Annotated in this window: 57 protein-coding genes (2 of these 57 cut by a window edge); 8 read left to right on the forward strand and 49 right to left on the reverse strand. The window is 69.1% G+C overall.

The window, feature by feature from the left end:
* The 14 genes from rpoZ to pyrR all read right to left on the reverse strand — a co-directional run.
* Positions 1-185, reverse strand: the 5' portion of a protein-coding gene (gene rpoZ / locus ACYVF6_RS14385; protein WP_460521202.1) for a DNA-directed RNA polymerase subunit omega. It extends 103 nt beyond the left edge of the window; only the first 185 of its 288 coding nucleotides appear in the window; the start codon lies at positions 183-185; its stop codon lies beyond the left edge, outside the window.
* Positions 186-363: 178 nt separating this feature from the next.
* Positions 364-684: an integration host factor, actinobacterial type gene (gene mihF / locus ACYVF6_RS14390; RefSeq protein ID WP_460521204.1), complete on the reverse strand. Its 321-nt coding sequence runs from the start codon at positions 682-684 to the stop codon at positions 364-366.
* A 178-nt stretch (positions 685-862) separates the two neighbouring features.
* On the reverse strand, positions 863-1195 hold the full coding sequence (locus ACYVF6_RS14395; protein WP_460521206.1) for a hypothetical protein: 333 nt from the start codon (positions 1193-1195) through the stop codon (positions 863-865).
* Positions 1196-1264: 69 nt separating this feature from the next.
* Positions 1265-1654, reverse strand: coding sequence for a hypothetical protein (locus ACYVF6_RS14400; protein WP_460521208.1), 390 nt, complete (start codon positions 1652-1654; stop codon positions 1265-1267).
* Between the two features lie 56 nt (positions 1655-1710).
* The gene (gene cysQ, locus ACYVF6_RS14405) at positions 1711-2472 is read right to left on the reverse strand and encodes a 3'(2'),5'-bisphosphate nucleotidase CysQ family protein (RefSeq protein ID WP_460521210.1); all 762 of its coding nucleotides are present in this window, start codon (positions 2470-2472) and stop codon (positions 1711-1713) included.
* A 143-nt stretch (positions 2473-2615) separates the two neighbouring features.
* Positions 2616-3101 (reverse strand): hypothetical protein, encoded by a 486-nt coding sequence (locus tag ACYVF6_RS14410; RefSeq protein WP_460521212.1) that lies wholly within the window; start codon positions 3099-3101, stop codon positions 2616-2618.
* Between the two features lie 171 nt (positions 3102-3272).
* A complete protein-coding gene (pyrF, locus tag ACYVF6_RS14415) occupies positions 3273-4106 on the reverse strand; it encodes an orotidine 5'-phosphate decarboxylase (RefSeq protein ID WP_460521214.1) in 834 nt (277 codons plus the stop codon).
* A gap of 196 nt (positions 4107-4302) precedes the next feature.
* On the reverse strand, positions 4303-5565 hold the full coding sequence (locus tag ACYVF6_RS14420) for a hypothetical protein (protein ID WP_460521216.1): 1263 nt from the start codon (positions 5563-5565) through the stop codon (positions 4303-4305).
* Between the two features lie 16 nt (positions 5566-5581).
* Positions 5582-8875, reverse strand: coding sequence for a carbamoyl phosphate synthase large subunit (gene carB / locus ACYVF6_RS14425; protein ID WP_460521219.1), 3294 nt, complete (start codon positions 8873-8875; stop codon positions 5582-5584).
* Positions 8875-10110: a carbamoyl-phosphate synthase small subunit gene (gene carA, locus ACYVF6_RS14430; protein ID WP_460521221.1), complete on the reverse strand. Its 1236-nt coding sequence runs from the start codon at positions 10108-10110 to the stop codon at positions 8875-8877. The genes carB and carA overlap by 1 nt, the downstream gene beginning before the upstream one ends.
* On the reverse strand, positions 10107-11399 hold the full coding sequence (locus ACYVF6_RS14435; RefSeq protein ID WP_460521223.1) for a dihydroorotase: 1293 nt from the start codon (positions 11397-11399) through the stop codon (positions 10107-10109). The genes carA and ACYVF6_RS14435 overlap by 4 nt, the downstream gene beginning before the upstream one ends.
* The gene (locus ACYVF6_RS14440) at positions 11399-11575 is read right to left on the reverse strand and encodes a hypothetical protein (RefSeq protein WP_460521225.1); all 177 of its coding nucleotides are present in this window, start codon (positions 11573-11575) and stop codon (positions 11399-11401) included. Before ACYVF6_RS14440 ends, ACYVF6_RS14435 begins: the two co-directional genes overlap by 1 nt.
* Complete coding sequence (locus tag ACYVF6_RS14445; RefSeq protein ID WP_460521227.1) at positions 11575-12501, reverse strand: aspartate/ornithine carbamoyltransferase family protein; 927 nt, start codon at positions 12499-12501, stop codon at positions 11575-11577. The genes ACYVF6_RS14440 and ACYVF6_RS14445 overlap by 1 nt, the downstream gene beginning before the upstream one ends.
* Entirely contained in the window at positions 12498-13085 is a 588-nt protein-coding gene (pyrR, locus tag ACYVF6_RS14450) for a bifunctional pyr operon transcriptional regulator/uracil phosphoribosyltransferase PyrR (protein ID WP_460521229.1), read from the reverse strand. Before pyrR ends, ACYVF6_RS14445 begins: the two co-directional genes overlap by 4 nt.
* A gap of 290 nt (positions 13086-13375) precedes the next feature.
* Here pyrR and bldD point away from each other — a divergent pair, with 290 nt between their 5' ends.
* From bldD to ACYVF6_RS14465, 3 genes are all read left to right on the forward strand, one after another.
* Positions 13376-13879, forward strand: a complete 504-nt coding sequence (gene bldD, locus ACYVF6_RS14455; protein ID WP_460521231.1) for a transcriptional regulator — start codon at positions 13376-13378, stop codon at positions 13877-13879.
* 167 nt (positions 13880-14046) lie between these two features.
* Positions 14047-15858 (forward strand): ABC transporter ATP-binding protein, encoded by a 1812-nt coding sequence (locus ACYVF6_RS14460; RefSeq protein WP_460521233.1) that lies wholly within the window; start codon positions 14047-14049, stop codon positions 15856-15858.
* Positions 15859-17643 carry an ABC transporter ATP-binding protein gene (locus ACYVF6_RS14465; protein ID WP_460521235.1) on the forward strand — a complete coding sequence of 595 codons (1785 nt, stop codon included), beginning with the start codon at positions 15859-15861 and terminating at the stop codon, positions 17641-17643.
* Between the two features lie 10 nt (positions 17644-17653).
* Here the strand turns inward: ACYVF6_RS14465 and ACYVF6_RS14470 are convergent, their stop codons facing one another.
* The 4 genes from ACYVF6_RS14470 to ACYVF6_RS14485 all read right to left on the reverse strand — a co-directional run bounded on the left by ACYVF6_RS14470 (position 17654) and on the right by ACYVF6_RS14485 (position 21321).
* A complete protein-coding gene (locus ACYVF6_RS14470; RefSeq protein WP_460521237.1) occupies positions 17654-18646 on the reverse strand; it encodes a glycine betaine ABC transporter substrate-binding protein in 993 nt (330 codons plus the stop codon).
* A gap of 68 nt (positions 18647-18714) precedes the next feature.
* Positions 18715-19494, reverse strand: coding sequence for an ABC transporter permease (locus ACYVF6_RS14475; protein ID WP_460521239.1), 780 nt, complete (start codon positions 19492-19494; stop codon positions 18715-18717).
* Positions 19491-20681, reverse strand: coding sequence for a betaine/proline/choline family ABC transporter ATP-binding protein (locus tag ACYVF6_RS14480; RefSeq protein ID WP_460521241.1), 1191 nt, complete (start codon positions 20679-20681; stop codon positions 19491-19493). Before ACYVF6_RS14480 ends, ACYVF6_RS14475 begins: the two co-directional genes overlap by 4 nt.
* Positions 20674-21321 (reverse strand): ABC transporter permease, encoded by a 648-nt coding sequence (locus ACYVF6_RS14485; protein ID WP_460521243.1) that lies wholly within the window; start codon positions 21319-21321, stop codon positions 20674-20676. The genes ACYVF6_RS14480 and ACYVF6_RS14485 overlap by 8 nt, the downstream gene beginning before the upstream one ends.
* A 587-nt stretch (positions 21322-21908) precedes the next feature.
* Here ACYVF6_RS14485 and ACYVF6_RS14490 point away from each other — a divergent pair.
* Positions 21909-22475 (forward strand): P-loop nucleotide/nucleoside kinase family protein, encoded by a 567-nt coding sequence (locus ACYVF6_RS14490; RefSeq protein ID WP_460521245.1) that lies wholly within the window; start codon positions 21909-21911, stop codon positions 22473-22475.
* Between the two features lie 9 nt (positions 22476-22484).
* Positions 22485-23237: a phosphotransferase family protein gene (locus tag ACYVF6_RS14495; protein ID WP_460521247.1), complete on the forward strand. Its 753-nt coding sequence runs from the start codon at positions 22485-22487 to the stop codon at positions 23235-23237.
* Here ACYVF6_RS14495 and nusB read toward each other — a convergent pair.
* Entirely contained in the window at positions 23234-23641 is a 408-nt protein-coding gene (gene nusB, locus ACYVF6_RS14500) for a transcription antitermination protein NusB (RefSeq protein ID WP_460521249.1), read from the reverse strand. The genes ACYVF6_RS14495 and nusB overlap by 4 nt on opposite strands.
* A 200-nt stretch (positions 23642-23841) precedes the next feature.
* Positions 23842-24399, reverse strand: coding sequence for an elongation factor P (efp, locus tag ACYVF6_RS14505; RefSeq protein WP_460521251.1), 558 nt, complete (start codon positions 24397-24399; stop codon positions 23842-23844).
* A gap of 110 nt (positions 24400-24509) precedes the next feature.
* Between efp and ACYVF6_RS14510 the strand changes: the two genes are divergently transcribed.
* Entirely contained in the window at positions 24510-25367 is an 858-nt protein-coding gene (locus ACYVF6_RS14510) for a hypothetical protein (RefSeq protein WP_460521253.1), read from the forward strand.
* 28 nt (positions 25368-25395) lie between these two features.
* Here the strand turns inward: ACYVF6_RS14510 and ACYVF6_RS14515 are convergent, their stop codons facing one another.
* A complete protein-coding gene (locus tag ACYVF6_RS14515) occupies positions 25396-25770 on the reverse strand; it encodes a hypothetical protein (protein WP_460521255.1) in 375 nt (124 codons plus the stop codon).
* 81 nt (positions 25771-25851) lie between these two features.
* Positions 25852-26493 (reverse strand): ribosomal protein L7/L12, encoded by a 642-nt coding sequence (locus ACYVF6_RS14520; RefSeq protein ID WP_460521257.1) that lies wholly within the window; start codon positions 26491-26493, stop codon positions 25852-25854.
* Between the two features lie 187 nt (positions 26494-26680).
* Here ACYVF6_RS14520 and aroQ point away from each other — a divergent pair, with 187 nt between their 5' ends.
* A complete protein-coding gene (gene aroQ / locus ACYVF6_RS14525) occupies positions 26681-27121 on the forward strand; it encodes a type II 3-dehydroquinate dehydratase (RefSeq protein ID WP_460521259.1) in 441 nt (146 codons plus the stop codon).
* Here the strand turns inward: aroQ and ACYVF6_RS14530 are convergent.
* From ACYVF6_RS14530 to ACYVF6_RS14550, 5 genes are read right to left on the reverse strand one after another with little or no spacing between them, the layout of a single operon-like run.
* A complete protein-coding gene (locus ACYVF6_RS14530; RefSeq protein WP_460521261.1) occupies positions 27118-28002 on the reverse strand; it encodes an aldo/keto reductase in 885 nt (294 codons plus the stop codon). The two genes, aroQ and ACYVF6_RS14530, sit on opposite strands and share 4 nt — an antisense overlap.
* Positions 27999-29117 carry a 3-dehydroquinate synthase family protein gene (aroB, locus tag ACYVF6_RS14535; RefSeq protein ID WP_460521263.1) on the reverse strand — a complete coding sequence of 373 codons (1119 nt, stop codon included), beginning with the start codon at positions 29115-29117 and terminating at the stop codon, positions 27999-28001. Before aroB ends, ACYVF6_RS14530 begins: the two co-directional genes overlap by 4 nt.
* A complete protein-coding gene (locus ACYVF6_RS14540) occupies positions 29114-29617 on the reverse strand; it encodes a shikimate kinase (RefSeq protein WP_460521265.1) in 504 nt (167 codons plus the stop codon). Before ACYVF6_RS14540 ends, aroB begins: the two co-directional genes overlap by 4 nt.
* Positions 29617-30813: a chorismate synthase gene (aroC, locus tag ACYVF6_RS14545; protein ID WP_460521267.1), complete on the reverse strand. Its 1197-nt coding sequence runs from the start codon at positions 30811-30813 to the stop codon at positions 29617-29619. The genes ACYVF6_RS14540 and aroC overlap by 1 nt, the downstream gene beginning before the upstream one ends.
* 12 nt (positions 30814-30825) lie before the next feature.
* Positions 30826-31458: a DedA family protein gene (locus ACYVF6_RS14550; protein WP_460521269.1), complete on the reverse strand. Its 633-nt coding sequence runs from the start codon at positions 31456-31458 to the stop codon at positions 30826-30828.
* Positions 31459-31519: 61 nt separating this feature from the next.
* Between ACYVF6_RS14550 and ACYVF6_RS14555 the strand changes: the two genes are divergently transcribed.
* Positions 31520-32647, forward strand: coding sequence for a glycoside hydrolase family 53 protein (locus tag ACYVF6_RS14555; protein WP_460521272.1), 1128 nt, complete (start codon positions 31520-31522; stop codon positions 32645-32647).
* Between the two features lie 33 nt (positions 32648-32680).
* Here the strand turns inward: ACYVF6_RS14555 and ACYVF6_RS14560 are convergent, their stop codons facing one another.
* The 22 genes from ACYVF6_RS14560 to hisS form a co-directional block, all read right to left on the reverse strand.
* On the reverse strand, positions 32681-33463 hold the full coding sequence (locus tag ACYVF6_RS14560) for a prepilin peptidase (RefSeq protein ID WP_460521274.1): 783 nt from the start codon (positions 33461-33463) through the stop codon (positions 32681-32683).
* A 30-nt stretch (positions 33464-33493) separates the two neighbouring features.
* A complete protein-coding gene (locus ACYVF6_RS14565) occupies positions 33494-34795 on the reverse strand; it encodes an FAD-dependent oxidoreductase (RefSeq protein WP_460521276.1) in 1302 nt (433 codons plus the stop codon).
* A gap of 190 nt (positions 34796-34985) precedes the next feature.
* A complete protein-coding gene (locus ACYVF6_RS14570) occupies positions 34986-35840 on the reverse strand; it encodes a shikimate dehydrogenase (RefSeq protein WP_460521278.1) in 855 nt (284 codons plus the stop codon).
* A gap of 16 nt (positions 35841-35856) precedes the next feature.
* Positions 35857-36981, reverse strand: coding sequence for an endolytic transglycosylase MltG (gene mltG, locus ACYVF6_RS14575; protein ID WP_460521280.1), 1125 nt, complete (start codon positions 36979-36981; stop codon positions 35857-35859).
* Positions 36978-37469 carry a RuvX/YqgF family protein gene (gene ruvX, locus ACYVF6_RS14580; protein WP_460521282.1) on the reverse strand — a complete coding sequence of 164 codons (492 nt, stop codon included), beginning with the start codon at positions 37467-37469 and terminating at the stop codon, positions 36978-36980. The genes mltG and ruvX overlap by 4 nt, the downstream gene beginning before the upstream one ends.
* A 17-nt stretch (positions 37470-37486) precedes the next feature.
* Positions 37487-40174, reverse strand: coding sequence for an alanine--tRNA ligase (gene alaS / locus ACYVF6_RS14585; protein ID WP_460521636.1), 2688 nt, complete (start codon positions 40172-40174; stop codon positions 37487-37489).
* Entirely contained in the window at positions 40174-40482 is a 309-nt protein-coding gene (locus tag ACYVF6_RS14590; protein WP_460521284.1) for a DUF6167 family protein, read from the reverse strand. Before ACYVF6_RS14590 ends, alaS begins: the two co-directional genes overlap by 1 nt.
* Positions 40479-40895 carry a DUF948 domain-containing protein gene (locus ACYVF6_RS14595; protein WP_460521286.1) on the reverse strand — a complete coding sequence of 139 codons (417 nt, stop codon included), beginning with the start codon at positions 40893-40895 and terminating at the stop codon, positions 40479-40481. Before ACYVF6_RS14595 ends, ACYVF6_RS14590 begins: the two co-directional genes overlap by 4 nt.
* Positions 40896-41033: 138 nt before the next feature.
* On the reverse strand, positions 41034-42410 hold the full coding sequence (locus ACYVF6_RS14600) for a replication-associated recombination protein A (RefSeq protein ID WP_460521289.1): 1377 nt from the start codon (positions 42408-42410) through the stop codon (positions 41034-41036).
* Between the two features lie 34 nt (positions 42411-42444).
* Positions 42445-43494, reverse strand: a complete 1050-nt coding sequence (locus tag ACYVF6_RS14605) for a cation:proton antiporter (protein WP_460521291.1) — start codon at positions 43492-43494, stop codon at positions 42445-42447.
* Positions 43495-43503: 9 nt separating this feature from the next.
* Complete coding sequence (locus ACYVF6_RS14610) at positions 43504-44031, reverse strand: hypothetical protein (RefSeq protein ID WP_460521293.1); 528 nt, start codon at positions 44029-44031, stop codon at positions 43504-43506.
* Entirely contained in the window at positions 44031-45110 is a 1080-nt protein-coding gene (locus ACYVF6_RS14615) for an AAA family ATPase (RefSeq protein ID WP_460521295.1), read from the reverse strand. The genes ACYVF6_RS14610 and ACYVF6_RS14615 overlap by 1 nt, the downstream gene beginning before the upstream one ends.
* Positions 45107-45679 (reverse strand): hypothetical protein, encoded by a 573-nt coding sequence (locus ACYVF6_RS14620; protein ID WP_460521297.1) that lies wholly within the window; start codon positions 45677-45679, stop codon positions 45107-45109. Before ACYVF6_RS14620 ends, ACYVF6_RS14615 begins: the two co-directional genes overlap by 4 nt.
* A gap of 144 nt (positions 45680-45823) precedes the next feature.
* Positions 45824-46837, reverse strand: a complete 1014-nt coding sequence (locus ACYVF6_RS14625) for an ABC transporter permease (RefSeq protein WP_460521300.1) — start codon at positions 46835-46837, stop codon at positions 45824-45826.
* A 3-nt stretch (positions 46838-46840) separates the two neighbouring features.
* Positions 46841-47797, reverse strand: a complete 957-nt coding sequence (locus ACYVF6_RS14630) for an ABC transporter permease (RefSeq protein ID WP_460521302.1) — start codon at positions 47795-47797, stop codon at positions 46841-46843.
* Between the two features lie 3 nt (positions 47798-47800).
* The gene (locus ACYVF6_RS14635; RefSeq protein ID WP_460521638.1) at positions 47801-48919 is read right to left on the reverse strand and encodes an ABC transporter ATP-binding protein; all 1119 of its coding nucleotides are present in this window, start codon (positions 48917-48919) and stop codon (positions 47801-47803) included.
* A 12-nt stretch (positions 48920-48931) separates the two neighbouring features.
* Positions 48932-50017, reverse strand: coding sequence for an ABC transporter ATP-binding protein (locus ACYVF6_RS14640; RefSeq protein WP_460521304.1), 1086 nt, complete (start codon positions 50015-50017; stop codon positions 48932-48934).
* An 8-nt stretch (positions 50018-50025) separates the two neighbouring features.
* The gene (locus tag ACYVF6_RS14645; protein ID WP_460521306.1) at positions 50026-51027 is read right to left on the reverse strand and encodes an ABC transporter permease; all 1002 of its coding nucleotides are present in this window, start codon (positions 51025-51027) and stop codon (positions 50026-50028) included.
* A gap of 116 nt (positions 51028-51143) precedes the next feature.
* Positions 51144-52901: a periplasmic substrate-binding domain-containing protein gene (locus ACYVF6_RS14650; protein WP_460521308.1), complete on the reverse strand. Its 1758-nt coding sequence runs from the start codon at positions 52899-52901 to the stop codon at positions 51144-51146.
* A gap of 61 nt (positions 52902-52962) precedes the next feature.
* Positions 52963-53946, reverse strand: a complete 984-nt coding sequence (locus ACYVF6_RS14655) for an ABC transporter permease (protein WP_460521310.1) — start codon at positions 53944-53946, stop codon at positions 52963-52965.
* A gap of 149 nt (positions 53947-54095) precedes the next feature.
* Positions 54096-55880 carry an aspartate--tRNA ligase family protein gene (gene aspS, locus ACYVF6_RS14660; RefSeq protein ID WP_460521312.1) on the reverse strand — a complete coding sequence of 595 codons (1785 nt, stop codon included), beginning with the start codon at positions 55878-55880 and terminating at the stop codon, positions 54096-54098.
* Positions 55881-56421, reverse strand: partial view of a histidine--tRNA ligase gene (hisS, locus tag ACYVF6_RS14665; RefSeq protein WP_460521314.1) — the 3' portion only. The gene runs 812 nt beyond the window's last position; only the last 541 of its 1353 coding nucleotides appear in the window; its start codon lies off the right edge, out of view — the gene reads right to left on this strand; its stop codon occupies positions 55881-55883. It lies immediately after the preceding gene.

The raw sequence follows: 56421 nt of genomic DNA on the forward strand, positions 1-56421 counted from the left end.
TGGGTGTCGACCAGCGGACCGACGTACTCGAGCAGGCCCTCACCGAGCTGGGCGTAGTAGGCGTTGATCTGACGAGCGCGCTTCGCGGAGAACAAGACCAGCTTGTACTTCGAGTCGCACTTGGTGAGCAGGTCGTCGATCGGCGGGTTCGTGATGCCCTCGGCGACGGGATTGGTGCCGGTCAAGCTCAAGCCTCCGGTTGACGTGTGAATACCACGGCGGCACAAGGCGACCGCTGCGGGCGGAACGGAATCAAGGCTACCAACTACGTGCACACCGTTAGGACCGCGGTGTTGCCACACCGTCTGGCAGCCTGGATGCCGCACCGCCCAGCGCAGTTTCGCGGCTCCTGAATCAGGACTCTCAGGACTCGTCGAACTCTGCCTTGAGCGCAGCGACCTGCTTGTCACCGAGACCACGCACGCGGCGGGTGTCGGCGATTCCGATCTTGTCCATGATCTGCTTGGCCCGGACCTTGCCGACGCCAGGCATGGCGCAGAGCAGGTCCATGACCTTCATCTTGCCGATGACCTCGTTGGAGTCGCGCCCTGCGGCGACGATCTCGGACAACGAGGCACCAGAGTGCTTCAGACGGTTCTTTACCTCGGCGCGCTCCCGGCGGGCCTGCGCCGCCTTTTCGAGCGCAGCCTGGCGAGCCTCAGGAGTTAGTTGTGGCAGCGGCACGAACGGTCACCTCGGGTGCATCACGACTGTTGGATGGTGGGCATATCTTGTAACGCGTTCCCGGGGGTCAACCCCCCGGCTAGGCAACCTACCCACCCCAGTGGAACCCGGTACACCCGGGTCCCACCGAAGCGTGGTGGGCCAACCCTTTTGAGCTGGTCTGGCCCAGTGGTACGGATCAGGAGCAGCGGTCCTGAATGTCCTTCTGGATGCTGGTCGACGCGCTCTGGATGTCGCCGATCTTGCTCGCCGCCGAGGACGGGTCCTCGTCGAGCGCCTTCATGGCGTCGGCGAACGTCTGCCAGTCATCCTTCACCTCGTCAGGCGCCACGTCAGCGATCTCCTGGAACTTCTCGGCGCTGGAGCCCGCCTTGCCGGCGGTCGCCTGCGACATGAAGTCGTTGCCCAGCTCCTTGACCTTGTCGCAGTATTCCTTGTCGGCGCTGGAGCAGGCACTGAGTGCGCCCAGGGCGAGCACGACCGATGCGAGGAAAACCCCCGTACGACGCATTTTGTCTCCTTTTCCAATGAAATAGGTCGATCGCGCACTCTATCGCAGGCCAGGGACATCGCGTTCGAGCTAGGACGTGGCGTTCAGGTCGATGCCGCAACGGTCCTTGGTGTCGGTCTCCAAGGTCTTGGTGTCGGTCTCGACCTGCTTCGACAGCGACTGGACCTTCTTCGCGTCGACGCTCTTCGGGTCCTTTTGGTACTTGTCGGCCATATCGAGCAGTTCGGACATGGTCTTCCACTCGTCCTGAACGTCGCTCGGCGCGGCGTCGCTGATCTCCTTGAACTTCGTCCGAGCCGTCTCCATGGCCTTGGCGTCCTTGAAGTTCGCGCCCTGGAGGGTCTTGTCGTTCTGAGCGTCCTTGAGCAAGCCGCAGTACTTGTCGTCGCCACTCGAGCAGCCTGTGACGCCGGCGAAGGCCAGTGCGATGGTCACGAGGATCAACCCCGTACGCCGCATGTGTTCCCTCTCCCTAGATTTATGTCTGAGTCGGGAGAAGTTACTACATGTCCGGGTTAGGGACGACTCGACCCGTACGCGATGAAAGGCGTGTTGGCGAAGTCGGGCTTGCCGTACCGGAACGGCTGACCGTCAGGCGTCAGAACGATGCCGCCGGCGGCCTGCAGCACTGCGTGGCCGGCCGCGGTGTCCCACTCCATGGTGCGGCCGAACCGGGGGTACAGGTCGGCCGCGCCCTCTGCGATCCGGCAGAACTTCAGCGAACTGCCTGCCTGCACGCGCTCGGCGACCTGGACGCCGGCCAGCCACTCCTCGGTGGCCGCGTCGAGGTGGCTGCGGCTGACCAGCACGCGGCTGCCGTCCGGTCCGGGCGCGACGACGCCGAGTGGCTTGGCGCCAGTGGCTGCCTGGTCGCGTACCTCGGCGACGCCACGGCCGCCGACGTAGGTCAGGCCGAGCACAGGTGTGTGCACGACGCCGAGCACCGGCTCACCGGCCTCGACGAGCGCGATGTTGACCGTGAACTCGCCGTTGCGCGACAGGAACTCCTTGGTGCCGTCGAGCGGGTCGACCAGGAAGAACGCGGCGCCAGGCTCGAGCACCGGTATCCGCCCCGCGGCGACGCTCTCCTCGGCCACGACGGGGATGTCGGGGGCGATCTCGGCCAGTCCGGCCAGGATCACCGCCTCGGCGCGCAGATCGGCTTCTGTGACGGGCGAGGAGTCGGCCTTGACCTGGACACCCTGTTCGTCGGCGGCGTACACCTCGAGGATGGCCCGTCCAGCGGCTTCGGTGAGGTCGGCGATGGCAGCTAGCACGACGCCCGAGCCTACCGGCCGATCCTCGGCCGGCCCGAAGCACAGACGACCACGTTCACGCGTGCCTGGTGCTTTCGGTGGCACGGTGAACGTGGTCGTTCGCGATGACCAGTGTCAGGTGGTCGGAAGAGCGGCTCGGCGGGTCAGCTGCCGGCGCACTTCTTGGCGTCCTCGGTGATGTTCGTGGTCGCGGCGTTGAGCTTGTTCGACAGCTCCGTGAGCTTCTTGGTGTCGGCGTTCGCCGGGTCTTCCTGTGCGTCGACCGACAGCTGGACGATGTCGGCGAGGAGCTGCCAGTCTTCCTTGCTGGCCGGCGGCGCGGAGTCGGCGAGCTCCTGGTACTTGTCGGCGAACTTCTGGTCCGGCTTGCTCATGCCCGACATGATGTCGCCGCTGAAGCCCGCGAGCTTCGTGCAGAACTCCTTGTAGTCGGCCGGCACGTTGTCGCCGATCTCCGGCGTCGTCGGGGTGTCCGAAGCCGTCTCGGACTCGGTCGGAGTGGGCGTGGCCTCCGAGCTCGGAGAGCTGGTCTCCGAGCTGGTCTCCTGTGCCGTCGGTTCATCGGTGTTGCCGCAGCCGGTCAGCGTGGCCGCCAGCGCGAAGCCGGCGATCGCGACGAGTGTTCCCATGCGTCGCATGTTTTGAGTCGTCCTCCCAGAAGACTTGGGGCCTGCGTGCCCCCGTTGGTGTGTTCATGTCCCCGTGACCGGATGCAGCGTCCGGAATCGGACGTTGGCCACGACCCGGAACACCATAGTGCCTGCGAGCAGGGCTTCGCCCCCCGCCCGTATGGAACGGGATCAGCCGGGCAAATCGGCTGAGATCTGGGCAGCCGCTGCTCGGAGGCTGTCGATGGACGGCCCGTGCGCGAGCAGGCCGCGGGAGGTCGCGGGCAGGACGTTCTTGATGGCCGCGCCGAAGATCCTGGTGAGATCGGCGGGCGTTCCGCCCTGGGCGCCGAAGCCGGGTGCCAGCAGCGGGCCGTTGACTCGGGCGAAGTCGATGCCGGCCGCTTCGTCACCGACCGTGGCGCCGACGACCGCGCCGAGGCTGCCCATCGGCTCGGCACCGGCGTTGGCCTCGGCCAGCCGGTCGAGGATGGTGGCCGCGACCGTACGTCCGTCGGCGGCGGCTCTGGCGGCCTGGACCTCCGGGCCTTCGGGGTTGGAGGTGAGCGCCAGCACGAACACGCCGGCGCCGTGCTTGGCGGCCGCGTCGTAGAACGGCTGCAGCGAACCGAACCCGAGGAACGGGTTCACCGTCAGCGCATCAGCAAACAACGGCGACGCGGGGTCGAGGTAGGCGTCGGCGTAGGCCTGCACGGTCGACCCGATGTCCCCGCGCTTGGCGTCGAGCAGGACGAGCGCGCCCCCCGCCCGCGCCGCGGCGATCGTCTTCTCGAGTACGGCGATGCCGCGGCTGCCGTGCCGCTCGAAGAACGCCGACTGCGGCTTGAAGATCGCAACACGGTCAGCAAGCGCCTCGGTAACCGTGAGCGCGAACCGCTCCAGCCCAGTGGGATCGTCGGGCAACCCCCACTTGGACAACAGCGAAGCATGCGGATCAATGCCGACGCACAACGCCCCGCGCGCGTCGATGGCGGCCCGCAACCGGGCACCGAAAGTAGCGGTCATCTGGTTTCCTCGTCTGGATCGGCCGATCGGCCGGAGGCGATGGACAGGTCGAAGCCGGCCGCCACAGGCGTGGCTCGCACAGCCAGCGTGGCAGGCACAACCGTTGCTGGCGCGGCCAGTGCGGCTCGCGTGGCTGGCACAGCTCGCGTGGCATGCGGAGCCGCGGCCGGTGTGGGAGCCACGGCGGAGTGCGCGGTCACGGCGGTTCCTCAGAAGGGCCAGCGGGCTGCCCCGGAGGCGCGGCCGGGTCGAAGCCGGGTTGGGGCGGCAAGGGAGGCGCGCCGGGGGTTGTAGGCGGCAGCGCGCTGCCATCGCCTCCGGGCCAACCGTCAACGGCCGGCGGCGGTGACATCGGGCCACCCTGGCCACTCGGCCACCCCGCGGGCGGCGGGCCTCCAGTCCACGCCGGGCCGGTGGGGACGGGTGGGCCGGCCATCGCGGGCGGGGGGTTCGGGGGCTGCTCCCCCGCCTCCAGTTCGTCGGCTGGGTCTGGGGTGGGGTCCCTACGGAGCATCGGGATCCGGGCGCGCAGCTCCTCGATCCGGCGGCGGATGGCCGCCGCCTTCTCGGCGGCGTCCTCGAGGTCGTTGCCGTCCTCGGCTTGGACGACCGGGATGCCGCGGGCCGCCGCCATTTCGCGGAGGCAGTGGTCGGCGCCGTGGACCTGGGCCAGGACCGCCGAGGCCAGGAGGCCGCCCTGCAGCTCCTTCTCCTTGCGTACCCAGCCCTTGTAGACGATCTCCGACACCACCCGGCCGTCCCTGGTCACCTGGTCGGTGGCTCCGTCCAGATCGCGGGCGCCGTCGACCAGGCCGAGGACGAACTCGAGCTCGTCCTCCAGCGCGACCATCGACAGCACGACCAGCAGGTCGACCGCCTTGCCGACGGCCCACTTGCGGCCGGGCACCGGCGGGAGGTACTGCCGGAGCCGGTCGACCTCGCGTTCGAGCACGGCGCCGCTGATCATGTCGGAGACCCGGCGGGTACGTAGGGCCACCACCTTGTCCCACTCGATCTCGTCGCCGTCGAAGCCGACCTTCCGCGGGCCGATGTGGACAGCGCCGAAGCCGTCGAGCAGGCCGAGGGCCTTGACCGCGATGTCGGGCACGTGCGGCACCTTGTCGACCAGCGAGGCGAGCGAGACCTCCCACGGCTCCGTGAGGTACGGGGTCGGCGCTTGGAACAGCCGGCTCAAGTGGGTCGCCAGCTCGTCGATGTCCGGCATCTCCGGCATCCCCGGCAGGCCGGGCAGCTTCGGCAGCCTGCGCCCGCGCTCCTTCGGCCGCTCCTGCACGGCGCCGGACGACGCGCCGTCCGCCGGCGAAGGTTCGTCGGCCGGTTCGTCGACCGGCTTCAGCTTGCCCAGCAGCGGCAGCTCGCCGAGCTCCGGAAGCGCCGGCATGCTCGGCATCCGGAACCGCCGCTTGGGCGCCCCTGGCTGTTCGGTCTCGTCTGACATGTGCCGCGACCCCCTGTTACGAGCGCATCTCGGTGGCCCAGGATTGTAGAGAGCGAACGCCGACGTTGCGCTGACGCATCGCCTCGATCCCCTGCACCGCCGCCCCCAGGCCCTGCACCGTCGTGATCGACACGACGCCGGCGGTGATCGCGGCCGTTCGGATCTCGTAGCCGTCGATCCGAGGGCTGCCGCCCGACGTCGACCCGCGCGGGGTGTTGACGATCAGGTCGACCTCGCCGGCGGCGATCCGCTGCACGATCGTCGGTTCGCCATCCGGACCGACTCCCTGGCTGGCCTTCCGGACGACCGACGCCGACACGCCGTTACGTCGCAGCACCTGCGCGGTCCCGGCCGTCGCGAGGATCTCGAAACCGAGGTCGGCCAGCCGCTTCACCGGGAAGATCATGTGCCGCTTGTCGCGGTTGGCGACCGAGACGAACACCCGCCCGGAGAGCGGCAGCTGCCCGTAGACACCCGCCTGCGACTTCGCGAACGCCACCCCGAAGCCGGCGTCGATGCCCATCACCTCACCGGTGGAGCGCATCTCGGGCCCGAGGAGCGTGTCGACCGTTTCACCGTCGCCCATCCGGAAGCGGTTGAACGGCATCACGGCTTCCTTCACCGCGACCGGCGCACCCGCCGGCACGTCGCCTCCGTCACCGGTCAGGGGCAGCAGGCCCTCCGAACGCAGCGAGGCGATCGACGCGCCCAGCATCACCCGGGCCGCGGCCTTGGCCAGCGGCGTCGCCGTCGCCTTGGAGACGAACGGGACCGTACGCGACGCCCGTGGGTTGGCCTCCAGGACGTACAGCACGTCACCGACCAGGGCGTACTGCACGTTCAGCAGCCCCCGCACGCCCACCCCGGCCGCGATCGCCTCGGTCGAACGCCGGATCCGCTCGATCTCCTCGATACCGAGCGTCGTCGGCGGCAGCGCGCACGCCGAGTCACCGGAGTGGATGCCGGCCTCCTCGATGTGCTCCATCACGCCGCCCAGGAAGAGCTCGGACCCGTCGTACAGCGCGTCGACGTCGATCTCGACCGCATCGTCCAGGAATCGGTCGACCAGCACAGGGTGCTCCGGCGAGATCGCCGTGGCCCGCTCGATGTAGGACTCCAGCGCGGAGTCGTCGTAGACGATCTCCATGCCACGCCCGCCGAGGACGTACGACGGCCGTACGAGCACCGGATAGCCGATCTCGTCGGCGATCAGCTCGGCCTCCTCGAACGACGTCGCCATGCCGTGCTTCGGCGCAGGCAGCGAAGCCTCCGCCAGCACCCGCCCGAACGCCCCGCGCTCCTCGGCGAGGTGGATCGCCGACGGCGACGTCCCGACGATCGGCACCCCCGCGTCGGCCAGGCCGGCGGCCAGCCCGAGCGGCGTCTGCCCGCCGAGCTGCACCACGACGCCGGCGATCGGCCCTGCCTGCGTCTCGGCGTAGACGATCTCGAGGACGTCCTCGAGCGTCAGCGGCTCGAAGTAGAGCCGGTCGGACGTGTCGTAGTCGGTCGACACCGTCTCGGGGTTGCAGTTGATCATCACGGTCTCGTAGCCGGCGTCGTGCAGGGCCATCGCCGCGTGCACGCAGGAGTAGTCGAACTCGATCCCCTGCCCGATGCGGTTCGGCCCCGAGCCGAGGATCAGCACCGCCGGCCGTTCGCGCGGAGCGACCTCGGTCTCCTCGTCGTAGGAGGAGTAGTGATACGGCGTCCGGGCCGCGAACTCCGCCGCACACGTGTCGACGGTCTTGTAGGCCGGCCGGATCCCCAGCGCCCACCGCACGCCGCGCACCACAGCCTCGTCGAGGTTACGCAGCGCGCCGATCTGCGCGTCGGAGAAGCCGTGCCGCTTGGCCCTGCGCAACAGCTCAGGCGTGAGCTCGGCCGCCGCCTCGACCTCCTGCGCGACCTCGTGCAGCAGCATCAGCTGGTCCAGGAACCACGGGTCGATCTTGGTCGCGTCGAACAGCTCCTCGATCGTCGCGCCCGCCCGGATCGCCTGCACCACAACGCCGATCCGGCCGTCGTGCGGGGTTCGGATCCGTTCGAGCAAGTCGTCCTTGGCACCCGGAGCGCCGGTCCAGCGCAGCACGGCGTCGCGCTTCTCGATCGAACGCAGCGCCTTCTGCAGCGCCTCGGTGAAGTTACGCCCGATCGACATCGCCTCGCCCACGCTCTTCATGTGCGTGGTGAGCGTCGCGTCGGCGTGCGGGAACTTCTCGAACGCGAACCGCGGCACCTTCACCACGACGTAGTCGAGCGTCGGCTCGAACGAGGCCGGCGTCTCGGCCGTGATGTCGTTGGGGATCTCGTCAAGCGTGTACCCCAGCGCGACCTTCGCCGCGATCTTCGCGATCGGGAAGCCTGTGGCCTTGGACGCCAGCGCGCTCGACCGCGACACCCGCGGGTTCATCTCGATCACGATCATCCGGCCGTCGGCGGGGTTGACCGCGAACTGGATGTTGCAGCCGCCGGTGTCGACGCCGACCTCACGGATCACGCCGATCGCGATGTCACGCATGTGCTGGTACTCGCGGTCGGTCAGCGTCATCGCCGGTGCGACCGTGATCGAGTCGCCGGTGTGGACGCCCATCGGGTCGAGGTTCTCGATCGAGCAGACGATGACCACGTTGTCGGCACGGTCGCGCATGACCTCGAGCTCGTACTCCTTCCAGCCGAGGATCGACTCCTCCAGGAGCACCTCGGTGGTCGGGCTCGCGGCCAGGCCGGCGCCGGCGATCCGGCGCAGGTCGCCGGCGTTGTAGGCGAGGCCGGAGCCGAGCCCGCCCATCGTGAACGACGGCCGCACCACGACGGGGTAGTTGAGCTCCTCGGCCGCGGCCAGGCACTCGTCCAGCGAGTGACAGATCCGGCTCGCGGCGACCTCGGCGCCGAGCTTCCCGACGATCCGCTTGAACGACTCGCGGTTCTCGCCGCGCTGGATCGCCTCGATCGACGCGCCGATCAGCTCCACGCCGTACTTCGCCAGAACGCCGGACTCCGACAGCGCGACCGCGGTGTTGAGCGCGGTCTGGCCACCGAGCGTCGCGAGCAGCGCGTCCGGGCGTTCCTTCTCGATCACCTTCTCGACGAACTCGGGCGTGATCGGCTCGACGTAGGTGGCGTCGGCGAACTCCGGGTCGGTCATGATCGTCGCTGGGTTGGAGTTGACCAGGACGACCCGCAGGCCCTCCTCCTTCAGCACGCGGCACGCTTGGGTACCGGAGTAGTCGAACTCGCAGGCCTGGCCGATCACGATCGGGCCGGAGCCGATCACCAGGACGGACTGGACGTCGGAACGCTTCGGCATCAGGCGGCCCCCTGCCTCGCCTGTGCCGACTCCATGAGATCGACGAAACGGTCGAACAGGTAGGCGGCGTCGTGTGGTCCGGCGGCGGCTTCCGGGTGGTACTGCACGGAGAAGGCTGTCAAGGCGTCCTTGTCGTCGCGAAGTTCGAGACCCTCGACCACGTTGTCGTTGAGGCAGATGTGGCTGACCGTGGCGTTGCCGAAGTCGGTGCGCGCCGGCTGGTCGAGCGGCGCGTCGACCGCGCTGTGCTCATGTTCGCGGCCCGCCTGGCCACTCATCGCCGGCAGTTCGGCATGGGTTCCAGGCCAGGCGACCGCGAAGCCGTGATTGTGGGCGGTGACCTCGACCTTGCCGGTCGTACGGTCCTGCACGGGCTGGTTGATGCCGCGGTGGCCGTACTTCAGCTTGTAGGTGCCGAAGCCCAGCGCCAGGCCGAAGACCTGGTTGCCGAGGCAGATGCCGAAGAACGGCTTGCCTGCGCGCAGCACCCCGCGCAGCACCTCGACCGGATGTTCGAGCGGCTCGGGGTCGCCGGGGCCGTTGGACATGAACACGCCGTCGGGGTTGGTCGCGAGCACCTCGTCGAGCGTCGCCGTGGACGGCAGCACGTGCACCTCGATGCCGCGCTCGGCCATCCGGTGGGGCGTCATCGACTTGATCCCGAGGTCGACGGCCGCGACCGTGAGCCGCTTCTCGCCCTGAGCGGGCACGACGTAGGAGTCGGGCGTGGTCACCTCGTCGGCGAGCGCGGCGCCCACCATCCGCGGCGAGGCCAGCACTCGTTCGAGCAGCGCCTGGGGTTCGGTCTCGACCGAGGAGATGCCGGCGCGCATCGAGCCGCGCTCGCGCAGGTGGCGGGTGAGCGCCCGGGTGTCGACGCCGCTGATCCCGACGATGCCGTCGGCGCGTAGCGCGTCGTCGAGCGAGCGGCGCGACCGCCAGTTGGACGGAACGCGGGCCGGGTCGCGTACGACGTAGCCGGCGACCCAGATCCGGCGGGACTCCGGATCCTCGTCGTTGGCGCCGGTGTTGCCGATGTGTGGTGCGGTCATCGTGACGATCTGCCCGCGGTAGGACGGGTCGGTCAGCGTCTCCTGGTAACCGGTCATGCCGGTCGCGAAGACCGCCTCGCCGAACGTCTCACCTGTCGCGCCGTAGGACTCACCGCGGAACACCCGGCCGTCTTCGAGTACGAGCAGAGCCGGGCCAGGAGTAGGCGTGGGCGCAGGGCTCACTGAATCTTCCCTTCCAAAACTGTCGGCCGGCCACGCAGGAACGTCGCCACGACCTTGCCGGGCAGCTCGCGGCCGGCGTACGGCGTGTTGCGCGAGCGACCGGCCAGGCCGGCCGGATCGACCTTCCAGGGTACGTTCGGGTCGTAGAGCGTGACGTTGGCCGGAGCGCCGGCCCGCAGGCCGAGACCTTGTGAGTCGAGTCCGCCGATCCGGGCGGGGGCGGCCGACAGTCGTTCGGCCACCGTCGCCCAGTCGATCAGACCGGTGTCAATCATCGCCTGCTGGACGACGGGCAGCGCGGTCTCCAGACCGACCATGCCCATGGCGGCGGCCGGCCACTCGCACTCCTTGTCCTCCACCGGGTGCGGTGCGTGGTCGGTGGCCACGCAGTCGATCGTGCCGTCGGCCAGCGCCTCCCGCAGCGCGGTCACGTCGGTGGCCGAGCGCAACGGTGGGTTGACCTTGTAGATCGGGTCGAAGCTCGCGACCAGCTCGTCGGTGAGCAGCAGGTGGTGCGGGGTGACCTCAGCGGTCACGGGGTAGCCCTTGGCCTTGGCCCAGCGCAGGATCTCGACCGAGCCGGCCGTGGAGACGTGGCAGACGTGCACGCGGGAGCCGACGTGCGCGGCGAGCAGGACGTCGCGGGCGATGATCGCCTCCTCGGCGACCGCCGGCCAGCCGGTGAGGCCGAGCACGCCGGACAGCCGGCCCTCGTTCATCTGCGCGCCCTCGGTGAGCCGGGGCTCCTGGGCGTGCTGGGCGATCACGCCACCGAACGCCTTGACGTACTCCAGCGCACGCCGCATCAGCACGGCGTCGGACACGCAGTCGCCGTCGTCGCTGAACACGCGGACGTTGGCGGCGCTGGTGGCCATCGCGCCGAGCTCGGCGAGCTGCTTGCCGGCCCGGCCGACAGTGACCGCGCCGATGGGCTGCACGTCGCAGTGGCCGGCCTCGCGGCCGAGCCGGTAGACCTGCTCGACGACACCCGCGGTATCGGCGGCCGGGTCGGTGTTGGGCATCGCGAACACGGCGGTGAACCCGCCGACGGCCGCGGCCTGGGTGCCGGTCTCGACGGTCTCGGCATCCTCGCGGCCGGGCTCGCGGAGGTGGGTGTGCAGGTCGACCAGCCCGGGCAGCGCGACCAGGCCGTCGGCCTCGACCTGAGTGGCGCCTTCGGCGGAGAACCCGGTGCCGAGCTCGGCGATCACGCCGCCGGACAGCAGCAGGTCGGTGGGCTCGCCGCCGAGCAGCCGCGCGCCCTTGATCAGAAACTTCTCGTCGGCCATCACGACTCCTCGATGCGAAGCGGGTGGGTGGGTGCAGCGTCGGTCATCGGCGCCATGCTCTCGGCCGGCAGCAGCCCGGCAGGCCCGCCGCTGTGCGAACGCGGGCCGGTGGCCTCGAGACCGAGCGACGGCCGGACGGTGCGGCAGCCGCACCCCAGACGGGCGGCGTGCGGCATCAGATCTCCCCCTCGCCCGCGAGGAGCCGGTAGAGGACCGCCATCCGGATCGCGACGCCGTTGCTGACCTGCTCGACGATCACCGAGCGGGCGGAGTCGGCGACGTCGGCGGAGATCTCCATGCCGCGGTTCATCGGGCCGGGGTGCATGACCAGGGCGTGGTCGGGCAGCATCGCCATCCGGTTGCTGGTCAGGCCGTAGCGCCGGCTGTACTCGCGGGCGCTCGGGAAGTAGGCCGCCGTCATCCGCTCGCGCTGCACCCGCAGCATCATCACGACGTCGGTCTTCGGCAGCACGGCGTCGAGGTCGTACCCGATCTCGCAGGACCACGCCTCCGCACCCAGCGGCAGCAGGGTCGGCGGGCCGACCAGTGTGACCTGGGCACCGAGCGTGGCCAGCAACAGGACGTTGGACCGCGCGACCCGGCTGTGCAGGATGTCGCCGACGATCGCGACCCGGCGGCCGGTGAGGCTGTTGCCGAGGTGCCGTCGCATCGTGAAGGCGTCAAGGAGCGCTTGCGTCGGATGCTCGTGCGCGCCGTCGCCGGCGTTGAGCACGCTGCTGCGGATCCAGCCCGCGGTGGCGAGGCGGTGGGCGGCACCCGGCGAGGGGTGCCGGACGACCACGGCGTCGGCGCCCATGGCCTCGAGCGTGAGCGCGGTGTCCTTCAGGCTCTCGCCCTTCGCGACGCTCGAGCCCTTGGCGGAGAAGTTGATCACGTCGGCCGACAGCCGCTTCTCGGCCGCCTCGAACGACACGCGCGTGCGGGTCGAGTCCTCGAAGAACAGGTTGACGACGGTACGGCCGCGCAGCGTCGGCAGCTTCTTGATCGGGCGGTCGACGATCGTGCGCAACTCCTCGGCCGTGTCGAGGATCGACAGTGCCTCGTCCTGGGAGAGGTCGCCGGTGGAAAGCAGGTGTTTCACGCGGATTCGCCCTCCTTGTCGTGTTCCTTCTCTTTCGAGATGAGCACGGCATCGCGCCCGTCGCGCTCCGAGAGCAGCACGGTGACTCGCTCGCCGGTGGCCGTCGGAAGGTTCTTGCCCACGAAGTCGGCGCGGATCGGCAGTTCCCGGTGACCGCGGTCGACCAGGACGCCGAGTTGTACGGCGCGTGGCCGGCCCAGGTCGTCGAGAGCCGTCAGCGCGGCCCGGATCGTCCGGCCGGAGAACAGCACGTCGTCGACGAGTACGACGATCTTGCCGTCAACTCCGCCTGGCGGCAGCTCCGTGTGAGCGGGGACGCGAGCGGGCCGGATGCGTACGTCGTCGCGGTACATCGTGACGTCGAGCGCCCCGACCGCGGCCTCCGGCGGCTCGATCTGGCCGATTCGGTCACCGAGCCGGCGGGCGAGCTCCACTCCCCTGGTCTGGATGCCGAGCAGCACCAGGTCATGGGAACCCTTGTTGCGTTCGAGAATCTGATGTGCGATCCGGGTCAACGCCCGGGAGATGTCGGCCTCGTCGAGGACCTCGCGCCCAGTCAGATGCTGGGCAATCTTCGCAGCCACGGCTGGACCTCCTTCCCCGCCTCGCAGGACGGGTCGTTAAAGGATGTCTGAGTAAAACTTCCGTCATGACGGTATCAGGACAGTGCCGGGATCTGGCGCTCGGTGAGCGTCGTAGCAGGCCGTGTCGGGCTGTGCCGACCATGGACGCGAGCCACTTTTGTGCGCCGGGTCACGTCCACTGCTCGCCAAGGCGACTTGACGAAATCGTCGCAGCGAGTTACGGTCACTCTCCGTGATACACGTGGGCACGGCGGCACCGTCGCCCATGCCAAGCAGGAAGTGAGGCACGGATGCCGAGCGACTACGCAAGGTCTCTGGGCGCGAAGTTGCGCGCCATCAGGCAACAGCAAGGGCTCTCCCTCCACGGGGTCGAGCAGAAGTCCAAGGGCCGCTGGAAGGCGGTTGTCGTCGGCTCTTACGAGCGCGGCGACCGGGCGGTGACAGTGCAGAAGCTGTCCGAGCTCGCGGATTTCTACGGCGTACCCATCACCGAGCTCCTCCCGGGCGTTGGCCCGATGGGTGCGGCATCGGAGCCGCCGCCCAAGTTGGTGCTCGACCTGGAACGACTGGGTGAGCTCGAGGGTGTCGAGGTCGCGCCACTGGCGCGCTACGCCGCCACAATCCAGGCCCAGCGCGGCGACTACAACGGCAAAGTGCTGTCCATCCGCAAGGAGGACCTGCGCACGCTCGCTGTCATCTACGACGAGCGTCCCAGCGTGCTTGCCGACCGGCTCGCCGCCTGGGGTGTACTCAACGCAGACGCCGCCGAAGCCGTCGCAGACGACGAGAGCTAGTTCTCTCAGAGCCCGCCGGGCGACCTCCCTTTCGCCGGCGGCTCACAGTTAGCGCGAGTGGCCACGTTGGCCGTTCAGGTGCCCTTTCCGCATCTGGCCAACGTGGCCATTTTGCTTTCGGACTCCCCTACACTGAGCCACGTTGTCGTCGCTGAGCGGAGAGACGGATGCGGCTGGTACGTCGTTCCGGGGCTCTGCTCACGCTGCTCTGGCGCGCCGACCGGCGCCGGAGCCTCTGGCTGGCCGGCCTGGCGGTCCTGATCGGGATCCTGCCCAACGCGGTCGTGCTGGTCACGGGCGTTTTCCTGGCCGCCGTACCGGGTGCGCTCGCAGCCGGCCTCGGGTCGCCCAACGGCCGGACGGCCCTGCTCGCGCTCGTACTACTCAGCGTGGGGGTCGGCGCGTCCGGCACCGCGCTGGCGGCTGCCCGCTACCTCGGCCACGCGCTCGGATCCCGTTACGCCGGCACGCTCAGTGCGGCCGTCGCCCGGTCCTGCCTGGCGCCGCCGCATCTCACCCACCTCGAGGACGCCCGTACCGCCGGCGAGGTCGAGAGCCTCACCGACTTCGAACGCTCCGGCCTGCACTCCCAGCTCGTTCCCAGCCTGCGGATGGTCGTCTCCCGCCGGGTCGGTGGCGTCGGCGCGGCGCTCCTGCTGCTGCCGCTGGGCTGGTGGGCACCGCTGGTGATCGCCGCCGGCTGGATCGCTGCCGGCGCCGGACTGTCACGCTGGATGGAGCGTGGATTCGCGGCCGCCCGGGCGGAGGGCGGCGACCGGCTGCGGCGCGCGGAGTACGTCCGATCGCTTGCCGTACGGCCAGAACCGGCCAAGGAGATCCGGATCTTCGGCCTGGCCGGCTGGCTTCGCGGCGAGTACGTCTCTACCTGGCACGCCGCGATGGCCGCGGTCTGGCAGGCCCGCCGGATCGGCTCGCGGGGCCTGGCGCTGGGAACGCTGGCACTGGTCGCGGCTCACGCCGTGGCTCTGACGGCTCTCGTCCGGCAGGCGATGGCCGGCAGGCTCGGCATCGGAGCGGTAACGGTCGTCTGCCTGGCGCTGCTGTCCACCGAAGACCTCGGCTTCCTCGGCGACGCCCAGTGGCGCGTGGGCCGGGCGGCGTCGATCGCGCAGCAGGTACTCGACCTGGAGCACCGCCTGACCGGCCAAGCCCTCGATCGCGGCGGCCGGCCGACCCCGGCAACGGCTACGGCTGCCGCTCCGCCTCCGGCCCCGGACGGGCCAGCCGGGATCACGCTGACCGGCGTCCGGTTCGGCTACCGCGGCTCGCCCACTCCCGTACTCCACGGGCTCGATCTCCACATCCGCCCCGGCGAGTCGGTGGCTGTCGTCGGCGTGAACGGCGCCGGCAAGACCACGCTGATGAAGCTGATCTGCGGCCTCTACGACCCCGATCAGGGCACGGTGGCCGTCGACACAGCGCGGGTCGGCGTGATCTTCCAGGACTTCGTGCGCTACGAGCTCCCGCTCCGCGACAACGTGGGCTTCGGCAGCCTCCACCTGCGTACCGACGAGCAGGAGCTCACCGCCGCGCTGCGCGACGCCGGCGCCGCCGACCTGCTCGCCGACCTCCCGCACGGCTGGCAGACCGTGCTCGCACCCCACTACGCCCGAGGCGCCGACCTGTCCGGCGGCCAGTGGCAGAAGGTGGCGCTCGCCCGAGCGCTCCTGGCCGTCCGCGGCGGCGCCGGCCTGCTGATCCTCGACGAGCCCACGGCGAGCCTCGACATCCGCGCCGAGGCCGAGCTGTTCGATCGCTTCCTCGAACTCACCGCGGATGTGACGACGATCCTCGTGTCGCACCGGCTGTCCAGCGTCCGGCACGCCGGCCGGATCGTCGTGCTCGACGGCGGCCGGATCGTCGAGGACGGCAGCCACGACGAGCTGCTGGCTGCCGGCGGCCCGTACGCCACGATGTTCCGCCTGCAGGCCGACCGGTTCGCCGAAGCGGAGGCGTGAATGCGCGACCGCCTCGCCGAGCTCGGCCTGCTGATCCGCACCGCCGTCCGCACCGATCCGTGGCGGTCGCTCGGCACCCTGCTCGAGCCTGCCGGCCGCCTGATGTACCCCGTGATCGCCTGGTGCATCGGCCTGCTCGTCAACGGCATCGTCGACCGCGACGAGCCGCTGACGATCGGTGCGGCGGCAGGCATGCTGGTCGCGATCACCCTTCGCTACGTCGCCGCGTACGCCGGTACGAGCATCCGGGCCGGCCTCGCCGAGCGGGTCGGGCTGGCGTTCGACACCGAGATCGTGCGGCTGACCGGTGAGCTGCCCGGCCTGGAGCACCACGAGCACGTGGAGTACGCCGACCGGCTGGAGCTGCTCCGCCAGCAGCAAGGTGTGCTCGGCCAGTCGTTGAACGCGCTGATCGGCACCGCGAACGCCGTCGTCGGTGCCCTTGGCACGCTGGTCGTGCTTGCCCTCCTCCACCCGGCCGTCCTGCTGCTGGTGCTGTTCGCGCTGCCGACGATCCCGATCGCCGGGCGGCAGCAGCGCTGGCACGCCGACGCCGAGACCCGCTCGGCCACACCCGGCCGGCTGGCCAGGCACCTGCGCCACCTCACGACCGACGCCAAGGCGGGCATGGAGCTGCGGATGTTCGGGGTGCGCGAGGAGATCCTCGGCCGGCTGGAGACCGCCTGGGAGGAGTCCCGCCGCCCGCTGGACCGGGCCGAGCTGAAGGCAGCCGGCCTGGCGTCACTGCGTTCGGTGATCTTCCTGCTGGGCTACCTGCTGGCCGTCGGGTTCGTGCTCTGGCGCGCGACCCGCGGCTACGGCTCGGCCGGCACCGTCGCGACGGCGGTCGTGGTGTGCCAGCAGGTCCAGACGCAGGTGATCACGCCGGCCTACAGCGTGGTCAACCTCGGCCAGGCCCTGCGCGCGGCCGGCCGGTTGCGCTGGCTGCAGGCCTATGCCGCGGCGCGAGCCGCCGAAGCCGAGCAGGCTCCGGTGCCTCCGCCGGACCGGCTGCGGGACGCGATCGCCTTCCACCACGTGAGCTTCCGCTACCCCGGTACGTCCCACGACGTGCTGCGGGACGTCTCGGTCCGGATCCCGGCCGGCAGTGTGGTCGCGGTCGTCGGCGAGAACGGCGCCGGCAAGACCACGCTCGTCAAGCTGCTCGGCAAGCTCTACACACCCACCTCTGGCCAGGTGCTCGTCGACGGCACCGACCTGGCCCGGATCGACGTCACGGCCTGGCGACAACGGCTGTCCGCCGCCTTCCAGGACTTCGTACGCTTCGAGTTCTCCGCCGGCCGCGCCGTCGGCCTCGGTGACCTGCCCAACCTGGACGACGCGGAGGCCCAGCGCACCGCGCTGGCCCGGGCCGGCGTACCCGGCCTGGAAACAGCGCTCCCGTACGGCCTGCGAACCCAGCTCGGGTCGACCTGGCCGCAAGGTGTCGAGTTGTCGACCGGCCAGTGGCAGCAGCTCGCGCTGGGCCGCGCACTGCTGCGCGAGCGCCCGCTACTGCTGTGCTTCGACGAGCCGACCGCCAGCCTGGACGCGCCGACCGAGCACGCGCTGTTCGAGCGCTACATCGCAGAAGCGCACAAACGCCGATCGGACGGTGGAGTCACGGTGCTGGTCTCGCACCGCTTCTCCACCGTCCGATCGGCGGATCTGATCCTCGTGCTGGACGCCGGCCGCCTGGTCGAGCAGGGCGACCACCAGACGCTGCTACGCGCCGGCGGCCTGTACGCCGAGCTCTACACCCTGCAGGCCGAGTCCTACCGCTAGCCGCGGCTGCTTACCCGATGAAGCCCTCGGACTTCAGCCAGGTCCGCGCCACGTCCTTCGGGTCCTTGCCGTCGACGTCGACCTCGGCGTTCAGCTTCTGCAGCGCCTCGGTCGTCAGCTTCTTGCTGATCGGGTTGAACACGTCCGCCAGCTCGGGGTACTTCTTGTAGACCGACTCGCGGATGTTCATCGACGCGTTGTAGATCGGGAAGAACTTCTTGTCGTCGTCCAGCACCTTGAGGCCGAGGCCCTTGATCCGGCCGTCGCTGGTGAACACCTCACCGAAGTTGCAGGCACCCTTGTCGGTCTGGTCGTAGATGACGCCGGTGTCCATGTTGAGGATCTGCTTGGCCGGGATGTCCGCACGGTTCAGGCCGTAGGTCTTGAGGAACGGCTCGAACCCGTCGTCGCGGCTCTCGAACTCCGACTCGATGCAGAACGACTGCTCCTTCTTCGGCAGCGACGCCAGCTGCGAGTCCTTGGTGATGCCGAGCTCCTTCGCCTTCTCCTCGCGGATCGCGAAGGCGTAGGTGTTGTTCAGCGGAGTCTCGTCGAGCCAGACGATCTTGTTGTCGGCCAAGTCCTCGTCGCGGACCTGCTGCGCGAGCTCCTTGGGATCGGTGATCTGCTCGTCGTGCTTCAGGTGGGTCACCCAACCGGTACCGGTGTACTCCCAGTACATGTCGATGCCGCCGGTCGTCAGGGCCTTGCGGGTGGCGGCCGTACCGGAGATGTTCGTCTTGTCGGTCACCTTCGCCCCGGCGGCTTCCAGCGCGGCGACGGCGATCTGGCCGAGCACGAGCTGCTCGGTGAACTCCTTCGAGCCGACCTTCAGGTTGACGCCATCGAGGTTGTCGATCTTCTTGATCGAGCCTTCCTTGACGGGTCCGTTGTCACCTGCCTCGGGTGCCTGCCCACCCAGGCCACAGCCGGCCGCCAGCATGGCGACCGCGGCTGCGGCGACACCGACCATGCGCCCCGCCCGAACAGTTCTGGTTCTCATCAGTCTTCTCATCTCACCCATCTACTTCTCAATCGCTCCAGTTCCTCGCGGGTGCGCCTGTCTCAGTCTCAGACTCCCTTCGGCCGCGCGATCTGCTGGATGACCTGCCCCATCCAGTCGATCAGCAAAGCCAGCGCCGCGACCAGAAGACCGCCGACGACGATCACTGGTGTCCGGTTCAACTTCAGTCCCGTCACGATCATCAGGCCGAGCCCGCCACCGTTGACGAACGCCGCCAGCGTCGCGGTTCCGACCAGCAGCACCAGAGCCGTACGGATGCCGGTCAGGATCACCGGCACGGCCAGCGGCAGCTCGATCCGGAACATCACCTTCGCGGCCGACATGCCCATGCCCCGCCCAGCCTCGATCAGCCTCGGGTCGATGCCCTGCAGACCGGTGATCGTGTTGCGCAGCACGGGCAGGACGGCGTAGGCCGTGAGGCCGGCGATCGCTCCGCTCACGGTGGCCCGTCCGGTCAGGATGACGATCAGCACCAGCAGGCCGACCGATGGCGCGGCCTGCCCGATGTTGGCGATACCGACGAAGAACGGTGCGAGCACGCGGGTGCGCCGGCGGGTGACGAGGATGCCGAGCGGCACCGCGATCACCAGCACCAGCACCGTCGAAACGGCCGTGAGCAGGAGATGCTGGCCCATGCGGGTGCCGATCAGGTTGAGCGTGATCTGCCGGGACGCGACAGCGTCGAGGTCGGCTGTCCCGGAGAAGATCAGGACACCGATGAACAGCGCGACCGCGACCAGAGGCTGCGCGATCCAGCCGATGATCGACCGCCGCCCACCTTCGCGTTCCTCCGGCTCGGTGTCGACGACGAGTGTCGTGGCACTCATGACGGGCTCCCGCTGGGTTGGCCGGCGTCCTCGCGCATCTCGTTGATCGCCGCCATGATCGTCTCGACCCGGATGACGCCTTGGTAGGTGTCACGCCGGCCGGTGACGACGACTACTCCGTGGTTCGAGGTGAGCATCAGGTCGAGTGCGTCGTTGAGCGTCGCCTGTGTGCCGACCGTCTCGAGGTCCTCGTCGGCCGCGCGTGGCTGCAGGGCCGCCGGGCCGCGAGCCAGCTCGCGCAGCGAGACCCAGCGCAACGGGCGTTTCCGGTCGTCGAGCACGATGCAGTGCTGGCGGCCGGCCTCACGGACGCGACGGGCCGCGTCCTCCGGGTCGGAGCCGACGTCGGCGGTGACCGCCTCGTCGAGCGAGACGCTGCTGACCCGCTGCAGGGACAGCTGCTTGAGCGCCGCGCCGGCGCCGACGAACGCCGCAACGGAGTCGTCGGCCGGGTTGGCGAGGATCTCGGCGGGCGTGTCGTACTGCACGATCCGCGAACCGGTCGCCAGCACGGCGATCCGGTCGCCGAGCTTGACGGCTTCGTCGAAGTCGTGCGTGACGAAGATGATGGTCTTGCCGAGCTCTTCCTGGATCTTCAGCAGCTCGTCCTGGAGACGCTGCCGGGTGATCGGGTCGACCGCACCGAACGGCTCGTCCATCAACAGCACGGGCGGGTCGGCGGCCAGCGCGCGGGCGACGCCGACGCGCTGCTGCTGCCCACCGGACAGCTGCTTCGGATAACGGTTGCGGAACTGCGCGGGGTCGAGACCCACCAGGTCGAGCAACTCGTCGGTGCGTTCGGAGATCCGGCTGCTGTTCCACCCGAGCAGGCCGGGAACGACACCGACGTTGGTGGCGACGGTCATGTGCGGGAACAGACCGCCGGCCTGGATGACGTAACCGATGTGACGGCGGAGCTCGTCGGGGTTCCGCGTCAGCACATCGTCGCCGTCGAGTAGGATCTTGCCGCTCGTGGGCTCGATCAGGCGGTTGACCATCTTCATCGTCGTGGTCTTGCCGCAGCCGGACGGACCGACCAGGACCACGATCTCCCCGGCCGGAATCGTCATGTTGACGTTGTTGACAGCGGCTTCCGATTGGCCTGGATAGCGTTTGGTGAGCTCGACCAATTCGATCTCAACGCCGCTGACGCCGTTCTCCGTTTGGTTAGTCGCAGTCTCAGGCACGGATACCCCTTGAAATAGTTACTCGGCCGACCAGGACCAGAATCGCGTCGAATAGCAGCGCGAGAACGGCGATACCGAGCGTTCCGGCCAGGGCCTGGTTCAGTGAATTCGCCCCACCGAGCCGGGCCAGCCCGCTGAAGATACCGGCACCGAGGCCGGGACCCTGGACATAAGCCGCGATAGCGGCGATGCCCATCGCCATCTGGGTCGAGATCCGGACGCCGGCCAGGATGACCGGCCAGGCCAACGGCAGCTCGATCCGGACGAGGGCGCGCACGCGGCTCATGCCCATGCCCCGAGCCGACTCAACGACGGCGCTGTCGACGCCGGCGAGCCCGACGACAGCGTTCCGAAGGATCGGCAGGATCGAGTAGAACACCAGCGTCACCACGGTGGGCATGACTCCGAGGCCGAACGGCACGATCAGCAGAGCGAGCAATGCGAACGAAGGAATCGTGAGCCCGACGGCGGACAACGCCGTGGCCAAGTTGACGACCCGCTCGTTTCGATAGACAGCGGCCGCCAACAGGACAGCGATCACGGCTGCGATCAGGATGCATTGTGCGACCAGCAGGGCGTGCTGAGTTCCCTCGAAAATCAGGACTTCGCGCCGATAGGAGAGGAAGTCCCAGAAAGTCATCGGCCACCTCCTCTCCTCTTTTAGCTAGATGCGCCCACACGTGTCACGTAGCCGAACGACGACGTGACGATGGGTCAAGTCAGGTCTACCCGAAATTGCTTCCCAAGACAATGCCCGATATGTCCTCGGAGAGCAAGCGGCCACCCCGCGAACTCGCCACGTGTTCGCGTTATGCCCTGACAATCCTACGCTCGGTCAGAGCTTGATCACGGTACCGAAGACCCCGACCTCGAAGGGTGACGGCGCGTGGACGGCGGCGCGTCAGCGGGCGGTGACGGTCGCTGCGAACCGTTCGCGACAACCGGTCCCGAGCTCAACCATGGTCTGCTGGCCGCAGCGCGTGGCGTGACACCGAAGCACCTACCGCTGAGCATCTGAGGAATCCGAGTGCGACGACCATCAGAGCCATCCCCGGGCGGATGGCACTGCGCGACCCGCAAGGCACGATTGACAGTGAACCTACGCTGGCCAAGAGCGCCTTACCCTCTCCAATAAACCAGCGATAGCGGCCGAAAACAAGACTTGAATTCGCCGCGCCAATTGCCGAATGTTGTCCTTCGAAACCACGACTTCCGCGAGGAGGACGCGTGCCGGAAGACTCGATACCGCCGAAACTGATCGTCGTCTGTGGCCCGATGGGCGGCTACGGCAAGACCACGCTCGCCCATGCGATCGCCCGCGCGATCGGCTGCCCGGCCATCTGCCGCGACGAGATCAAGGAGGGGATGGTGCACTCCCATCCAGGATTCGTCGCCGGGCCGGGTGACCCGCTGACCGAGCGGACCTTTCCGCTCTTCTTCGAGGTGCTCGCTCTGCTCCTGCGGGCAGGGGTGACGGTCGTCGCCGAGGCGGCGTTCCGCGGTCCCGTGTGGCAGCCGCGACTGGAGCCGCTCAGCGAGCTGGCGGAGCTGCGGATCGTCCAGTGCACGCTCGACCCGCACCTCGCTCACACCAGGAACGTCGCCCGCGCGGCGTCGAACCCGGTCCGGGAGGCGCACACCGGCCCGCAAGCCAGGCCGGGGCCAGACGCGGGGACGTTCGACGCCATCGTCCTACCGGTGCCCCAGCTGGTCGTCGACACGACCGACGGCTACGACCCCGGCCTCGATGCCATCGTCGGCTTCGTCAGCCGGGATGAGAAACAGGACAAGTAGATTGAGGGAGTGAGCGAAACCACGCAGGATCTCGTCGTCGCCATCGCGAGACGCCACGGGGTGGCTCCTGGGCAGGTCCGGCTCGCCCCGCAGCAGGGACAGGTCAATCTCGTCTACTTCCTGGGCACCGACCTCGTGCTCCGGCTGCCCCGCCCGAGCGTCGACCACGCGGTCTCGCTGCTCTCGAAGGAAGCCGCGGTCATCCCCACGGCGCGAGCCGCGGGGGTACGCACCCCCGAGCTCGTCCACTACGACGCCACGCATCCGTACCTTCTGCTCGAACGCGTCCATCACCGCGACCTGGCCAGCCTCGACGCCGATCCGGCCGACACCCAGGGCGCGTACCGGGAGCTCGGGCGCACCCTGGCTCACCTGCACACCAACACCCGCACCGGCGCGAAGGAGCTCTCCGGCCGGCCCGACCTGGACGACGACGCCGGCTTCGACCCGCGCCGGCTGATCGACGCACTCGGGGGCTCGGGACACCTCGACCCGACACAGGCCCGCTGGTTGCTGGCGTGGTTCGACCACTTGGAGCCCTACCGGCCCGCCGATCCGCCGTTCGTGCTGCTGCATGCCGACGCCGGCCCGCCGAACCTGCTGGTCGACCCGGCCGCCACGACGCTGGAGGCGCTGATCGACTGGGGCAAGGCGGCCTGGGGTGATCCGGCCCGCGACTTCGTCAACGTGCCGCTGCGCGCCGTGCCGTACGTGCCTCGCGGTCCAGCAGTAGAGGCTGTGGCGAGCCCGGCGAAGGGTTAGTGGCGGGCGGTCTTCTGCTCGAGCAGTTTCGCCAGCAATCCGTTCACGAACCCTGGCGACTCGTCGGTCGAGAGCTCGCGGGCGAGCCTGACGGCCTCGCTGATCGCCACCGCATCCGGCACGGCTTCCGCGTACATCAGCTCGTACGCCCCGATCCGCAGCACCGAACGGTCGACGGGCGGCATCCGGTCGAGTGTCCACCCGATGGCGTACTCCGTCAGCAGCTTGTCGAGCTCCTCGGCCTGCGCGTCGATGCCCTCGACGAGTGTCACGGTGTATTCGTTGACGGGTGGATCCGCGGTCATCAGCCGCTCGGCGAGGATCTCCAGCCGAGGCAGGCCGCGCATCTCCGCTTCGTAGAGAATGTCGACGGCCCGTTTGCGGGCCTTGCCCCTGGCCGGCACTAGGTCGGGTCTCCTGGATAGGGCCGGTCAAGCGCGCGGCGCATCCGCGCCGCGCTGCCAAGCCGGCGGAGGGAAACTGGAGGGGCCTCCTGCGACCGACGCCGACGCAGGCAGCGTGGATGCGGGCCGCGCGCCAGAGGCGCACATTCAATAGAGCGCGTCCGACGAAGTCGCGTCAGGCGATATCTAGGAGACACGACCTAGACCCTGCCGAGATACTCGCCGCTGCGCGTGTCGACCTTGACCCGCTCGCCGGTGGTCAGGAACAGCGGCACCTGGAGCTCGTAGCCCGTCTCCAGCCGAGCCGGCTTGGTGCCGCCGGTGGAGCGGTCGCCCTGCAGGCCGGGCTCGGTGTATTCGACGGTGAGCTCGACGGACGCGGGCAGCTCGATGTAGAGCGGCAGGCCATCGTGCATCGCCACGATCGCGTTCTGGTTCTCGAGCAGGAAGTGGGAAGCCTCACCCACGACGTCCTGCGACAGCGGCAGCTGGTCGTAGGTCGAGGCGTCCATGAAGACGTACGACTCGCCGTCGTTGTAGAGGTAGGTCATCTCGCGCTTGTCGACGTTGGCCACGTCGACCTTCACGTCGGCGTTGAACGTCTTGTCGACCACCTTGCCGGACAGTACGTTCTTCAGCTTGGTGCGCACGACGGCGCCGCCCTTGCCGGGCTTGTGATGCTGGAACCACACGACGCTCCACAGCTGGCCGTCGAGGTTGAGCACCATGCCGTTCTTGAGGTCGTTCGTCGTCGCCACGGAAGCCTTCCGGTCTGGGTCGATCCTAGGAGAGTGCAGCGGTCGAGTTTACCCTCTGCGGTCGCCTCGTTGTCGCCGGGCAGGAGGGAGTCACAGGGTACGCTCCCGGCATGGCCGAGTCGTCGTCTGCTCCGCAGTCCAACCAGCCGCCTCGTCCCCGGCAGAACCAGCCGGCGAAGAAGGGCAACCCGCTTGGCTGCCTCCTGCCGCTGGGGATCGCCGCGTTCTTCTTCGCGCAGCAATATCTGCCGTCCTGGTCGTGGGTCATCGTGTTCGGGTTCATCTTCGTCGCGATCTTCGCCTCGTCCGCGAGCAACGCGAAGAAGAAGCGGCAGCGGGCGGGCTACCCGCCGGGAGTTCAGCCCGGGGTTCCGGCACAGCAGGGCGGGCCGCAGATCGCCAGCACGCAGTTCCCGCCGCCCCAGCCTCAGCCGCAGTACCGGCCGCAGTACGTCGTGCCTCCGCCTCCTCCGCCGCAGCAGATCCAGGTGCAGCGGCCGCAGCCCAAGCCCCAGCCGGCACCGCAACCCAGGCCGCAGCCGCGACCGCAGGCTCAGCCCCAGTCGCGCACTCAGCCCCAGCCGCGGTCTCAGCCTCAGCCGCGACCGCGGATGCGGCCGGTGCCCGGCACCGAGCACCTGGCCCCCGCCCTGATCGGACGAGTCACCGATCTCAAGCTCAAGGGCCAGACGGTCGAAGCGATCGAGACGCTGCGCGAGGCGACGGCCATGGAGCTGTACGAAGCCAGCCAGATCGTCCGTAGGCTGGGCCAGCCCGCCCAGGACCCGAGCATGGAGGCCGCGCGCGACCTCGACACCGACTTCGGCGACCTCGACACGTTCGACACGTCCGATCCGTACCAAAAGGCCGACGACGAACTCGAGCGCAAGTGGAAGAAGGCTGACGAGGAGCTCGACCGCGCCTGGCAGCGCGAGCTGGAGCTCGACCGCGAGAAGTGGAACGACTGAGGAGCCGGCAAGCGGGTGGGGGCGGGCTTCAGCCCAGGCGCTCCTCGCCCTTGACGGTCGACTCACCGGGAACGACGGTCGGGCCGGTGCCGGTGCCGGCGTTCGCCGCACCTGGCGCGCCGGCCTCGGAGCCGGGCGGGCGGTGACCCTTACGGATCTGCTCGACCAGGAACTCCGCGGCGGCCTGCTGCAGGCCCTGTGCGTTGCGTAGTTCGGCGACCGCGGCCAGTTTGTTTCCGACGCTCAGGTGGAAGATGATGCGTGCGACCAGAGCGGGGTCGATCGAACGGCGCAGGAGTTCCTTCTGGTCCTGGCTGAGTGAAGACACGGTGCTGATGATCCGCCCGCGCATGAAATAGACGGCGAAGCCGATGACGATCGCTGCCAGGATGAGGAACTTCACGGTGGCGATCGTACGCCCGAATCGGCCGCGACGCGTAGTTCCGTGCCCGATTTGGCCGGGCTGATTCTTCGGCCGGGACGCTCAGCCCAGCGACCTGACGAACTTCTGGGCGTCCAGGATGCCCATCCCCGTCTCGTCGCAGACCAGACGGATCGCGAGCGTCTCCTGCCCGGAGTCGCGCAGCTCACGGGCGCGCGCGGCCAGGTCAGAGCTTCCAGCCGGCACCTGAGGCTGGGCTGCCGGCGGCTCGGCGGCGGTGACCGGCGGCTCGTACCCACCCTCGATCGCCTCGACCAGGTCCTTGGCCTCCTTCAGGCCCATCCCCGGCCGGCCGGCTCGCAGCTCCTTGATCGCCTGGATCTTCTTGTTCTCCCCCAGCAGCTGCCGGACGCGGAACAGCAGGTCAGGAGTCAGCTCGACGTCGTGGGACCCACCCGTCCGCAGCCCGCCGGTGGGTGGGGGCTCGTGACCCGCCTGGAGCGCCTCCACGTAGTCCTTGGCGTCCTTCAGGCCCATCCCCGGCCGGCTGTCGCGAAGCACCTTGATCGCCTGGATCTTCTTGCCCTCGCCCAGCAGCTGCCGGATCTGGAACATCGTGTCCTCCGGCACCTCGCCCACCGCTGGCGGCGGCGAGCTCGACCTGCCCGACGCGCGCGCCACCGCGACTCCGATGCCTACGAAGACGACGACGATCACGATGACAAGGACCACGGACGGTTGCATGCGGGCAGCCTAGACGATCTGTTCCAAGGGGTCGCCGGTCAAGCGCGCGGCGCATGGCGCCGCGCTGGCAAGGCGGAGGAGGAGCCAGGAGGGGCCTCCGGCGATCGACGACAACGCAGCCAGCGTGGATGCCAGGCGTCGCGCGTCAGGCGACCCCTTGGAATAGATCGTCTAGTAGCCTCGCGGTGTGCGAGTACTGGTGCTCAACGGACCCAACCTCAACCGGCTCGGCACGCGCGAGCCCGATGTCTACGGCGCCACGACGTACGCCGACCTGGCCGCCGACTGCGCCAAGACCGGCTCCGAGCTCGGCCTGGACGTCGAGGTCAGGCAGACCAACGACGAGGCCGAGCTGATCGGCTGGCTGCACGAGGCGATCGACGAGCGGCTGCCGGTGGTGCTCAACCCCGCGGCGTTCACGCACTACTCCTACGCCGTCCACGACGCCTGCAAGCAGCTGGTCGCGCCCTTGATCGAGGTCCACCTGAGCAACCCGCACGCCCGTGAGGCGTTCCGGCAGACCAGCGTGGTCTCCAGCGTCGCCACGGGCACGATCGCGGGCTTCGGACTCGACTCCTACCGGCTCGCGCTGAGGGCCGTCGCGAGCCTCACCGGCAACGAGAGCTAGCTGCCGAGCAGCGCCAGCTCCGCCTCGCTCAGCCGCAACGCACCCGCAGCGACATTCTCCTCCAGGTGCGCCACGTTGCCCGTGCCGGGAATCGCGAGCACGTGCGGTCCCTGCGCCAGCGTCCACGCCAGCCGCACCTGGGCGGCCGACACACCGTGTGCCTCGGCGACGGCCAGCACGTTGGCCTCCCGCTCAGCCTCGGCCGCACCCGACTCCCGGCCCTCACCGGCGATCGCGAAGTACGGAACGAACGCCACGGCCTGCTCCCCGCACACCTGCAGCACCTCGTCGTCGCCGGCACCACGAGAGTCCAGCGCATAGCGGTTCTGCACGCACACCACTGGCGCGATCGCCCGCGCCTCGGCCAGTTGCTCCACGCTCACGTTCGACAGTCCGAGCTGCCGGATCAGGCCTTCGTTCCGCAGCTCGGCCAGCGCCCCGAACAACTCCGCCACCGGACGCTCCCGGCTGTTCATCCGCAGGTTCACCAGGTCGAGGTGGCCGCGGCCGAGCTGCCGGAGGTTCTCCTCCACCTGGCCCCGCAAGCGATCGGGCGTCGCCCAGGTCAGCCACTCGCCGGACGTGTCCCGCCCCGGCCCGACCTTCGTGGCGATCACCAGGTCGTCGGGGTACGGGCCGAGAGCGGTGTTGATCAGCTCGTTGGCCGAGAGCAGCCGCGAGAAATAGAACGCGGCGGTGTCGATGTGGTTGACGCCGAGCTCGACGGCACGGCGCAGCACGGCGATCGACTGCTGCCGATCCCTCGGCGGGCCGCGGTGGAACCCCTCCCAGCCAGTCAGGCGCAGCGCGCCGAAGCCGAGCCGGTTGACCTCGAGATCGCCGAGGTTCCAGGTGCCTGCAGCGGAAGCGGTAGTCGTCACCGGCCAAGTGTGCCGGAGACGGCGGCGTACGCGCCCTCCAATATCTCCGGCGCGGGTCCCTCGAACAGCGCAGGCTTGGCCAGCCCGTCGAGAACGATGAACCTCAGCAGGTCACCGCGGGTCTTCTTGTCGAGCCGCATGCCGGCCAGCAGCTCCGGCCAGGCCTCGGCGGGGTACGACACCGGCAGCCCGAGCGCCGCCAGCACCGAGCGGTGCCGGGCGGCCGTCGCCTCGTCGAGCCGCCCGGCCAGCCGGGCCAGCTCCGCGACGAACACCATGCCCACCGAGACCGCCGCGCCGTGCCGCCAGCGGTATGCCTCCAGCCGCTCGATCGCGTGCGCCAGCGTGTGGCCGTAGTTGAGCACCTCGCGCCCCGGTCCGCCGCCGCTGAGCGCCGCCGACTCGGTGAGGTCGGCCGCCACGACGTCGGCCTTGACCTGGATCGAACGCTCGACCAGCTCGCGTACGAACGGGCCGGCCGGATCCTTCGCCGCGGCCACGTCGGACTCGATCAGGTCGAGGATCACCGGATCGGCGATGAAACCGCACTTCACAACCTCGGCCAGGCCGGGCAGGAACTCCTCGGCGGGCAGCCCGGCCAGCACGTCGAGGTCGCAGAGAACGCCGGCCGGCTCGTGGAACGCGCCGACGAGGTTCTTGCCCTCGGCGGTGTTGATGCCGGTCTTGCCGCCGACCGCCGCGTCGACCATGCCGAGCACGGTCGTCGGCACCTGCACCACGCGCACCCCGCGCAGCCAGGTCGCGGCGACGAAGCCGGCCAGGTCGGTGGTCGCGCCACCTCCGACGCCGATCACCACGTCCGTACGCGTGAAGCCGGCCCGGCCGAGCGCGGCCCAGCACTCCGCGGCGACGACAGCCGTCTTGGCGGCTTCCGCGTCGGGCACCTCGATCAGCTCGACCTCATATCCGTGACCGGACGACTCGAGGTCTCGCGCGAGAGCCGTCGCCAGCCCGTCCAGCACCCCGGCGTAGATCACGGCGATCCGCCGGACTCCGTTGCCGAGCAGGGCGTAGAGCTCGCTGAGCACGCCGTGGCCGACCACGACGTCGTACGGCTTCGCGGTCGCGACGTGGATCCGGGTCGGGGCACTCACCGTCCGAGCTCCTTCAGTACGTCGGCCGCGACTTCCTCAGGCGTCCGGCCGTCGGTGTCGACCGTGACGGTGGCGACCGCTTCGTACAGCGGGCGCCGCTCGTCCATCAGCTGCTTGAGCCGCCCGCGGACGTTGCCGAACAGCAGTGGACGGGACACGCCCAGCCCTTCGCGCTTCACCGCGTCGGCCAGCCCCACCTCGAGCAGGACGACGGTGTGCGCGGCGAGGTCGGCGCGCGTGTCGGGGTCGAGTACGGCGCCGCCGCCGAGCGCGAGCACGCCGTCGTGCGACTCCAGCGCCGCGACGATGGCTGCGCGCTCCAGCTTGCGGAAGTGCGGCTCGCCGTGCTCGACGAAGATCTCCGGGATCGTCTGGCCGGCCTCGGCCTCGATGTCGGAGTCGGTGTCGCGGAACGCCACGCCCAGCTCGGCCGCGACCAGCGTGCCGACGGTGGTCTTGCCCGAGCCGGGCGGTCCGACCACGACCACGCGAGGCGCCATCAGCGCACGCTCCTGTCCGTGAGGATCTTCAGCTCGGCGAAGTAGGACTCGCAGTTGCGCCGGGTCTCGGCCAGCGAGTCGCCGCCGAACTTCTCCAGGCAGGCGTCGGCCAGCACCAGCGCGACCATCGCCTCGGCCACCACACCGGCCGCCGGCACCGCGCAGACGTCGGACCGCTGATGGTGCGCTCGCGCTTCCTCGCCGGTGGCGACGTCGACGGTGCGCAGCGCGCGCGGAATGGTCGAGATCGGCTTCATCGCGGCCCGGACCCGCAGGGTCTCGCCCGTGCTCATGCCGCCCTCGGTGCCGCCGGACTTGCCGGACGTACGCCGGATGCCGTCGTCTCCGGGCACCATCTCGTCCTGCGCGGCCGAGCCACGGGTGCGGGCCAGCTCGAATCCGTCGCCGACCTCGACGCCCTTGATCGCCTGGATGCCCATCAGGGCGGCGGCCAGCCGGGCGTCCAGCCTGCGGTCCCAGTGGACGTGGCTGCCGAGTCCCGGTGGCAGGCCCCACACGACGACCTCGACGACGCCTCCGAGCGTGTCGCCCTCCTTGTGGGCGGCGTCGACCTCGGCGACCATCGCCTGGCTGGTCTCGGGGTCGAGCGTGCGCAGCGGGTCGGCGTCGACGCGTTCGAGGTCGTCGGGCTTGGGGACGAGACCGTGCGGCGCCCGTACCGTACCGAGCTCGACGACGTGGCTGAGCAGCGTGACGCCGTAGGCCTGCTGGAGGAACTGACGGGCCACCGTGCCGAGCGCGACCCGGGCCGCGGTCTCGCGGGCGCTGGCGCGCTCCAGGATCGGCCGCGACTCGTCGAAGCCGTACTTCTGCATGCCCGCCAGGTCGGCGTGGCCGGGCCGCGGGCGGGTCAACGGGGCGTTGCGGGCGAGGCTGGCCAGCTCCTCCGGATCGACCGGACCGGGAGCCATCACCTTCTCCCACTTGGGCCACTCGGTGTTGCCCACGCGAATCGCGACCGGGCTGCCGAGCGTGAGGCCATGGCGGAAGCCGCCGATGAACTCCAGCTCGTCGCGTTCGAACGACATACGGGCACCGCGGCCGTAGCCGAGGCGGCGCCGGGCGAGCTGGCCCGCCACGTCGTCGTCCGTAACCCGGACGCCGGCGGGCAGCCCTTCAAGAATCGCGACGAGTGCGGGGCCATGCGACTCCCCCGCGGTCAACCAACGGAGCATGCCGCAATCCTTTCAGACCGGTTCGACAGCGGGTTCCGCAGTCGCCCGGGAGCGGCGGCGACGGATGAACCGGACGAGCTCGACGACCATCGTCACGGCGATGCCGAAGCCGATGCCGGCCGCGACTCCGCGCCACGGGTGGTCCCGGAACACGAGCCCGCCGAGGTAGCCGACCAGGGACGAGTAGATGCCCCAGGTGACCGCCGCGACGGCGACGTAGGGGGCGAACGACCGGAGCGGGTAGCCCACGAAGCCCGCCATCAGCGTCACGCCCGTACGCCCGCCCGGGACGTACCGGCCGATGATCAGGATCTGGGCCCCGCGGCGCTCGAGCTGGCGCGCGGACCAGTCCAGGGTCCGCCTCCGGCGGCTGCCCTCCGGGATCCACCGCATCAGGCGCGTGCCGGCCAGGCGGCCGATCAGCAGCGACGTGTGGTCTCCGGCGAACGCGGCGACCATCGCGACCAGCATCACCAGTGGCAGCTCCGGCGTCCCGGTCACCGCGAACACACCGGCGACGACCACCACGCCCTCGCTCGGGATGCCGGGCAGGAACGCGTCGACGTAGACCAGCGTGAACAGCACGAGGTAGAACCACGGCGAGCGCAGCACGCTCGTCGCCACCTCGAGCACGGCATCCGACACGCCTGGAACGCTACCCTGGCAAGGTCAGCGCCGGCCGGGCCCGCCTGGAAGGACGCCTTTCATGAGCACGTCCCGACGCCAGTTCCTCACAGCCTCCGGAGTCGCCGCCGCGGCCACTGTGTTCAGCGCCGGCCCAGCCACGCCCGCCCTCGCCACCGGTCCGTCCGTCCGCGGCGCGGATCTGTCGTTCCTGCTGCAGATGGAGGCCGCCGGAGTCCGATACACCGACGGTGGTGCCGTCACGCCCGCCGAGCGGATCCTGGTCGCCAACGGCGCGAACTGGTCGCGGCAGCGGGTCTGGGTCGACCCGCCTTCGGGCTACAGCAACGCCTCCAGCGCGCTGGCCACCGCGCGCCGGACGAAGGCCGCCGGCCTGCGGCTGCTGCTCGACCCGCACTACTCCGACTTCTGGGCCGATCCGGCCCACCAGGCCACGCCTGGCGCGTGGCGCAACCAGAACTTCTCGACGCTCACCGCGACCGTGCGTACGTACACGCAGAACCTGGTGGCGAGCTTCGCCGCGCAGGGCACGCCGGTCGACATGATCCAGATCGGCAACGAGACGGTGGACGGGTTCCTGTGGCCGCTCGGCGAGATCTACCGGAGCGACGGCGAGCACTGGAGTGAGTACACCACGCTCGTGAAGGCCTGCATCGCCGGCGCGAAGGCGGCCAGCTCGACGGTGCGGATCATGATGCACATCGACCGCGGCGGCTCCAACGGCGACTGCCGCTACTTCTACGACCACCTGCGTACCTGGAGCGTGCCGTACGACGTGATCGGCCTGTCGTACTACCCGATGTGGCACGGGTCGCTGGCGTCCTTGCGCGCGAACCTCAACGACCTCGGGCCGCGCTACGGCAAGGACATCGTGGTGGTCGAGACGGCCTACCCGTGGACGCTCTCGAACGGCGACGGCGAGGGCAACCTGGTCAGCAGCGCAAGCCAACTGCCGGACGCCGGTACCTACCCGCCGACGCCGGCCGGGCAGGCGGGGTACCTGCGGGCGGTGCAGCAGATCCTCCTCGGCGTGCCGGGCGGCCGCGGTCTGGGCTGGTTCTACTGGGAGCCGGAGTGGCTGCCGGGCGTGGGCTGGCAACCGGGCGCCGGCAACCCGAACGACAACCTCACCCTGTTCGACCGCAACGGCGCCGCCCTGCCGGGAATCGACACGTACGCAGGCGTCTGAGCTTCCGAGGGATCCGCCCTGCGTGGTAACCGGCTAGGGCAGATGGCCGACGTACCACGCGATCAGGTCGGGGCCGGAGAGGGCGGCCAGGAGGAAGCCCACCAGCAGGAACGGGCCGAACGGTACGGCCGACTTGCGGCCCGCGCGGCGGGCGAGCACCAGGCCGAGGCTCACCAGCCCGCCGAGGCAGAACGCCAGCACCAGGCCCAGCAGGACGTTCGCCGCGCCGAACCAGCCGGTGGCCAGGCCGAGCAGGCCGGCCAGCTTGACGTCACCGAAGCCCATGCCGGCGGGGTAGATCAGCACGGCGACGGCGAAGAGGGCCCACAGCGCGGCGCCGCAGATCATGGCGCGCAGCAGCGCGCCCCACTCGCCGCTCGCCAGCGCGCCGATCGTCAACAGGACCAGGACGATGGGGTACGCCGGGAGGACGATCGCGTTCGGGAGGAGGTGGACGCGGATGTCGACGTAGGCCAGCACGACACCTGCCGCGATCAGGAACAGCCAGGCCGGCAGCGCCGGATGCCAGCCGATCCGCCAGGCCACCAAGCCCGCGCACACCGCCGCCGCGAAGCCGGCGGCGTAGCGCAGCCTCGGCCACTGCGCCAGCTCGGTGTACGGCGGCTTGTCCTCGATCGGCGTCGGGTCCACGTCGGCCTCGCCCGCCGGAGTGAGGGCGGCCGCAGCCGCCCCGTCGTCCGCCTGGATCTCCGGCACCGGCTCCGGCAGCCGGCGCACCCACGCCGGTGCGAGCCCGCCCGCGAGCGCACCCAGCACGACGCATCCGCCGATCAGCGCGACCTGGGTGGCTTCCACAGGCCGAGAGCCTACCCAGAGCCACCGTCGTTACAGCGTGTACGGCAGGACGAGCCGCTTGTCCGGGTCGTAACGCGACCTGACCTCGCGCAGCCGCTGCGTGCTCGAACCGAAGTACGTCGACCCGTCCGGGCGCGACGCCTCGAGGTAGTTGACGTACGCGCCCGTCGACCACCGGGACATCCGCCGGTGCGCGCCGGCGATCCACGACTGCGCCGCGTCGCCCCCGGCTCGGCCGCGCTCGGCATACCACTGGATCGAGCCGAACGCCCGCCGCCACGGGAACGCCGACTTCCGCAGCGGCACGCGTCCGACGGCGCCGCCGTACGGGTCGACGATCGCGGCGACGTCGAGGCCGGCGGACCGGGCCGCGTCGATCGAGGACACCAGCGCGTCGATCCCCTCCGCCGGAAGGGCTCTCCCGAGGATGTCGCTGCCCGCCCAGAACGTCACCCGCTGCGTCCCGCCGTCCGGCCCGAGCACCCTGCCGGCGTGGCTGAAGCTGCCACCGGACGGCGGCGTGCCGACCGCGTTGACCAGCCGCCGCAGCACGGTGTCCGGGTCGTTGTCGAAGTCCGCGCCGTAGACCACGGCCGTGCGCCCACTGTCGGGATCGCTGTTGAGGTGGAGGTTCGCCCACACGCGGTCGCCGTGCGAGGTGAGCCAGCGCTGCCATGCGGCAGCGACCTTGGCCGCCCGCGACCACGACCATTCGGCACGGAAGATGCCGACCGAACTCTGCTTGTACGTGTCGAGCCGGAACCGCGTGACCACGGCGGCGGTGCCGCCACCGCCGCCCCTGCACGCCCAGAACAGGTCCGGCTCCCGGCCTTCGTCGATCGTCCGCCGTCGCCCGTCGAGCGTGACCACCTCGAGCTCGGCGATCGTGTCGCAGGTCAGGCCGTGCGCGCGGGACGCCAGCCCGATGCCCCCGCCCAGCGCCAGCCCGGCCAGCCCCACCGTCGGGCAGGTCCCGGCGGGAACGGCCCGTCCGCTCGTGCCCAGCTGGTCGTACACGTCCGACAGCCGCGCGCCGGCGCCGATCCACGCGCTGTCCCCGTCGAGCTCCACGCCGTCCAGGTCGCGCAGGTCGAGCACGACGCCGTGGCGCAGGACGGACGCGCCGACGTAGGAGTGGCCGCCCGAACGTGCGGTCGCCCGCAGCCCGAACCGGCTGACGAAACGCAACGCCTCGGCAACGTCGCCGGCGTTTCCACACTGCACGACCACGGCCGGCCGGACGTCATCGAAGCGCGGGCTGTACAGCTCGTGCGCGTCGGCATATCCGGAGTCGCCCGGACGGACGAGCCGGCCGGAAAGCCCTCGTGACAAGGCGTTCCAGTCCGACGCACGCGGCGGGCGTGCGGGAGTCGGTGTCGGGGTCGGCGTGGCGCTGGGAGTAGGAGTCGACGTAGCCGTCGCGCTCCGGGTAGGGGTCGGCGACGCCGACGGTTGCCCGCGGTCACCAGAACATCCGGTGACGACGCTGATCCCCGTGAGCGCGCCCGCACGGAGCAGAGCTCTACGCTTCAGCAGCCGACTTCCTTTCCGACAGGGCGGTTTCGCCGGCCGCTCGCATCACCGCCAGCGGCGCGGGCACGTGCTCGGTCATCAGCTCGACCTGCAGCGCGGCCTGGTGGACCAGCAGGTCGAGTCCACCGACTACGACGCGCCCGGCCCCCTCCGCGGTTGCCCCGAGCCGCGTCGGCCACGGCTCGTACAGCGCGTCGAACACCACGTCGACCATCCCGGCCAGATCGCGGGCGACCGGCGCCGCGGCGGCATCGGGCACGGTCGAGACCGCGACGTCGGCGGTGCACCCGCGCTTCCATTCACTGTCCAGGTGAACGACGGTGAGCTTGACGTCCAGCTCGGCCGCGAGCCGTTCCAGCTCACCCGCCCGCGAGGGATCGCGGGCGATCGCCGTCGCCGTACGCAGCCCGAGCTCGGCCAGGCCGGCCAGGGCGGAGCACGCGGTCGCACCGACGCCGAGCAGGAGCGCGGCCTCGATCTCCTCGACGCCCCGCTCGCGCAGCGCGGCGACCACGCCGGGCACGTCGGTGTTGGTGCCGTGGACCCGGCGCTCGTCGTCGATCACCACGGTGTTGACCGCGCCGACCAGCGTCGCCAGCTCGCTCACGGTGTCGCAGAGCCCGATCGCGACCCGCTTCAGCGGCATCGTCAACGACAGGCCACGCCACTCCTCGCCGAGCCCGGCGAGGAACCCCGCCAAACCGTCCTCGGCCACCTCGAACGCGTCGTAACGCCACTCCGGCAGCCCAAGCGCGGCGTACGCGCTGCGGTGCAGGACGGGCGACAGCGAGTGCGCGATCGGCGAGCCGAGCACCGCACAGCGCCGGGACTGCGGATTCAACATGGCTCAAGCATGGCGTTCAGCAGCGGTCCTTGTGCTTGCGGCACCACGCCTGGAACTCCTTCACGTTCTTTTCGTGCTCCGCGCTCGACGACGCGAACTTCGTCTCCCCGGTGTCGGGGTTGACCGCGACGAAGTAGAGCCAGCCGCCGTCGGCCGGGTTCAACGCGGCCTCCAGCGCCTTCGCGCCGGGGCTGTTGATCGGTCCCGGTGGCAGACCCGCGTGAACGTAGGTGTTGTACGGCGACTTGTTCGCGCGGTCGGCACGGGTCGTCGCGACGTTGCCGGCCTTGCCGACGGCGTAGTGGACGGTGGAGTCGAACTGCAGCTTCCGCAGCCAGGGGTGCTGCTTGTCGCTCAGCCGGTTGTAGATGACGCGGGCGACCTTCGGGAAGTCGTCAGGTTGCCGGACCTCGGCCTCGATCAGGCTCGCGATCGTCACCACCTGCAACGGCGAGTAGCCCAGCTCCTTGGCACGCGCCTCCAGGTCGAGCCGGACGGCCTCTTCCTTGTAGCGCTTGACCATGTCGAACAGGACGGCCTCGGCGGTGGTGCCCGGGTCGGTCGGGTACCTCGCGGGGAACAGGAAGCCCTCCGGCCGTCCCTTGGCGTACGAGGGCAGCTCGAGGCTGTCCGGCTGCTTGAGCACGGCGTCGAAGTCGGCCTTCGGCAAGCCTGTGCCCGTGGCCAGTTCCTGGATCGCGGACGTCAGCCGCCGGCCTTCCGGAACCGTGACCTCGGAACGCTCGCGGGCGTTCGGATCGAGCAGCAACGCCAGCGCGGCCTCGCCGGACATCTGCACACGCAGCTGGTAGTAGCCCGGCTGGATGGAGCGCGACCTCGGCTCGCGCTTGGCCGCCTTGATGAACGCCTCGGCGCTCTTCACGACGTCCTTCTCTTCCAGCGTGTAGCCGATGTCGGTCGCGGTCTGGCTGTTGGTGACCTGGATCGTCACGCTGCCGGATCCCTGCCCGGTGTAGTCGGGTGTCGCGAACGCGGACTCGAGCCATTCGCGGCCCTTGATGGCCACGAGGCCCGCGCCGCCCAGCAGCACGACAGCGGCGATCAGGACGGCCAGGCAGCTCCGTGTGCGGTTGCGGTGCTTGACCCGCACGCCGGAAGTTTGGAACCCAAGTTGGCTCACCGGTGTTCCTTCGTCTCTTCTCCGTCGGTTGGACGGACCAACTCCCCTGGTGGCTTCCCCGTGGCGCGCTCAGAGTCGAGTGCGCTTTGGAGGATAACGGCAGCCGCTGCGGCGTCGATACGGGATCGAGATTTTTTTTCGGACACTCCACGCAAACGGTATGCCTGCTGGGCACTGACGGTGGACAGACGCTCGTCCACCATGCGCACCGGGACAGGAGCGACGGCCCTGGCGAGCGCCGTGGCGTACGCGCGTGCCTTGGCCGCGGCCGGCCCTTCCCGCCCGGACAGGCCGAGCGGGAGGCCGACCACGACCTCGACTGCTTCGTACTCCTCGCAGAGCGACGCGAGCTGCTTCAGATCGGTCTGGCGGGACTGGTCACGGCGTACGGTTTCGACAGGCACGGCCAGCGTGCCCTGGGGGTCGCAACGGGCTACGCCGACGCGTACGTCACCGACGTCGACTCCCAGCCGGATCCCCAGGCGCATCGTGGTGGTCGCCAGCGTCAGCCGCCCGCGACCTGCGTGGCGATCGCGCGCTCGACGTGCAGCAGCGCGGCCTCGGACTGCGCCGGGTCGGTGCCACCGCCCTGCGCGACGTCGGCCTTGCCACCGCCACCGCCGCCCAGCACGCCCGCTGCGATCTTGACCAGCGCACCGGCCGCGAGCCGCCAGCGCTGGCCGGCCTCGTTGACCGCGATCACGACCGACGGACGGCCGCCAGCCGCGCCGATGATGGCCACGACGGAGGGCCGGTCGCCGGGCAGCCGGCCGCGAACATCGAGCGCGAGCTTGCGCAGGTCGTTGGCGGTGGCACCCTCGGGCACGACGTGGCCGACGTAGGAAACGCCGTAGACGTCCTTCGGGTTGGCGGCGAGCTCGCCGGCCGCGGCCAGCACCTGCTGGACGCGAATGCGCTCCAGCTCCTTCTCGGCCGCCCGCAGCCGATCCACCAGCGTCTCGATCCGGTCCGGCAGTTCCTCCGGCCGGGCCTTCAGCGACTCCGACAGCTGGTTGACCAGGACGTGCTCGCGGGCCAGGAAGCGGTAGGCGTCGGCGCCGACCAGCGCCTCGACCCGGCGTACACCGGTGCCGATCGACGACTCGGAGAGCAGCTTGACGATGCCGAGCTGCCCGGACCGGCCGGCGTGGGTGCCACCGCACAGCTCGCGAGCCCATTCACCGACCGAGACCACGCGGACCTCGTTGCCGTACTTCTCGCCGAACAGCGCCATCGCACCAGCCGAGCGAGCCTCGGCGATCGGCATCACCTCGGCGTGGACGGGCAGGTCGGCCAGCAGCAGCTCGTTGACCCGCTCCTCGGCCTCTGCCAGCACGCTGGGCGGCACCGGGCCGGTGGCCGTGAAGTCGAACCGGAAGCGGCCTGGAGCGTTCTCAGAGCCCGCCTGGGCGGCAGTCTCGCCGAGCGCCTCGCGGAACGCCTTGTGGACCATGTGCGTGGCGGTGTGCGCCCGAGAGATCGCCCGCCGGCGTTCGATGTCGACGGCGGCGTGACCGGCCAGGCGCGGATGCACCTCACCGGACAGCACCTTGGCCTGGTGGACGATCAGGCCGGTGAGCGGCGACTGGACGTCGTGGACCTGTACGCGCGCGCCGTTGGCGAACTCGATCACGCCCTCGTCGGCGAGCTGGCCGCCGCTCTCGGCGTAGAACGGCGTGCGGTCGAGGACCAGCTCCACCGTGTCGCCCTCACGCGCCGCGGCGACCGGCGAGCCGTCGAGCAGCAGGCCGGCGACCATCGCCTCCGACCGCGCCTCGTCGTAACCGGTGAACTCCACCGGACGGCCGAGTGCGTCGGCGACCGTGCGGTAGGCGGTGGTGTCGGCGTGCAGTGCCTTCTTGGACTGCGCATCGGCCTTCGCCCGCTGCCGCTGCTCGGTCATCAGGCGGCGGAAGCCCTCCTCGTCGACAGCCAGGCCGCGCTCGGCCGCCATCTCGAGGGTCAGGTCGATGGGGAAGCCGAACGTGTCGTGCAGCTCGAACGCCTTGGCGCCCGCGAGCGTGCTGCCGCCGCTCGACTTGGTCTCCTGGACAGCCAGGTCGAAGATCTGAGTGCCAGACTTCAGCGTCTGCCGGAACGCCTCCTCCTCGGCGTAGACCGTCGCGCTGATCCGAGCCCAGTCCTGCTCCAGCTCGGGGTAGGACTCCTTCATCCGGGACACGCTGACCGGCAGCAGCTCCGTCATCGTCGGCTCGTCGACGCCGAGCAGGCGCATCGCCCGCACGGCTCGCCGGATGACGCGGCGGAGAACGTAGCCACGGCCTTCGTTGCCCGGCGTCACACCGTCGCCGACGATCATCAGGGCGGAGCGGACGTGGTCGGCGACCACGCGCAGGCGCACGTCGTCGTCGTGGTTGCTGCCGTACTTGCGACCCGACATCTCGGCCGCGCGGTCGAGGACGGGGTAGACCTCGTCGATCTCGTAGAGGTTGTCGACACCCTGCATGAGGAACGCCATGCGCTCCAGGCCCATGCCGGTGTCGATGTTCTTGGCCGGGAGCTCACCGAGGATCGGGAAGTTCTCCTTGCCGGTGCCCTCGCCGCGCTCGTACTGCATGAAGACGAGGTTCCAGAACTCCAGGAACCGGTCACCGCCGGTGTCGGCGATCGGGCCGCCGTCAGGGCCGTACTCCGGTCCGCGGTCGAGGTGGAGCTCGGAGCAGGGGCCGCAGGGGCCGGGCACGCCCATCGACCAGAAGTTGTCGGCCATGCCCATGCGCTGCACGCGCTGCGCGGGCAGGCCGATCCGGCGCGTCCAGATGTCGAACGCCTCGTCGTCCTCGTGGTAGACCGTCACCCAGATCCGGTTGGGATCGAGGCCGAAGCCACCGTCGGACTCGCTGCGTACGGTCAGCTCCCAGGCCAGCTCGATGGCGCGCTGCTTGAAGTAGTCGCCGAAGCTGAAGTTGCCGTTCATCTGGAAGAACGTGCCGTGCCGCGTGGTCTTGCCGACCTCCTCGATGTCGAGGGTGCGGACACACTTCTGGACGCTGGTAGCTCGGGGGAACGGAGGGGCCTGCTGACCGAGCAGGTACGGCTTGAACTGCACCATTCCGGCGTTGACGAACAGCAGATTGGGGTCGTCGAGCAGGAGCGAGGCCGAGGGCACGACCGTGTGGCCGCGCTCCCCGAAGAACCTCAGAAATCGCCGGCGAATCTCCGCCGTCTCCATCAGTCTTCCGTCCTCCACATCGCGTCCGGATCCCTGGCCAGCCGGGCAGCTGCCGCGGAGTCCAGGCCGGAGTGTCCATTGGGTTGGTGCTCGCCCATCACAGCGTCACGGAGCTCGTTCTCGCGTTCTGCCATGCCGGCGCGGACCTCGTCGGTGAAGCCACGGACCGAGTCCGCGACGTTGTTGGCCGCGCTGGTCAACTGCTTGACCACGCCCTGGGGCGTAAACGCGGCCGCCTTGGAGGACAGCTTACGTACGACGAGGATGCCAGCGGCTGCCCCGAGGATCAGCCAGAAGATTCGCTTCATGCTCTGCTACCGCCCTTGCTGCGCCGGTTCTTGAGCTCTGCCTTCACCAGGCGTTCGACGTCCTTGTGCTGGCTGTGGCGAACCGCCTTGCGTACGCCATAGGAGAACGCGGCGATCTTCACCAGCGGGCCGCCCAGCGTCGCCGCGAACAGCGACGACAAGCCGGCCACGTTGCCGGAGACCTCTTGGACGTTCGTCGTGATCGCATCGACGCGTTCGAGCTGCGTGTTGGTCGAGGTCATCGTCGTGGTGGCCTCGGTCAGCAGCGGAACGGCCTCGTCTGCGACACCGCGAACGAGCTGACGTGTCTCGTCGAGCACCTTGCCTAACTTCAGGATCGGGTAGGCGAGCAACCCAACGAGAAGAAGCAACGCCGCGGCCGCGATCAGGCCCGCTATCCCACCGGCAGTCATGGCGCCCAAACCTATCGCTCATGGTGGTCGCGGGGTGGGCTGCCCCGGGTGTTTGTCCACAGGGGGTGGGTGTAAGCGGGGTGTGGTGGGTCGTGCCTGTCAGTGGTGGGGCCCTCCTATGGGTGGCGGCTCCGCTACTCACTCCTCGCCGGCGAGGATCTTGCGGATCTTCTCGACTCGTTCGGCGTAGCCGCGTTCTGCTCCGTGGCGCGTTGGTTCGTAGTAGGTGCGGCCGGCGACCGCGTCGGGGGCGTATTGCTGGGCGGTCACGCCGCGGGGGTCGTCGTGGGCGTATTTGTAGGTTTCGCCGTGGCCCAGCTTCTTCGCGCCCTTGTAGTGGGCGTCGCGCAGGTGGGCGGGGACGGCGCCGATGCGGCCGGCCCGGACGTCTTCCAGGGCCGATCCGATCGCCTTCACGACTGCGTTGGACTTCGGGGCCAGGGCGAGGTGGATCACCGCCTGCGCCAGGTTGATCGCGGCCTCTGGCAGGCCCACGAAGGAGGCTGCCTGGTGGGCGGCGACCGCCACCTGGAGGGCCGTCGGGTCGGCCATGCCGATGTCCTCGCTCGCGAGGATCACCAGCCGGCGGGCGATGAAGCGCGGGTCCTCCCCCGCCTCGACCATGCGGGCGAGGTAGTGGAGCGAAGCGTCGACGTCGCTTCCTCGTAACGACTTGATCAGCGCCGAGGCCACGTCGTAGTGCTGGTCGCCGTCGCGGTCGTAGCGGACGGCGGCCTTGTCGACGGCTGTTGCGAGGGTTTCGACGTCGACGACCGTGACGCCCTTGGACAGGGCGGCGCCCGCGCCTGCCTCGAGGTAGGTCAGGGCGCGGCGGGCGTCGCCGCCGGACAGGCGGATCAGGTGTTCTTCGGCCGCGGGTTCCAACGTCACCGCGCCCGCGAGGCCTCGCTCGTCGGTCAGAGCGCGGTCGACGACGGACTTGATCGCGTCCTCGTCGAGGATCTCGAGGCGCAGCAGGAGCGAACGCGACAGCAGCGGCGAGATCACCGAGAAGAAGGGGTTCTCGGTCGTCGCCGCGATCAGCGTGACCCAGCGGTTCTCGACGCCCGGAAGGAGGGCGTCCTGCTGGGCCTTGGAGAAGCGGTGCACCTCGTCGACGAAGAGGACCGTCTCGCGGCGCTGGTTGAGCTGCCGCCGCGCGCGGTCGATGACCGCGCGGACGTCCTTGACACCGGCCGTCACCGCCGACAACTCGACGAACTCGCGGTTGGTCTGGCGGCTCACGATCGCGGCGAGGGTGGTCTTGCCGGAGCCCGGCGGGCCCCACAGCAGCAGCGACATCGGCTGGTCGCCCTCCACCAGCCGGCGCAACGGCGAGCCCGGGGCGAGCAGCTGCGACTGTCCGACCAGCTCGTCGAGGGTGCGCGGGCGCATGCGTACGGCCAGCGGCGCCGACTCGTGGTCGGCATCTGCCAGACTGCCCAGCCCGGCCGCACCGGAGCCCGGCACACGAGCCGGAGGCGTGCTGGGCACGTCGAACAACGCATCGCTCACGCTGCCACCCTAGACGGCGGCACGGACACCCGGCCTACTCGGGACTCTGACGGATGACCTGCGCCGATCCGTCCAACCAGCGGTCGACGACACGGTTGAACAGGTAGTGCAACAGGTTGATCGTGAGGATCGCAGGCGCGACGATCGCCACCGTGCCGGGGAACTCCGCCTCCAGCAGCAACGCCAGGATGATCGCCGTGATGCCGTTCTGCTGAGCGAACGCAAGGTGCACACGATCCCGGCCGTCCAGCCCCAGCGTCAACAGCAGACCTACGCAGATCTGGGCGAGGAACGCGGCGCCGCCGAGCAGCAGGCCGTCGACCAGGTTGACCCCCGGCACCAGCAGGATCCCGAGCATCACGAGCGAGATCAGGAACGCCGCCGGTACTGCCAGTTGGGCGATCCGATCCAGGTCGGGCCGGAAGAACAGCCCTGCCACGGCCAGTCCCGGTAACAGAAAGAACCCGACGGCCACCGCGATCAGGACGATGAGCACCACCCACGCCCAGGCTTGGTGCCGCCGGACCAGCCTCCAGACGGCATACGCGGCCAGCACGAGTCCGGCGTTCAGGCCGAGGTCGAGGAGGTACCCGGTCAGGTCGGTGCCGTGCAGCATGGGCTGGCCGCCCGGCCGGTGCATCATGCTCGCGGCCAGGACCGACGCGTACAGCGCGAGGACGACCGTCAGCGGATCGTCGAACGAGGACCAGGAGCCGAGAATCGCCTTGGCCCGCTCCGACAGCCGCGGATGCCGCATCACCTGGGCCACCGACAGCGGATCGATCTGGGCCACCGCGACTCCGAGCACCAGGAACAACGGTGTCCCCAGTAAAAGCGCCAGGGAGCCACCGATCAGAACGGCCTTCAACACCACGCCGACCGTGATCGCCAGCAGGATGATCCGCAGGTTCTGTTTGGCGGCCCGCCGGTCGATGGCGTACGTGCTCGCGAACAGTCCGACCGCGAGCAGCGCCGAGATCGCGTAGAAGTAGAGCTGCGAACTCTCCAGGCCGGAAAGACCGAGCAGTTTCCCGATGAGCAGCCCCACGCCGACGAAGGCGAGAGAGAGCAGCAGTTGGACCACCCCGGTCGCTCAGCGTTCCAGCTGGCTGATGGGTGGCAACCCGAACTGGGTGGTCCGGATCATGTCCACCAGGCCGCTGAGCTTGCGGTCGGTCGCGTTCACCTTCGGCTGGTCGAGCGTAACGCCGATGAGGTACTTGTCCCAGTCCACGAGGAAGTAGTAGACCGCCCCCTTCTCGACGTCGAGCACCGTACGGATCAACTGGCCGCCCTCGATGTCCTTGAACGAGGCGTTCAGCCGGTTGATCAGCCATTCCAGCCGGCGGCCGGCCCGTTCGTAGGCCGAACGGCGCTCCTCCCTGTCGGTGTTGACGAAGTAAGGGCTCAACCGGCCGGCCTCCAGCACGTCGATGTGGAAGTGGCAGACGCCCTGGACGTAGTAGGCGAGGTACTGCAGGTCGTGTTCGCTCAACTCCGCCTCACAGAGCTCACGGACGCCCTGGCTGCCGGCACCGATGCCGTCCTCGGCCTCCCAGATCGTGACGTCCGTCTGCTGGCCGGTCTCCTCACGGGGCTGGTGTCTCCGGTCGGGTGCCATCACCGCTGTCCCTTCCGTCCGCGTCCGGCTGGCCGGCGAATCCAGTGGCCCAGCGCCTGGCGCAGGGACGCGGACCCGGCCAGTACGCCGAGCAACGTCAATCCGAAGATCGACGAGATGAGCACAGGGTCGGAATCACCCTGGGTGGCGGCGCGTACGGTGACCGCCGCACCGATCGCCAGCAGCAGGAAGTTGAGTACGACGCCGCCCCGCGCTCGTTCGGGCGACCGCATTGCGGAGTCGACGAGGTTCCACTCCGGTGGGGCCGAGCCGTTCACCGCGTGGGCATCCGGGACCAGCTCTGCCGCGACTGGCCGCAGGTTGGCGATGAAGGGCGAGTCCTTCGACGGAAGGTCTCCCACCAGCGTCGCACGGGCGGTGTCGAAATCGAACGGAACGGCCGCCAGGCACTCGGTCTGGAACAGCCCGGTGGCGGACTGCCGGAGCACTGAGGGGTCCTCGAAGGCCTTGTTCACGATGAACCCGACAAGCTTGTCTGCCAGGTCGTGGCTGTGGAGCACCTCGACCAGGTGTTGCGAGCTCTGCAGGGAGGTGACGTCGGGTTCGACCACGAGGAGGATCTCGTCGACTTGCTCGCAGATCGCCAGCGACTCGTCGTCGATTCCGCCGCGGCAGTCGACGATGACCCATTCCCCGGTCTCCTTCAACCGGTCCACCAGGATTCCGAGCAGGTGCGGATAACGCTTCTGGTCGACATCGCGGAGCAGCCGGCTGTGGGCTCCGACCGGCAGCAGCAGGCACTGGGCGTTCTCCTGGTCGACGCCCCCACCGACGGGCCGCAGTAACGACCTGACCGACACCTGGCGATGTTGCTCGATCGCCAGCGCGAAGTCGGAGAAGCCGTCCCCTTTGCCGTGGGCCTGCTTCAGCCCGAGGTAGTACGACAGGCCGGCCGTGATCGGGTCACCGTCCATCAGGATGACCTGCTGGTGGTACCGGCCGATCTCCTCACCGATGAGCATCGCCAGGCCGACCGTGATCAAGGTCTTGCCGCTACCGCCCTTGCCCGAGACGACCGCCATCGACCGTGGCACGCCGGCTGTGTAGGGCGCCGTCATCGGGCGGTCCCTTCCTGCTCCCTGGCGGGATCGTCAGCCTGCTCCGTGGCGGGATCTCCGGCGGGCTGGACGGCCTCCGCGCGCCTCACCAGCTCCTGTACGACTTCGCGGTGCTCGTCGACGATCGGATCGGTCCTGTGCAGGACCTGCCCGCCGATCTCGACGAGCGTCCAGAGCAGGGTTGAAAGCACCACGCTGGCGAACGAGCTCAGCACGCACAAGGCGGGGAACTGGCCAGGGTCGACACCGAACCGGGTGACGAACATGGCGTACGCCGCCGGACCGCTGAGCAGGCCAAGCGCGCTCAGCACCAGGATCAGGGCGACGAATCCGAACACGACCTCATCGCCACGCGCCTGCAGGCGGATCAGGCCGGGCAGCCGGATTCCGAGGAAGCTGTCCGGACGGAGCTTGTCCTTCTGGGTTCGCCGCGGCAGGCGCAGTACGCCGGCCAGGATCCGGCCGCTGACAATGACCGAGACCACCAACAAGCCGAGCCAGGAGAACAGGAACAGCCCGCTGTCCTTCAACTGCTCTCGTGGTATGGCCTCCGCCCGGGTTCCCAACACGATTTGACCCCCCTCGTCGTGGACACCTGAATCGTAAGGCCCAACTCATTTCCATGGTCTGGTTTCACCACGATCAGTTACACGGTCGTAGCCGGTAGGAGGCGCGGCTGTCGCGGGTGAGCTCGCCGTGCGGTTCAGCCGCGGTCAGGTCAGGCGGACCCGCGGGTCGACCAGGCTGTAGACGAGGTCTACGACGATGTTCACGGTCACCACCAGCGCGGCCCCGAACAGCACGGTGCCCATGATCAACGGCAGGTCGCCCGTACGCACCGACGTCAGCGCGAGGTAGCCCACGCCCTTCAGGTCGAAGAGGAACTCGGTGAACACCATGCCGCCGAAGAAGCCGGCCAGGTCGAGCCCGAGGATCGTCAGCACCGGCCCGATCCCGGCGCGCAACGCGTGCCGGACGCTGACCCGCAGCGGCGACAGGCCCTTGGCTCGCGCCGTCCGTACGAAGTCCTCCCCCAGCGCCTCTACCATCGACGCGCGCGCGAACCGGGCGTAGCTGGTCGAGTTGTACAAGCCGACCACCACCCACGCGAGCACGAGCCCACCGGCCCACGCGAGCGGCCCCTCCTGCAGCAGCGGGTGGTATCCCGGCCGCGGGAACAGGTTCAGCTGCGCCGACAGCACCAGGAACGCCATCACGGCCACGACGTAGTACGGCACCGAGCTCACTGCCAGCGACAGTCCGACCAGTGCCTTGTCGAGCTTGGTCCCCCGGTTCAGCGCGGCCAGCACACCGAGGCTCACGCCGACCGTCACGAAGATGGCCATCCCTCCGATCGCGATCGAGACCGTGACCGGGATGTTCTCCTTCATGATCTGCAGCACCGGCCGGTCCTGGGCGAACGAGTAGCCGAGGCACGGCGCCGGGCACTCCTTCACCCAGCCTCCGGCGCGCAGCTCCCGCCCGGCGACGATGCCGCGCATGAACTCGCCGTACTGCCGCAGCACCGGCTCGTCCAGCTCGAGACTCGCCCGGATCGCCTGGTAGCGCACCTCCGGGCAGCGCTCGTCACCACACAGCGCGGCGGCCGGATCCTGCGGGCCGAGGAAGAAGAACGCGAACGAGCCGGAGGCCACCACGAACAGCACCGCGATCGCGGTGACGACCCGGCGGGTGAGGTAACCGAGCAGCTGCCCGTACGACTGCACGGCTCACGTCCTCGTCTTCGGGTCGAAAGCGTCGCGTACGGCGTCACCGAGCAGGTTCAGCGCCAGCACGAGCACCGCGATGCCGATGACCGGCTGCATGAGGTACTCCGGGTACGCGTCGAACCAGCCTCGCGCGTCCGAGATCGTCCGTCCCCACGACGGCGTCGGCTCCACGACTCCGATGCCGAGCAGCGACAGGCCGGCCTCCGCGCCGATGTAGGTCGGCAGCGCCAGCGAGAACGCCACGATGATCGGTCCGAGCAGGTTCGGCAGCAGCTCGCGGAACAACACCTGGTGCGTCCGTACGCCGATCGCGTGCGCCGCCTGTACGAAGTCGCGCTCGCGCAGGGACAGCACCTCCCCGCGGATCAGCCGGGCGGTACCCGTCCAGCCGAAAAGCGTGAGCACGGCGACCAGGATGACCAGCCGGACGGGACCCAGCACGGCTCCGGACGCCCCACGGAAGTAGGTGCTGACGACCGGCACCGCGGCGATCGCGACCAGCATCATCGGCAGTGACAGCAGTACGTCGATCAGCCTGGAGATCACCAGGTCGACGAGTCCGCCGAAGTAGCCGGCCAGCAGGCCGGCGACCGTCCCGATCACCGTGGTCAGCACAGCGGTGCTGAACCCGATCGCGAGCGAGATCCGGCAGCCCAGCACCCAGCGCGCGAACAGGTCACGACCGGTGTTCGGCTCCAGCCCGAACGGATGCTCCAGCCCGACACCGACCATCGGGAAGCCGAAGTCGTCGGTGAGCTCGGGATGGAAGCCGGTCGGGTCGGTGCCGGTGACCGCGATGATCACGTCGGCGAAGATCGCGATCAGCACGAACACGCCGACGACGGCCGCGCACGCCAGCGCGATCCGGTCGGCGAACAGCCGCGCCACCGCGATGCGCAGGGTGGAACGCGACGGGGTGCCGGCGCGGGCACCCTCGCCGCGAACAGCCAGGGTCATGAATCAGATCGCAGTGCCCGGAAGCTCGGTCTCGGCAGCGGTTACCTCCTCGACCAGCGCCTCGCTCGCCGCGACGTCCTCGGCGGTCGGAGGAGCGGCGAAGTGGCACGCGACCTTGTGCCCGTCGGCGAGCATCCGCAGCGGCGGCTCCTCCGTCGCGCAGATCTCCTGAGCCTTCCAGCAGCGGGTACGGAACCGGCAGCCCGAGGGCGGGTCGATCGGGCTCGGCACGTCGCCGAACAGCTTGATCCGCTCGCGGCGCCCACCGACCTTGGCCTGACCGACGTCGGGAACCGCCGACAGCAGGGCCTGGGTGTAGGGATGGTGGGGCTGGGCGTACAGCCGCTCGCGCGGGCCGTACTCCACGATCTTGCCGAGGTACATCACAGCGATGTCGGTGCAGAACTGCCGGACCACCGACAGGTCGTGCGCGATGAACACGAACGAGATCCCCTGCTCCCGCTGCAGGTCGCCCAGCAGGTTCATCACCTGCGCCTGGATCGACACGTCCAGCGCGCTGACCGGCTCGTCGGCAACGATCAGCTTCGGGCGGACGGCCAGCGCCCGGGCGATGCCGATCCGCTGTCGCTGGCCACCGGAGAACTCACTTGGATAGCGGTTGTAGTGCTCGGGGTTCAGGCCGACCCGCTCGAGAAGCTCTTGCACCTGGCTCAGGACCTGGTTCTTCGGCACGATGTTATGCACGCGAAGCGGCGTGCCGACGATCGCGCCGACCGTGTGCCGCGGGTTCAGCGAGGAGTACGGGTCCTGGAAGATGATCTGGATCTCGCGGCGGTACGGCAGCATCGCCTTGCGCGACAGGCCCGAGATGTCCTTGCCCTCGAACTCGATCGAGCCACCGGTCGGATCCTCCAGCCGGGTGAGCAGCCGCCCGGTGGTGGTCTTGCCGCAGCCCGACTCACCGACCAGGCCGACCGTGCCACCACGCTTGAGGTCGAAGGAGATCCCGTCGACGGCTTGCACCTGGCCGATCACGCGCCGGACCAGGCCGGTCGAGCGGACCGGGAAGTGCTTGACGAGGTTCTTCACCTGAAGCAGCGGTGCGGTCCCGTTGCTGGCCGGAGTGGCCTCGGCCACGTTAGTCGTCTCACTCACGCTCATCATTGACCCTTCTCAGCCGAGCCTCGGCAAGATCTCTTCGACAAAGATCTCGTCGGGATTCGGCAAGTGGCAACGGACCAAGTGTCCCGCTCCGCGTCCGCCCGGCCGAAGGTCGGGTAGGTCGTCGACGCACCGGTTGTCCGGCAGCCGCTTGGCGTAGGCGCACCGGGGGTTGAACGGGCAGCCCGACGGCGGGTTCAGCAGGCTCGGCGGGTTGCCCGGGATTGGCGTCAGCCGCGCGGACGGGTCGGCGGTCAGCGACGGCACCGACGTCAGCAGGCCCCAGGTGTAGGGGTGCTCCGGGTGAGTGAGGATCTCCTTGCCGGGGCCGTACTCGACGCAGCGCCCGGCGTACATGACCAGCACGTCGTCGGCCATCTCGGCGACCACGCCCAGGTCGTGGGTGATGATGATGATCGCCGACCCGAACTCGCGCTGCAGGTCCTGCAGCAGGTCCAGGATCTGCGCCTGCACCGTGACGTCCAGCGCCGTGGTCGGCTCGTCGGCGATCAGCAGCTTCGGGTCGTTGACGAGCGACATCGCGATCATCGCCCGCTGCCGCATACCGCCGGAGAACTGGTGGGGGAAGTCGTCGACGCGCCGGTTCGGCTGCGGAATGCCCACACGGTCGAGCATCTCGATCGCCCGCTGCTTCGCCTTCTTCTTGCCGGCACCGGGGTGGTGCTGCAAGTAGGCCTCGGAGATCTGGTCGCCGATCCGGTAGAACGGGTGGAGCGACGACAGCGGGTCCTGGAAGATCATCGCCGCGACGTTGCCGCGGATCCGCCGCATCTGCTGGTCGGACATGCCCACGACGTCGTCGCCGCCGACCGAGATGGTGCCGGTGATCGAGGTCCGGCGGTAGTCGTGCAGGCCCATGATCGCCATGCTCGACACGCTCTTGCCCGAGCCGGACTCGCCGACGATGCCCAGCGTCTTGCCGAGATCGACGGAGTAGCTCAGGTCTGTGACCGCCTGCACGATGCCGTCCGCCGTCGGGAACCGGACGGTGAGGCCCTCCACCCGCAGGAACGAGCCATCGTGGTCGCGGGTGGCCGCGACGGTTCCGGTTGTCTCTGTGCCCGCTTCAGGGCTCATGTCAGGGCTCATACCAGGCGCACCCTCGGGTCGACGAAACTGTAGGCGACGTCGACCACGATGTTCGCGATCACGATCAACGCCGATGCGAGCATGACGGTGCCCATCACCACGGGCAGGTCACCGCTCTGAACAGACTGCAGTGAAAGCCGTCCGAGTCCGTCGAGCTGGAACACCTGCTCGGTGAAGACCGCGCCGACCAGTACGCCCGCGAGGTCCAGGCCGAAGATCGTGATGATCGGGGCGATGGCGGCGCGCAGGGCGTGCTTGACGTAGACCTTGCGGTTGGCCAAGCCCTTGGCCCTGGCTGTTCGCACGTAGTCCTCGCCAAGGGTTTCCACCATGGAACCCCGGCTGAACCGTGCGTACTGGGTCGTGTTGTAGAGCCCCAGCACAACCCAGGCCAGCAGCAAGCCCTTGACCCATCCGATCAGGCTGCCGCCCTCACCGAACAAGGGTTGATAGCCCGTTCGCGGGAAGAGCTGCCAGGCCACGGCCAGGTAGAGATAGGCCAGGATCGCGATGACGATGTACGGGATCGAACTGATCGCGATCGAGACGCCCACGAGGCCCTTGTCCATGAGCGTGCCGCGTTTGACCGCGGCGATGGTGCCGAGCGTGACACCGACGATCAGGAAGATGGCGGCTCCACCGAGGGCGATCGAGACCGTCACCGGGATGCGTTCGGCCATGATCTGGGTGACCGGCCGGTCCTGCCGGAACGAATAACCGAAGCAGGGGGCCGGGCACTCCTTCTTCCATTCGCCGGCGCGCAGCTCGCGCCCGACGAAGATGCCGCCCATGAAGTCGGTGTACTGCTTGACCTTCGGCTGATCCAAGCCGAGGGCGCGTTCGATGCGTTCGATCCGCTCTGGAGGGCAGTTCCGCGTGCCGCACTGCGACTCAGCCGGGTTTACCGGCCCGAGATAGAACAGCGCGAACGTCGAGATCGAGATAGCGAACAGCACGAGAACGCCGCTCAGCAGCCGCCTGATGATGTAGCCAGTCATGACCCGGGTTCTTCCTGCTTGACTGTTACAAGTCTTTTAGAGGTCTTTCAACTGATGTGAGTCGGACGAGATCAGGGGTGGGAAGAGCTCTCGCCCTTCCCACCCCCTGAAACCGGCTACTTCTTGACGTACATCTCGCTGAAGCTCGGCATACCGGCGAACTCGTTCCAAACGACGTTGCCGATCTTCGAGCCGTGCACGATGACGTTTCCACCGGCACCGGTCGGGATCACCGGGATGTACTCCTCCATGAGCTTCTTGTCCAGAGCCGCCCACTGAGTGGACGCCTGCTCGGCCGGAAGCTTCATGATCCGGTTGACGTCGTCCTGCAGCCACTGGAACTCAGGCAGCAGCGGGTACGACGGGTTCGGGCCGCCCGCGTCCAACGACTGCTTCGGCAGCCACTGAGCCGGGAACACCGACGAAGCGGAGTTCCAGTCCAGGCACCAGCCACCGGAGCGGATGTTGGCCTTGCTGTCCTTGTTGCTGTTCAGCGAACGGATCTCGGCAGCCGCGGCCGGGATCGCCTGGACCTTGAAGCCGGCGGCCTCGAGGCCCTTCTTGCGAGCCAGCGAAGCGTCGACCGCAAGCGGGTTCTCCTGGTTGTAGTACCAGGTCAGCTTGTAGTTGAGAGCGTTCGCCTGCTGGAGCAGCTTCTTGGCCTCGTCGGGCTTGCCCGGGCCAGTGCCGCCCGTACCGAACACGTCGTACTTCTGGACGCCCTTCAACACCGGCGTCAGGATGCCCCACGACGGGTCCCACGTCACGCCAGGAATGGCACCACCAGCGGTGTTGACCTGGTCGTACGGGTAGGCGACACCGATCGCCTTACGAACGTTCTTGTCCTTGATCTTGCGCAGGTCAAGGTAGAGGTAGTTCGTGCAGGTGTCCGAGCCCTGGACCATGCGGTCCCCGGCCTTCTCCTTCGCCAGCGTGTAGTCCTCAGGGCTCAGGCTGGTGTAGGTGGTGGTCGTCTGGTCCGGACCGTGGTCCTCGATCAGCGCCTTGTTGAACACCGTGGAGTCCTGGGCGAACTTGAACGTGAAGCCGTCGGGGTACTGGTGACGCACCGGGTCGGTCTTCGGGTCCCAGTTCGGGTTCTTCACCAGCTGCAGCTCGACGCCCGGCGTGTACTTCTTGAACATGTACGGGCCGGTGGCCATCGGGTGGTTGCCGTAGTCGGTCTTGGTGTCCTTGGCCTTCGGGATACCGGTGAACGACGGGAACGCCGCGTAGAAGCCCATCTCCGAGAACGGCTGCGCCAGTTTGACCGACACCGTCTTGTCGTCCGGAGTCGTGACCGCCGGGAAGTTGTCGCCGTCCTTGAACGGCCCCTTGTACTTGTCGCCGCCGGCGTAGAACTGCGGCGAGTACGGCGGGCCGTCGGGCAGCTCCTCGATCGCCAGCTGCCGCTTCATCGCGTACGCGATGTCAGCCGCCTTGACCGGCGAGCCGTCCTCGTACTTCAGGCCGTCACGAAGCGTCCACTCCCACTGGGTGAAGTCCTTGTTCGGACGACCCAGGTCGGTGGCCATGTCGGGCACCAGCACCGACTTGCCGTTGACGATCTTGTACGTGGTGAGACCTCGGGTCACCAGCGACATGATCTGCAGCGCGTCGGTGTAGTAGACCCGGGTCGGGTCGAAGGTGTCCGGCACGGAGTCGGTCACGACCGTGATCGTGCCGCCCTTCACCGCACCCTTGACCTCCGCGGCCGGCGCTGGAGCGTCCGCCCACGTGGAGCCGATCTCGGCTGCCTTGGAGCTCTGGCTGGGCTTTGGCGTGTCCGTGCTCCCCCGCTCGGAGGGAGACCCGCACGCCGCGGCCGCAATGGCTACGACGCTGGCGAGGACCGCCAGTCTCTTCCATCGCATTAAAGTGTTTCCTACCTTTCTTAACCGTCGATCCTCAGGCCGGTGTGAGACATCGTCACGGTCACCGCCGAGTCTTCGGGTCGAAGGCGTCGCGCACCGCGTCACCGAGCAAGTTCAGCGACAGGGTGAGCAAGGCCAGACCCAAGAGTGGAAGCCAGAGATACTCCGGCATGATCTGGACGTAGGACTGGGCGGACGAGATCATGCGCCCCCAGGATGGCGTCGGCTCGATCAGGCCGACACCGAGGAACGAGAGTCCGGCCTCCGCGCCGATGTACGCCGGCAGCGCCAGCGACAGCGACACGACGATCGGCGCGATGAGGTTCGGCAGCAACTCCCTGAGCATGATCGCGCGGGTGGGTACGCCGATCGCTCGGGCCGCCTGCACGAACTCGCTCTCGCGCAGGGAGAACACCTGACCTCGGATCAGCCGGGCTGTGCCCGTCCAGCCGAAGAACAGCAGGATGCCCACCAGCGTCCACAGCCGCGCGGTCGCGACCGCCTCTTCGCCCGCGTCCTGCATCCAGGAGCCGACGATCGGCGCCAGCGCGATCGCCATCAGCAGGAACGGCAGCGAGAGGAGGTAGTCGATGACCCAGGAGATCACCCGGTCGACCCAGCCGCCGAGGAAGCCGGCGGCCAGACCGATCAGCACACCGAGAGTGGTGGTGCCGACCGCGGCGGCGAAACCGACAATCATCGAATAGCGCGCGCCCATCACCCAGCGGGCGAAGATGTCGCGGCCCGTGCGCGGCTCGACCCCGAACGGGTGCTCCGCCGACCAGCCGATCTTCGGCAACGAGGTCTGCGGGTCGATCAGGATGTAGTTCTGGTCGAGGTTGGTGTGGGTGATCTTGATCAGGACGTCAGCGAGGAACGCGATCAGGATGAAGACGATGACCACCACGGCGCAGACCACAGCGATCTTGTCCTTGCGCAGTCGCTCGAAGGCGATGCGGGTCGGCGACTTGCTCTCGACTGCCGATGCTTGCCTGACCGGGGTCCCCGGCCCTTCTACCGCTACATCGAGCAATGGTTCAGCCATTAGCTGCCTGTCTGCCTTCCTGCCCCGCGAGCCAGGGGTCTTTGGCCCATCTGTCGCAAGACACTAAACGATCGCGTTTCTGATGGCACCAAAACCCGGGTTACGATTTGTAAACGCTTGACATCACAAAAAGTGCACGCGTTGACACTTTACGAAACCGGCTTGGCTGTGCTTTCCCCACCCGTCTTCGCAGGAGGCGCGTCGATACCGGCCTCCTTGCGTTGGGCAGGCGTGATCACAGACGGTGCTCCGGTCAGCGGATCGGACCCCGAAGCCGTCTTCGGGAACGCGATCACGTCGCGGATCGACTCGGTGCCGGCCAGCAGAGCGCATACCCGGTCGAGGCCCATCGCGATGCCGCCGTGGGGCGGAGGACCGTAGGCGAACGCCTCGAGCAGGAAGCCGAACTGGCTCCTGGCCTCCTCCTCCGACAGCCCGATCACCTCGAACACACGCTGCTGCATCGCGCTGTCGTGGATACGGATCGAGCCGCCGCCCAGCTCAGTGCCGTTCAGCACGATGTCGTAGGCCTGCGACAACGCCTGGCCGGGGTCGTCGGCGAAGCGGTCCGCCCACTCGGCGCTGGGAGCCGTGAACGGATGGTGGATCGCCGTCCAGCCGGCCGACCCGTCGGGCAGCTCGATCTTCTCGAACATGGGTGCGTCGACGACCCAGACGAACTCCCAGCGGTCGTGGTCGATCAGGCCACAGCGTTCGCCTATTTCCAACCGGGTGGCGGCCAGCAGCCCGAGCGCCTCGGACCGGCTGCCGGCGGCGAAGAAGACACAGTCGCCGGGCTTGGCACCGGCGTGGTCGGCCAGGCCGGCGCGCTCGGAGTCCGAGAGGTTCTTGGCCACCGGACCTGACAGCTCGCCGTCCGAACCGACCAGAACGTACGCGAGTCCCTTGGCGCCCCGGGACTTCGCCCACTCCTGCCACGCGTCGAGCTCCTTGCGGGCCTGGGAGGCGCCGCCCGGCATGACGACCGCGCCGACATGTTCCTTGCCCTGAAAAACGCGGAACGGTGTTTGCGAGAAATACTCCGTGAAATCGACCAATTCGCACCCAAAGCGCAAATCCGGACGGTCAATGCCGTACCGGCGCATTGCTTCGGCATATGTCATTCGCGGAATTGGCAGCTTGATGTCATAGCCCGCTACCTCCGACCACAGCTTGGCGAGCACCTGCTCGGTGAGGGCGATGATGTCGTCCTGCGAGCCGAACGACATCTCGACGTCGAGCTGGGTGAACTCCGGCTGCCGGTCGGCGCGGAAGTCCTCGTCGCGGAAGCAGCGCGCGATCTGGTAGTAGCGCTCCAGGCCGGCGACCATCAGCAGCTGCTTGAACAGCTGCGGCGACTGCGGCAGGGCGTACCAGTGCCCTGGCTGCAGGCGCACCGGCACCAGGAAGTCGCGGGCGCCCTCCGGAGTGGAGCGGGTGAGGTAGGGCGTCTCGACGTCGAGGAAGTCGTTCTCGTCCATGACGTCGCGGATCAGGTGCGTGACTTTGGAACGAAGCCGGAGGTTCGCGGCCATCTCGGCGCGGCGGAGGTCGAGGTAGCGGTACTTCAGCCGGATCTCCTCGTTCACCGGCGTGGCGTGGTGCTCCTCCACCGGGAACGGGAGTGGCGCGGCCGTGCTCAGCACGTCGACCTCGGAGGCCACGACCTCGACCTCGCCCGTGGGCAGGTTGGGGTTCTCGTTGCCCTCGGGTCGGCGGTTGACCTCGCCGACGATCCGCAGGCAGTACTCCTGCCGCAGCCCGTGCGCCGCACTCTCGTCGCGGATCACCACCTGCACGATGCCCGAGGCATCGCGCAGGTCGATGAATGCCACTCCCCCGTGGTCGCGGCGCCGGGCCACCCAACCGGTGAGAGTGACGATCTCGCCGATCTGGCCGGCGCGTACGGAACCGCATTCATGCGTACGAATCACTCAAACTCCTGTTCCTGAGATGTGCGGGCGCAAGTCTTCCACTGGTGGCATCCAGGTCTCGGCATCAGCCCGCACCTGGTCGCCGGAGCGGATGTCGCGGACCTCGTTGCCGCCATCGGCCTGGGGGAACCAGACGTACGGTATGCCCCGGCGGTCGGCGAAGCGGATCTGCTTGCCGTACTTGCTGGGCTCGGGCATGACCTCGGCCGGGATGCCGCGGGCACGCAGGGCCGCCGCGATCCGCATGGAGGCCGGACGGGACTCCGCGTCGGGTAGCGCGACCAGCACGCAGGTCGGGACCGAGCGGGTGGCGGTCAGCAGGCCCTTGCCGACGATCCGGCCCATCAGACGGGTGACGCCGACCGAGATGCCGACACCGGGGTACGTCGTGTTCGCCGCCGAGGAGGTGTCCGTGGCGAGCGAGTCGTAGCGGCCGCCGGAGCAGATCGAGCCGAGTCCTTCGTGGCCCGACAGCAGCGTCTCGTAGACCGTGCCGGTGTAGTAGTCGAGCCCGCGCGCGATCCGCAGGTCGGCGACCAGC

The sequence above is a fragment of the Flindersiella endophytica genome, assembly GCF_054779015.1.

What these genes read in the sequence shown, in the direction of transcription:
- ACYVF6_RS14540 (WP_460521265.1), bottom strand. Translation starts at nt 29,617, where the DNA reads ATGGCGCCTCGCGTGGTCGTGGTCGGACCGCCCGGCTCGGGCAAGACC.
- ACYVF6_RS14640 (WP_460521304.1), bottom strand. Translation starts at nt 50,017, where the DNA reads ATGAGCCCTGAAGCGGGCACAGAGACAACCGGAACCGTCGCGGCCACC.
- pyrF (WP_460521214.1), bottom strand. Translation starts at nt 4,106, where the DNA reads ATGACCGCTACTTTCGGTGCCCGGTTGCGGGCCGCCATCGACGCGCGC.
- ACYVF6_RS14510 (WP_460521253.1), top strand. Translation starts at nt 24,510, where the DNA reads ATGGCCGAGTCGTCGTCTGCTCCGCAGTCCAACCAGCCGCCTCGTCCC.
- ACYVF6_RS14555 (WP_460521272.1), top strand. Translation starts at nt 31,520, where the DNA reads ATGAGCACGTCCCGACGCCAGTTCCTCACAGCCTCCGGAGTCGCCGCC.
- alaS (WP_460521636.1), bottom strand. Translation starts at nt 40,174, where the DNA reads ATGGAGACGGCGGAGATTCGCCGGCGATTTCTGAGGTTCTTCGGGGAG.
- ACYVF6_RS14395 (WP_460521206.1), bottom strand. Translation starts at nt 1,195, where the DNA reads ATGCGTCGTACGGGGGTTTTCCTCGCATCGGTCGTGCTCGCCCTGGGC.
- carB (WP_460521219.1), bottom strand. Translation starts at nt 8,875, where the DNA reads ATGCCGAAGCGTTCCGACGTCCAGTCCGTCCTGGTGATCGGCTCCGGC.
- ACYVF6_RS14615 (WP_460521295.1), bottom strand. Translation starts at nt 45,110, where the DNA reads ATGACGGCGCCCTACACAGCCGGCGTGCCACGGTCGATGGCGGTCGTC.
- ruvX (WP_460521282.1), bottom strand. Translation starts at nt 37,469, where the DNA reads ATGCGCCTGGGGATCCGGCTGGGAGTCGACGTCGGTGACGTACGCGTC.
- ACYVF6_RS14590 (WP_460521284.1), bottom strand. Translation starts at nt 40,482, where the DNA reads ATGAAGCGAATCTTCTGGCTGATCCTCGGGGCAGCCGCTGGCATCCTC.
- ACYVF6_RS14610 (WP_460521293.1), bottom strand. Translation starts at nt 44,031, where the DNA reads ATGGCACCCGACCGGAGACACCAGCCCCGTGAGGAGACCGGCCAGCAG.
- ACYVF6_RS14420 (WP_460521216.1), bottom strand. Translation starts at nt 5,565, where the DNA reads ATGTCAGACGAGACCGAACAGCCAGGGGCGCCCAAGCGGCGGTTCCGG.
- ACYVF6_RS14475 (WP_460521239.1), bottom strand. Translation starts at nt 19,494, where the DNA reads ATGAGTGCCACGACACTCGTCGTCGACACCGAGCCGGAGGAACGCGAA.
- ACYVF6_RS14655 (WP_460521310.1), bottom strand. Translation starts at nt 53,946, where the DNA reads ATGGCTGAACCATTGCTCGATGTAGCGGTAGAAGGGCCGGGGACCCCG.
- ACYVF6_RS14440 (WP_460521225.1), bottom strand. Translation starts at nt 11,575, where the DNA reads ATGCCGCACGCCGCCCGTCTGGGGTGCGGCTGCCGCACCGTCCGGCCG.
- ACYVF6_RS14400 (WP_460521208.1), bottom strand. Translation starts at nt 1,654, where the DNA reads ATGCGGCGTACGGGGTTGATCCTCGTGACCATCGCACTGGCCTTCGCC.
- ACYVF6_RS14570 (WP_460521278.1), bottom strand. Translation starts at nt 35,840, where the DNA reads ATGTTGAATCCGCAGTCCCGGCGCTGTGCGGTGCTCGGCTCGCCGATC.
- ACYVF6_RS14630 (WP_460521302.1), bottom strand. Translation starts at nt 47,797, where the DNA reads ATGACCCTGGCTGTTCGCGGCGAGGGTGCCCGCGCCGGCACCCCGTCG.
- aroC (WP_460521267.1), bottom strand. Translation starts at nt 30,813, where the DNA reads ATGCTCCGTTGGTTGACCGCGGGGGAGTCGCATGGCCCCGCACTCGTC.
- bldD (WP_460521231.1), top strand. Translation starts at nt 13,376, where the DNA reads ATGCCGAGCGACTACGCAAGGTCTCTGGGCGCGAAGTTGCGCGCCATC.
- ACYVF6_RS14520 (WP_460521257.1), bottom strand. Translation starts at nt 26,493, where the DNA reads ATGCAACCGTCCGTGGTCCTTGTCATCGTGATCGTCGTCGTCTTCGTA.
- ACYVF6_RS14595 (WP_460521286.1), bottom strand. Translation starts at nt 40,895, where the DNA reads ATGACTGCCGGTGGGATAGCGGGCCTGATCGCGGCCGCGGCGTTGCTT.
- ACYVF6_RS14485 (WP_460521243.1), bottom strand. Translation starts at nt 21,321, where the DNA reads ATGACTTTCTGGGACTTCCTCTCCTATCGGCGCGAAGTCCTGATTTTC.
- ACYVF6_RS14435 (WP_460521223.1), bottom strand. Translation starts at nt 11,399, where the DNA reads ATGGCCGACGAGAAGTTTCTGATCAAGGGCGCGCGGCTGCTCGGCGGC.
- ACYVF6_RS14650 (WP_460521308.1), bottom strand. Translation starts at nt 52,901, where the DNA reads ATGCGATGGAAGAGACTGGCGGTCCTCGCCAGCGTCGTAGCCATTGCG.
- ACYVF6_RS14635 (WP_460521638.1), bottom strand. Translation starts at nt 48,919, where the DNA reads ATGAGCGTGAGTGAGACGACTAACGTGGCCGAGGCCACTCCGGCCAGC.
- ACYVF6_RS14645 (WP_460521306.1), bottom strand. Translation starts at nt 51,027, where the DNA reads ATGACTGGCTACATCATCAGGCGGCTGCTGAGCGGCGTTCTCGTGCTG.
- ACYVF6_RS14410 (WP_460521212.1), bottom strand. Translation starts at nt 3,101, where the DNA reads ATGGGAACACTCGTCGCGATCGCCGGCTTCGCGCTGGCGGCCACGCTG.
- ACYVF6_RS14470 (WP_460521237.1), bottom strand. Translation starts at nt 18,646, where the DNA reads ATGAGAACCAGAACTGTTCGGGCGGGGCGCATGGTCGGTGTCGCCGCA.
- ACYVF6_RS14465 (WP_460521235.1), top strand. Translation starts at nt 15,859, where the DNA reads ATGCGCGACCGCCTCGCCGAGCTCGGCCTGCTGATCCGCACCGCCGTC.
- ACYVF6_RS14460 (WP_460521233.1), top strand. Translation starts at nt 14,047, where the DNA reads ATGCGGCTGGTACGTCGTTCCGGGGCTCTGCTCACGCTGCTCTGGCGC.